The organism is Mycobacterium sp., assembly GCF_050701515.1.
GTDB lineage: Bacteria > Actinomycetota > Actinomycetes > Mycobacteriales > Mycobacteriaceae > Mycobacterium.
The window spans coordinates 57672-114265 of record NZ_JBOGDB010000137.1; the positions used below are offsets into that span (position 1 = coordinate 57672).

Annotated in this window: 54 protein-coding genes and 1 tRNA gene (1 of these 55 only partly in view); 28 read left to right on the top strand and 27 right to left on the bottom strand. The window is 66.1% G+C overall.

The window, feature by feature from the left end:
* Both xerD and ACRDU5_RS11570 read left to right on the top strand, forming a co-directional pair.
* Window positions 1-46: the 3' portion of a site-specific tyrosine recombinase XerD gene (gene xerD / locus ACRDU5_RS11565; RefSeq protein WP_526614652.1), read on the top strand. It extends 902 nt beyond the left edge of the window; 46 of the gene's 948 nt are visible here — the last part of the coding sequence; the start codon falls outside the window, past its left edge; its stop codon occupies window positions 44-46.
* A gap of 33 nt (window positions 47-79) precedes the next feature.
* A complete protein-coding gene (locus ACRDU5_RS11570; protein WP_526614653.1) occupies window positions 80-1213 on the top strand; it encodes a flavin-containing monooxygenase in 1134 nt (377 codons plus the stop codon).
* On the opposite strand, the gene ACRDU5_RS11575 is transcribed toward ACRDU5_RS11570, so the two are convergent.
* Window positions 1202-1954, bottom strand: coding sequence for an O-methyltransferase (locus ACRDU5_RS11575; RefSeq protein WP_526614654.1), 753 nt, complete (start codon window positions 1952-1954; stop codon window positions 1202-1204). The two genes, ACRDU5_RS11570 and ACRDU5_RS11575, sit on opposite strands and share 12 nt — an antisense overlap.
* Before the next feature lie 144 nt (window positions 1955-2098).
* Between ACRDU5_RS11575 and ACRDU5_RS11580 the strand changes: the two genes are divergently transcribed.
* The 8 genes from ACRDU5_RS11580 to ACRDU5_RS11615 all read left to right on the top strand — a co-directional run bounded on the left by ACRDU5_RS11580 (window position 2099) and on the right by ACRDU5_RS11615 (window position 8219).
* Window positions 2099-2959: a ParA family protein gene (locus ACRDU5_RS11580; protein ID WP_526614745.1), complete on the top strand. Its 861-nt coding sequence runs from the start codon at window positions 2099-2101 to the stop codon at window positions 2957-2959.
* Entirely contained in the window at window positions 2956-3792 is an 837-nt protein-coding gene (locus ACRDU5_RS11585) for a segregation/condensation protein A (RefSeq protein WP_526614655.1), read from the top strand. Before ACRDU5_RS11580 ends, ACRDU5_RS11585 begins: the two co-directional genes overlap by 4 nt.
* Window positions 3785-4471 (top strand): SMC-Scp complex subunit ScpB, encoded by a 687-nt coding sequence (gene scpB / locus ACRDU5_RS11590; RefSeq protein ID WP_526614656.1) that lies wholly within the window; start codon window positions 3785-3787, stop codon window positions 4469-4471. The genes ACRDU5_RS11585 and scpB overlap by 8 nt, the downstream gene beginning before the upstream one ends.
* A 1-nt stretch (window position 4472) precedes the next feature.
* Window positions 4473-5216: a pseudouridine synthase gene (locus ACRDU5_RS11595; protein WP_526614657.1), complete on the top strand. Its 744-nt coding sequence runs from the start codon at window positions 4473-4475 to the stop codon at window positions 5214-5216.
* On the top strand, window positions 5213-5899 hold the full coding sequence (gene cmk, locus ACRDU5_RS11600; protein ID WP_526614658.1) for a (d)CMP kinase: 687 nt from the start codon (window positions 5213-5215) through the stop codon (window positions 5897-5899). The genes ACRDU5_RS11595 and cmk overlap by 4 nt, the downstream gene beginning before the upstream one ends.
* The gene (gene der, locus ACRDU5_RS11605) at window positions 5896-7299 is read left to right on the top strand and encodes a ribosome biogenesis GTPase Der (RefSeq protein ID WP_526614659.1); all 1404 of its coding nucleotides are present in this window, start codon (window positions 5896-5898) and stop codon (window positions 7297-7299) included. Before cmk ends, der begins: the two co-directional genes overlap by 4 nt.
* 25 nt (window positions 7300-7324) lie before the next feature.
* The gene (locus ACRDU5_RS11610) at window positions 7325-8092 is read left to right on the top strand and encodes a sulfite exporter TauE/SafE family protein (protein ID WP_526614747.1); all 768 of its coding nucleotides are present in this window, start codon (window positions 7325-7327) and stop codon (window positions 8090-8092) included.
* 53 nt (window positions 8093-8145) lie between these two features.
* Window positions 8146-8219 (top strand) — tRNA-Pro (locus ACRDU5_RS11615).
* A 65-nt stretch (window positions 8220-8284) separates the two neighbouring features.
* Here ACRDU5_RS11615 and ACRDU5_RS11620 read toward each other — a convergent pair.
* Entirely contained in the window at window positions 8285-8674 is a 390-nt protein-coding gene (locus tag ACRDU5_RS11620) for a type II toxin-antitoxin system VapC family toxin (protein WP_526614660.1), read from the bottom strand.
* On the bottom strand, window positions 8671-8898 hold the full coding sequence (locus ACRDU5_RS11625) for a FitA-like ribbon-helix-helix domain-containing protein (protein ID WP_526614662.1): 228 nt from the start codon (window positions 8896-8898) through the stop codon (window positions 8671-8673). The genes ACRDU5_RS11620 and ACRDU5_RS11625 overlap by 4 nt, the downstream gene beginning before the upstream one ends.
* Window positions 8899-8960: 62 nt before the next feature.
* Between ACRDU5_RS11625 and ACRDU5_RS11630 the strand changes: the two genes are divergently transcribed.
* The gene (locus tag ACRDU5_RS11630; protein ID WP_526614663.1) at window positions 8961-10142 is read left to right on the top strand and encodes a cytochrome P450; all 1182 of its coding nucleotides are present in this window, start codon (window positions 8961-8963) and stop codon (window positions 10140-10142) included.
* On the opposite strand, the gene ACRDU5_RS11635 is transcribed toward ACRDU5_RS11630, so the two are convergent.
* The 4 genes from ACRDU5_RS11635 to ACRDU5_RS11650 all read right to left on the bottom strand — a co-directional run bounded on the left by ACRDU5_RS11635 (window position 10127) and on the right by ACRDU5_RS11650 (window position 14053).
* Window positions 10127-11089: a hypothetical protein gene (locus ACRDU5_RS11635; RefSeq protein WP_526614664.1), complete on the bottom strand. Its 963-nt coding sequence runs from the start codon at window positions 11087-11089 to the stop codon at window positions 10127-10129. The genes ACRDU5_RS11630 and ACRDU5_RS11635 overlap by 16 nt on opposite strands.
* A gap of 46 nt (window positions 11090-11135) precedes the next feature.
* Window positions 11136-12554 (bottom strand): proline--tRNA ligase, encoded by a 1419-nt coding sequence (proS, locus tag ACRDU5_RS11640; RefSeq protein WP_526614665.1) that lies wholly within the window; start codon window positions 12552-12554, stop codon window positions 11136-11138.
* A gap of 60 nt (window positions 12555-12614) precedes the next feature.
* A complete protein-coding gene (locus ACRDU5_RS11645; protein WP_526614667.1) occupies window positions 12615-13331 on the bottom strand; it encodes a cutinase family protein in 717 nt (238 codons plus the stop codon).
* Window positions 13332-13402: 71 nt separating this feature from the next.
* Window positions 13403-14053 carry a cutinase family protein gene (locus ACRDU5_RS11650; protein WP_526614668.1) on the bottom strand — a complete coding sequence of 217 codons (651 nt, stop codon included), beginning with the start codon at window positions 14051-14053 and terminating at the stop codon, window positions 13403-13405.
* 115 nt (window positions 14054-14168) lie between these two features.
* Here ACRDU5_RS11650 and ACRDU5_RS11655 point away from each other — a divergent pair, with 115 nt between their 5' ends.
* On the top strand, window positions 14169-15350 hold the full coding sequence (locus ACRDU5_RS11655; RefSeq protein WP_526614669.1) for a DUF7159 family protein: 1182 nt from the start codon (window positions 14169-14171) through the stop codon (window positions 15348-15350).
* 91 nt (window positions 15351-15441) lie between these two features.
* Window positions 15442-17013, top strand: a complete 1572-nt coding sequence (locus ACRDU5_RS11660) for an MFS transporter (protein ID WP_526614670.1) — start codon at window positions 15442-15444, stop codon at window positions 17011-17013.
* Between the two features lie 7 nt (window positions 17014-17020).
* Here the strand turns inward: ACRDU5_RS11660 and ACRDU5_RS11665 are convergent, their stop codons facing one another.
* Both ACRDU5_RS11665 and ACRDU5_RS11670 read right to left on the bottom strand, forming a co-directional pair.
* Entirely contained in the window at window positions 17021-18436 is a 1416-nt protein-coding gene (locus tag ACRDU5_RS11665; protein WP_526614671.1) for a phytoene desaturase family protein, read from the bottom strand.
* The gene (locus ACRDU5_RS11670) at window positions 18433-20226 is read right to left on the bottom strand and encodes a DUF3556 domain-containing protein (RefSeq protein WP_526614672.1); all 1794 of its coding nucleotides are present in this window, start codon (window positions 20224-20226) and stop codon (window positions 18433-18435) included. The genes ACRDU5_RS11665 and ACRDU5_RS11670 overlap by 4 nt, the downstream gene beginning before the upstream one ends.
* Before the next feature lie 142 nt (window positions 20227-20368).
* Between ACRDU5_RS11670 and ACRDU5_RS11675 the strand changes: the two genes are divergently transcribed.
* Window positions 20369-20746, top strand: coding sequence for a hypothetical protein (locus ACRDU5_RS11675; RefSeq protein ID WP_526614673.1), 378 nt, complete (start codon window positions 20369-20371; stop codon window positions 20744-20746).
* Window positions 20747-20761: 15 nt separating this feature from the next.
* Here the strand turns inward: ACRDU5_RS11675 and ACRDU5_RS11680 are convergent, their stop codons facing one another.
* The 7 genes from ACRDU5_RS11680 to ACRDU5_RS11710 all read right to left on the bottom strand — a co-directional run bounded on the left by ACRDU5_RS11680 (window position 20762) and on the right by ACRDU5_RS11710 (window position 28268).
* The gene (locus ACRDU5_RS11680; protein ID WP_526614674.1) at window positions 20762-21391 is read right to left on the bottom strand and encodes a class I SAM-dependent DNA methyltransferase; all 630 of its coding nucleotides are present in this window, start codon (window positions 21389-21391) and stop codon (window positions 20762-20764) included.
* Window positions 21392-21829, bottom strand: a complete 438-nt coding sequence (locus tag ACRDU5_RS11685; protein ID WP_526614675.1) for a DUF5078 domain-containing protein — start codon at window positions 21827-21829, stop codon at window positions 21392-21394. It lies immediately after the preceding gene.
* A gap of 13 nt (window positions 21830-21842) precedes the next feature.
* Window positions 21843-22169, bottom strand: a complete 327-nt coding sequence (locus tag ACRDU5_RS11690; protein WP_526614676.1) for a DUF732 domain-containing protein — start codon at window positions 22167-22169, stop codon at window positions 21843-21845.
* Complete coding sequence (locus ACRDU5_RS11695) at window positions 22166-25069, bottom strand: MMPL/RND family transporter (protein WP_526614677.1); 2904 nt, start codon at window positions 25067-25069, stop codon at window positions 22166-22168. The genes ACRDU5_RS11690 and ACRDU5_RS11695 overlap by 4 nt, the downstream gene beginning before the upstream one ends.
* Window positions 25066-25491: an MmpS family transport accessory protein gene (locus tag ACRDU5_RS11700; protein WP_526614679.1), complete on the bottom strand. Its 426-nt coding sequence runs from the start codon at window positions 25489-25491 to the stop codon at window positions 25066-25068. Before ACRDU5_RS11700 ends, ACRDU5_RS11695 begins: the two co-directional genes overlap by 4 nt.
* A gap of 132 nt (window positions 25492-25623) precedes the next feature.
* Window positions 25624-26778, bottom strand: a complete 1155-nt coding sequence (locus ACRDU5_RS11705; RefSeq protein ID WP_526614680.1) for an acyl-CoA dehydrogenase family protein — start codon at window positions 26776-26778, stop codon at window positions 25624-25626.
* On the bottom strand, window positions 26775-28268 hold the full coding sequence (locus tag ACRDU5_RS11710) for a carotenoid oxygenase family protein (protein WP_526614681.1): 1494 nt from the start codon (window positions 28266-28268) through the stop codon (window positions 26775-26777). The genes ACRDU5_RS11705 and ACRDU5_RS11710 overlap by 4 nt, the downstream gene beginning before the upstream one ends.
* 23 nt (window positions 28269-28291) lie before the next feature.
* Here ACRDU5_RS11710 and ACRDU5_RS11715 point away from each other — a divergent pair, with 23 nt between their 5' ends.
* Window positions 28292-29029: a FadR/GntR family transcriptional regulator gene (locus tag ACRDU5_RS11715; protein ID WP_526614682.1), complete on the top strand. Its 738-nt coding sequence runs from the start codon at window positions 28292-28294 to the stop codon at window positions 29027-29029.
* Between the two features lie 85 nt (window positions 29030-29114).
* Window positions 29115-30083 carry an alpha/beta hydrolase gene (locus ACRDU5_RS11720; RefSeq protein ID WP_526614683.1) on the top strand — a complete coding sequence of 323 codons (969 nt, stop codon included), beginning with the start codon at window positions 29115-29117 and terminating at the stop codon, window positions 30081-30083.
* Here ACRDU5_RS11720 and ACRDU5_RS11725 read toward each other — a convergent pair whose 3' ends face one another.
* The 5 genes from ACRDU5_RS11725 to ACRDU5_RS11745 are packed head-to-tail and all read right to left on the bottom strand — an operon-like array spanning window position 30084 to window position 36222.
* Window positions 30084-31547, bottom strand: a complete 1464-nt coding sequence (locus ACRDU5_RS11725) for an AMP-binding protein (protein WP_526614684.1) — start codon at window positions 31545-31547, stop codon at window positions 30084-30086.
* A complete protein-coding gene (locus ACRDU5_RS11730) occupies window positions 31544-32317 on the bottom strand; it encodes an SDR family NAD(P)-dependent oxidoreductase (RefSeq protein ID WP_526614748.1) in 774 nt (257 codons plus the stop codon). Before ACRDU5_RS11730 ends, ACRDU5_RS11725 begins: the two co-directional genes overlap by 4 nt.
* A 1-nt stretch (window position 32318) precedes the next feature.
* Window positions 32319-33884 (bottom strand): AMP-binding protein, encoded by a 1566-nt coding sequence (locus ACRDU5_RS11735; RefSeq protein ID WP_526614685.1) that lies wholly within the window; start codon window positions 33882-33884, stop codon window positions 32319-32321.
* Window position 33885: 1 nt separating this feature from the next.
* Complete coding sequence (locus ACRDU5_RS11740; protein ID WP_526614686.1) at window positions 33886-34620, bottom strand: GntR family transcriptional regulator; 735 nt, start codon at window positions 34618-34620, stop codon at window positions 33886-33888.
* Window positions 34621-34623: 3 nt separating this feature from the next.
* Window positions 34624-36222, bottom strand: coding sequence for an SMP-30/gluconolactonase/LRE family protein (locus ACRDU5_RS11745; protein ID WP_526614687.1), 1599 nt, complete (start codon window positions 36220-36222; stop codon window positions 34624-34626).
* A 141-nt stretch (window positions 36223-36363) separates the two neighbouring features.
* Between ACRDU5_RS11745 and ACRDU5_RS11750 the strand changes: the two genes are divergently transcribed.
* From ACRDU5_RS11750 to ACRDU5_RS11800, 11 genes are all read left to right on the top strand, one after another.
* Entirely contained in the window at window positions 36364-37209 is an 846-nt protein-coding gene (locus ACRDU5_RS11750) for an SDR family NAD(P)-dependent oxidoreductase (protein WP_526614688.1), read from the top strand.
* A 67-nt stretch (window positions 37210-37276) separates the two neighbouring features.
* Window positions 37277-38626: an aromatic ring-hydroxylating oxygenase subunit alpha gene (locus tag ACRDU5_RS11755; RefSeq protein ID WP_526614750.1), complete on the top strand. Its 1350-nt coding sequence runs from the start codon at window positions 37277-37279 to the stop codon at window positions 38624-38626.
* Window positions 38623-40461 (top strand): flavin-containing monooxygenase, encoded by a 1839-nt coding sequence (locus ACRDU5_RS11760; RefSeq protein ID WP_526614751.1) that lies wholly within the window; start codon window positions 38623-38625, stop codon window positions 40459-40461. The genes ACRDU5_RS11755 and ACRDU5_RS11760 overlap by 4 nt, the downstream gene beginning before the upstream one ends.
* Window positions 40462-41418, top strand: a complete 957-nt coding sequence (locus ACRDU5_RS11765; RefSeq protein ID WP_526614689.1) for an SDR family NAD(P)-dependent oxidoreductase — start codon at window positions 40462-40464, stop codon at window positions 41416-41418.
* A complete protein-coding gene (locus ACRDU5_RS11770) occupies window positions 41411-42580 on the top strand; it encodes a CaiB/BaiF CoA transferase family protein (protein ID WP_526614690.1) in 1170 nt (389 codons plus the stop codon). The genes ACRDU5_RS11765 and ACRDU5_RS11770 overlap by 8 nt, the downstream gene beginning before the upstream one ends.
* 20 nt (window positions 42581-42600) lie before the next feature.
* Complete coding sequence (locus ACRDU5_RS11775) at window positions 42601-43767, top strand: acyl-CoA dehydrogenase family protein (RefSeq protein WP_526614752.1); 1167 nt, start codon at window positions 42601-42603, stop codon at window positions 43765-43767.
* Window positions 43768-43789: 22 nt separating this feature from the next.
* Window positions 43790-44707 carry an acyl-CoA dehydrogenase family protein gene (locus ACRDU5_RS11780; RefSeq protein WP_526614691.1) on the top strand — a complete coding sequence of 306 codons (918 nt, stop codon included), beginning with the start codon at window positions 43790-43792 and terminating at the stop codon, window positions 44705-44707.
* On the top strand, window positions 44704-45903 hold the full coding sequence (locus ACRDU5_RS11785; RefSeq protein ID WP_526614692.1) for an acyl-CoA dehydrogenase family protein: 1200 nt from the start codon (window positions 44704-44706) through the stop codon (window positions 45901-45903). The genes ACRDU5_RS11780 and ACRDU5_RS11785 overlap by 4 nt, the downstream gene beginning before the upstream one ends.
* Complete coding sequence (locus ACRDU5_RS11790; RefSeq protein ID WP_526614693.1) at window positions 45903-46862, top strand: acyl-CoA dehydrogenase family protein; 960 nt, start codon at window positions 45903-45905, stop codon at window positions 46860-46862. Before ACRDU5_RS11785 ends, ACRDU5_RS11790 begins: the two co-directional genes overlap by 1 nt.
* A 13-nt stretch (window positions 46863-46875) precedes the next feature.
* Complete coding sequence (locus ACRDU5_RS11795; RefSeq protein WP_526614694.1) at window positions 46876-48582, top strand: thiamine pyrophosphate-binding protein; 1707 nt, start codon at window positions 46876-46878, stop codon at window positions 48580-48582.
* Between the two features lie 42 nt (window positions 48583-48624).
* Window positions 48625-50055, top strand: a complete 1431-nt coding sequence (locus tag ACRDU5_RS11800) for an aldehyde dehydrogenase family protein (RefSeq protein ID WP_526614696.1) — start codon at window positions 48625-48627, stop codon at window positions 50053-50055.
* Window position 50056: 1 nt separating this feature from the next.
* Here ACRDU5_RS11800 and ACRDU5_RS11805 read toward each other — a convergent pair whose 3' ends face one another.
* From ACRDU5_RS11805 to ACRDU5_RS11825, 5 genes are all read right to left on the bottom strand, one after another.
* A complete protein-coding gene (locus tag ACRDU5_RS11805) occupies window positions 50057-50527 on the bottom strand; it encodes a (2Fe-2S)-binding protein (RefSeq protein ID WP_526614697.1) in 471 nt (156 codons plus the stop codon).
* Complete coding sequence (locus ACRDU5_RS11810; RefSeq protein ID WP_526614698.1) at window positions 50520-51416, bottom strand: FAD binding domain-containing protein; 897 nt, start codon at window positions 51414-51416, stop codon at window positions 50520-50522. Before ACRDU5_RS11810 ends, ACRDU5_RS11805 begins: the two co-directional genes overlap by 8 nt.
* Window positions 51413-52033: an SRPBCC family protein gene (locus ACRDU5_RS11815; RefSeq protein ID WP_526614699.1), complete on the bottom strand. Its 621-nt coding sequence runs from the start codon at window positions 52031-52033 to the stop codon at window positions 51413-51415. Before ACRDU5_RS11815 ends, ACRDU5_RS11810 begins: the two co-directional genes overlap by 4 nt.
* Window positions 52034-52035: 2 nt before the next feature.
* Window positions 52036-54360, bottom strand: a complete 2325-nt coding sequence (locus ACRDU5_RS11820) for a xanthine dehydrogenase family protein molybdopterin-binding subunit (protein ID WP_526614701.1) — start codon at window positions 54358-54360, stop codon at window positions 52036-52038.
* A gap of 129 nt (window positions 54361-54489) precedes the next feature.
* On the bottom strand, window positions 54490-55611 hold the full coding sequence (locus ACRDU5_RS11825; protein WP_526614702.1) for an XdhC family protein: 1122 nt from the start codon (window positions 55609-55611) through the stop codon (window positions 54490-54492).
* Window positions 55612-55636: 25 nt separating this feature from the next.
* Here ACRDU5_RS11825 and ACRDU5_RS11830 point away from each other — a divergent pair, with 25 nt between their 5' ends.
* Complete coding sequence (locus ACRDU5_RS11830; protein WP_526614703.1) at window positions 55637-56104, top strand: SRPBCC family protein; 468 nt, start codon at window positions 55637-55639, stop codon at window positions 56102-56104.
* 7 nt (window positions 56105-56111) lie between these two features.
* On the opposite strand, the gene ACRDU5_RS11835 is transcribed toward ACRDU5_RS11830, so the two are convergent.
* Complete coding sequence (locus ACRDU5_RS11835; RefSeq protein WP_526614705.1) at window positions 56112-56534, bottom strand: hypothetical protein; 423 nt, start codon at window positions 56532-56534, stop codon at window positions 56112-56114.
* Window positions 56535-56594: the final 60 nt, after the last annotated feature.

The following is a 56594-nucleotide window of genomic DNA, read 5'->3' on the forward strand; positions in this document are numbered from 1 at the left end:
CGCGCTGAGGGAGGTCTGGGCGGGAGCCCATCCGCGGGCGCGTTGAACGATCGGGCGCGGTGCCTCGTAGGGAATGGGTATGAGCGAGCACGACGTTGTGATCATCGGCGCCGGCCCGGCCGGTATCGCGATGGCGGTCAGCCTGCGCGACCGCGGACGGCGCCCACTGGTCATCGACCGGGCCGACAAGGTCGGTGCTTCCTGGCGGGGCCGGTACGACCGACTCAAACTCAACACCGGCCGCCCGTTCTCACATCTGCCGAATCGGCGGTATCCGAAGGGAACGCCGATGTTCCCGCACCGCGACGATGTCATCGCCCACCTGGAACGGCACGCCCACGAGGACGGGATCGAGCTGCGTCTGGGCACCGAGGTCTATCGCATCGACCGCAGGGCGCGGGAGTGGCGACTGGAGACCTCGGCGGGTGATATCGACGCGCGCCAGGTGGTGATCGCGAACGGAAACGAGCACACGCCGCGGATTCCCGACTGGCCAGGCACCGACGAGACCATGGTGGAGATGCTGCACTCGTCGGCGTACCGCAATCCCGCCCCGTACTCGGGCAAGCGAGTTCTGGTGATCGGCACCGGTTCGTCGGGGATGGAGATCGCACACGACCTCGTGACGGGCGGAGCGGCGCAAGTGTGGCTGGCGGTCCGCACGCCGCCGCACATCCTGCTGCGCTCGCTGCCCGGCGGCCTGCCGGGTGACCTGATTTCCCTGCCGCTGTACCACAGCCCGATCCGCATCGCCGATGCCGTCAGCCGGGCGGCGCGGAAGGCCAACCTCGGTGATCTCAGCGGGTTCGGATTGCCGTTCCCCGCGGATGGCGTGTTTTCCAGCGTCAAACGTTGCGAAAAAGTCCCCGCCTTGGTCGATATGGACGTCATCGATGCCATCAGGGACGGATCGATCGAGGTGGTCCCGACGGTCGAGTCCTTCGACGGGGACAAGGTCGTGCTGGTGGACGGATCGCGGCTGGATCCGCACGCCGCCATTCTGGCCACCGGGTTTGTCCGTGGCCTTGAACCGCTGGTCGGTCATCTCGGAGTGCTCGACGCGAACGGCAAACCGGTCGTCATCGGGGAAACGCCCGCCGCCGAGGGCTTGCGCTTTCTCGGATACTTGGTCCGGCCGTCGGTCATCGGCGTGTGCGCAAAGTTGTCGCGCCGGATGGCGAAGCGAATAGACCGGGAATTGTCAGCCGGCTAGGTACTCCGACTCCAGCACCAGATCGGGGATCAACGTCTGATACTCGGCGTGGGTCTTGTGTTCGACGGTGTTCCACTGCTTGCCCTGCTGCTGGTGCATGTACTCGCGGTATTTCGGCGCGCCGGGGAAGCGGACGTTGTCGGCGAACGCGATCGAGCCCTGATGGAGCCAGCCGCGGTCGATGATGCTCGCCAGATCGGGCACGTAGGCGTTCTTGTCGTGATCGAGGAACACGAAGTCGAGGTTGCCGGCGGCGAAACCCTGCTCGGCGAGTGCGCCTAGGGTGCGCCCGCCGTCGCCGATGGTGCCGACCACGCACGTCACCCGGTCGCCCACCCCGGCGTGCGCCCAGATGCGGCGGGCGATCTCGGCGTTGGCCTCGGCCAGCTCGACCGAGAACACCTTGGCCGACGGCGCGGCCCTGGCGATCCGCAGCGAGCCGTAGCCGCAGTAGGTGCCCAGCTCCAGGGCCAGCTTCGGGTTGGCGCGGCGGACGGCGGCGTCGAGCAGCTCGCCCTTCTCGTCGCCGACGTTGATCAGAAACGACTTCTCATAGGCGAATTTGTCGATGGCGGCGATCACGTCATCGATGTCGCCCTGCCGGGCATTGGCCACCACGTAGTCGGCCGCAGCGGCCTCCCGTCCGTCGCCGATCTGACCCGTCGCGAAGAGGTTGCGCAGGCCGATCGCCATCCGAATGATCGACCAACGCAACAATGGCATCCGCTGCTTCAAGCTCATGGCGCCCACCCTAGGCCCGCCGCAGACCGAATCGAGGGATACGTTGCAGCGGGTCTGCCGGTGCTGGCCTGCGCGCCCCGTTAAACTTTCCCGGATGTTCGCCATGCCTGTGGTTTTTCCGACCAGCGACGGTCGGGCATGGGCATGACCGACGAAGGCGGCGGCGCAGAACTTGGCCTGACCGGCCGAACGCCGCGGACCATTCCCGAGCCCAAGCCCAAGAGCAAGCACGGGCCGGCCAAGGTCCTCGCGATGTGCAACCAGAAGGGCGGCGTCGGCAAGACCACTTCGGCCATCAACCTGGGAGCCAGCCTCGCCGAATACGGCCGCCGGGTGTTGCTGGTGGACATGGATCCGCAGGGCGCGCTGTCGGCCGGGCTGGGGGTTCCGCATTACGAGCTGGAACACACCATCCACAACCTGCTGGTCGAGCCGCGGGTATCCATCGACGACGTGCTGATCAAGACCCGGGTCAAGCACATGGACCTGGTGCCGAGCAACATCGACCTGTCAGCGGCGGAGATCCAGCTGGTCAACGAGGTCGGCCGCGAGCAGGCATTGGCCCGCTCGCTGCATCCGGTGCTGGACCGCTACGACTACGTGCTGATCGACTGCCAGCCGTCGCTCGGTCTGCTCACCGTGAACGGACTGGCGTGCTCGGACGGCGTGATCATCCCGACCGAATGCGAGTACTTTTCGCTGCGCGGGCTGGCGCTGCTGAACGACACGGTCGACAAGGTGCACGACCGGCTGAATCCGCGGCTGTCCATCGGCGGCATCCTGATCACCCGCTACGACCCGCGCACCGTCAACGCCCGCGAAGTGATGGCCCGCGTCCTGGAGCGGTTCGGTGACCTGGTGTTCGACACCGTCATCACCCGCACGGTGCGGTTCCCGGAGACCAGCGTCGCCGGCGAGCCGATCACTTCGTGGGCGCCGAAATCCGGTGGCGCCGAGGCATACCGCTCGCTGGCCCGCGAGGTCATCGACCGGTTCGGTTCGTGAACACTACCGAGGCCAGACCGGAGGAATCCCCGCAGGCAGGTTTCCAGGTCCGGCTGAGCAATTTCGAGGGTCCGTTCGATCTGCTGTTACAGCTGATCTTCGCGCATCGCCTCGACGTCACCGAGGTGGCGCTGCATCAGGTTACCGACGATTTCATCGCCTACACCAAGGCCATCGGCCCGCAGCTCGAGCTGGACGAGACGACGGCTTTCCTGGTGATCGCGGCGACGCTGCTGGATCTCAAGGCCGCCCGGCTGCTGCCCGCCGGTGAGGTCCACGACGAGGAAGACCTGGCGCTGCTCGAGGTGCGCGACCTGTTGTTCGCGCGGCTGCTGCAATACCGGGCGTTCAAGCACGTCGCGGAGATGTTCGCCGAACTCGAGGCCGCCGCGCTGCGCAGCTACCCGCGCTCGGTGTCGTTGGAGGAGCGTTACGAAGAACTGCTGCCGGAGGTGATGCTGGGGGTCGACGCGCATTTGTTCGCCCAGATCGCGGCGAGCGCGTTCACCCCGCGGCCGGTGCCGACGGTGGCCACCGAGCATCTGCATGAGCTGATGGTGTCGGTGCCGGAACAGGCCGAGCGGCTGCTGACCGAGTTGGAACGCCGCGGGGTTGGGCAGTGGGCCACCTTCGCCGAGTTGGTCGCCGACTGCCGGGAGCCGATTCTGATCGTCGGGCGGTTCCTGGCGCTGCTCGAGCTGTATCGGGCGCGGGCGGTAGCATTTGATCAATCTGAACCGCTTGGTGTGCTCCAGGTTTCATGGACCGGAGATCGGCCACCCAGTGACGACGTGGCAACCACTGAGACGGTGGAAGAGCGAAACGATGACTGACGACATTCCGGATCTCGATCTGGACATCGATGTTGACACCCCGCCCGAGCTGGACGACTCCGAACTCGGCGCGGTGCTGGAGGCGCTGCTGTTGGTGGTGGACACCCCGGTGACCGTCGATGCGCTGGCCGCCGCGACCGAGCAGCCGGCCTACCGGGTGGCGGCCAAGCTGGCGCTGATGGCCGAGGAACTCACCGTCCGCGACAGCGGCATCGACCTGCGCGAGGCGGGCGGTGGCTGGCGGATGTACACCCGGTCCCGGTTCGCGCCGTACGTGGAACGGCTGCTGCTCGACGGCGCCCGATCCAAGCTGACCCGCGCGGCGCTGGAGACGTTGGCGGTGGTGGCGTACCGGCAGCCGGTGACGCGAGCCCGGGTGAGCGCGGTGCGTGGGGTAAATGTGGATGCGGTGATGCGCACGCTGCTGGCCCGCGGGCTGATCACCGAGGCCGGAACCGACCCGGACACCGGTGCCATGACCTTCACGACGACCGAGCTGTTCCTCGAGCGGCTCGGCCTGTCGTCGTTGACCGACCTGCCGGACATCGCGCCGCTGTTGCCCGACGTCGACGTGATCGACGATCTGAGCGAATCGCTGGGCGAGGAGCCACGTTTCGTCAAGCTCAGCGCGCCGCCGTCCGATGACCGGCCGATGTCCTTTGACGTGGACAAAGACTGAGATGACCGACTCCGAGGGCGTGCGGCTGCAGAAAGTGTTGTCGCAGGCCGGGATCGCATCGCGGCGCGTCGCCGAGAAGATGATCGTCGACGGTCGCGTCGATGTCGACGGCCGAGTGGTGACCGAGCTCGGCACCCGGGTGGACCCCGATGCGTCGGTGATCCGTGTCGACGGGGCGCGGGTGATGGTCGACGACACGCTGGTGCACCTGGCGCTGAACAAACCCCGCGGCATGCACTCGACGATGTCCGACGACCGCGGCAGGCCGTGCATCGGCGATCTGGTCGAGCACCGAGTTCGCGGGAACAAGAAGCTCTTTCACGTCGGTCGTCTCGACGCCGACACCGAAGGCCTGATGCTGCTGACCAACGACGGCGAGTTGGCGCACCGGCTGATGCACCCGTCCTTCGAGGTGCCCAAGACGTATCTGGCGACGGTCAGGGGCTCGGTGCCCCGTGGCCTGGGCCGAAAGCTGCGTGCCGGGATCGAGCTGGACGACGGGCCCGCGCACGTGGACGACTTCGCGGTGGTGGACGCGGTGCCCGGCAAGTCGCTGGTGCGGGTGACGCTGCACGAGGGCCGCAAGCGCATCGTGCGGCGGCTGCTGTCCGCGGTCGGGTTTCCGGTCCAGGAGTTGGTGCGCACCGACATCGGGGCGGTCTCGCTGGGGGACCAGCGACCCGGCAGCATCCGGGTGTTGGGCCGCAACGAGATCGGCGAGCTGTACAAGGCGGTGGGTCTGTGAGCGGCTCGCTGGTGATCGCGATCGACGGGCCGGCCGGGACCGGAAAATCGTCGGTGTCAAAGGGTTTGGCGCGCACCCTGGGGGCGCGCTATCTGGATACCGGGGCGATGTACCGAATCGTGACGCTGGCGGTGATCCGCGCCGGTGTCGACCTGAGGGACACCCCGGCCATCGAATCGGCGGCGGCGGATGTCCCGCTGTCGGTGGGCTACGACCCCGATCAGGATCGCGCCTATCTCGACGCCGAGGACGTCTCCGTCGAGATCCGCGGCGCCGAGGTGACCGGGGCGGTGTCGGCGGTGTCGGCAGTACCCGCCGTTCGGGCGCGCCTGGTTGGTCTGCAGCGCGAACTGACGGTCGGTCCCGGCAACGTGGTGGTCGAGGGGCGCGACATCGGGACGGTGGTGCTGCCCGACGCCGACGTCAAGTTTTTCCTGACTGCATCGGCCGAAGAACGGGCGCGGCGGCGCAACGAGCAGAACATGGCGGCCGGTCTGCGTGACGACTATGAGGCGGCACTGGCCGATGTGAAACGCCGCGACCATCTGGATTCGACGCGTGCGGCGTCGCCGCTGCGGGCCGCCGATGATGCGCTGTTGGTCGATACCAGCGACATGACCGAGTCCGAGGTGGTTTCGCTTCTGCTGGAACTGGTGAAGCAGCGTGCCGGGGCACGGGGATGAGTGACGGCACCTGGACCGACGAAAGCGATTGGGAGCTCGTCGATTCGGAAGTCACAGACGATTCATCCGAGGTGTCGGGTCCGCCGCCGGTGGTGGCGATCGTCGGGCGGCCGAACGTCGGCAAATCCACGTTGGTCAACCGCGTTCTCGGGCGGCGCGAGGCCGTCGTGCAGGACGTGCCGGGCGTGACGCGTGACCGGGTCTCCTACGACGCGAACTGGGTCGGACGCCGGTTCGTCGTGCAGGACACCGGTGGCTGGGAGCCCGACGCGAAGGGATTACAGCAGCTGGTGGCCGAGCAGGCGTCGGTGGCCATGCGAACCGCGGACGCGATCATCCTGGTCGTCGACGCCGTGGTGGGCGCGACGGCGGGCGACGAGGCGGCGGCGCGGATGCTGCGCCGGTCCGGCAAGCCGGTGTTCCTGGCGGCCAACAAGGTGGACACCGAGCGCGGCGAGGCCGACGCTGCGGCGTTGTGGTCGCTGGGGTTGGGGGAGCCGCACTCGATCAGCGCGATGCACGGCCGAGGGGTGGCCGACCTGCTCGACCGGGTGGTCGAGTCGTTGCCCGAGGTATCGGAGGTCGGGGCGAGCGGCGGCGGCCCGCGGCGGGTGGCGCTGGTAGGCAAGCCGAACGTCGGCAAGAGCTCGCTGCTGAACAAGCTGGCCGGGGATCAGCGGGCGGTGGTGCACGACGTGGCCGGCACCACCGTCGATCCGGTGGACTCGCTGATCGAATTGGGCGGGAAGACTTGGCGTTTCGTCGACACCGCGGGCCTGCGCCGCAAAGTCGGCCAAGCCGGCGGGCACGAGTTCTACGCATCGGTGCGCACCCACGGCGCGATCGACGCGGCCGAGGTGGTCATCGTGCTGATCGACGCCTCGCACCCGCTGACCGAGCAGGACCAGCGGGTGTTGTCGATGGTCATCGAGGCGGGCCGGGCGCTGGTGCTGGCGTTCAACAAGTGGGACCTGGTCGACGAGGACCGCCGCTATGACCTCGGCCGCGAGATCGAGCGCGAGCTCGCGCAGGTGCAGTGGGCGCAGCGGGTGAACATCTCGGCCAAGACCGGGCGGGCCGTGCAGAAGCTGGTGCCGGCGCTGGAGACCGCGTTGGAGTCGTGGGACATGCGGATCCCGACCGGCCGGCTCAACGCATTCTTCAAGGAAGTGGTTGCCGCCACGCCGCCGCCGGTGCGCGGCGGCAAGCAGCCCCGGATTTTGTTCGCCACCCAGGCCACCACGAGACCGCCTACGTTCGTGCTGTTCACTACCGGTTTCCTGGAGGCCGGCTATCGGCGGTTCCTGGAGCGGCGGCTGCGCGAGACGTTCGGGTTCGACGGCAGCCCGATCCGGATCAATGTCCGGGTGCGAGAAAAGAGAGGCGCACGCTCTAGATAGGGTTTTCCGAGTGCCCGCAGTCGACATGATCCTGATCGCGTTGGCGGGCGTCGCGGCCGGTGCCATCAACGCCGTCGTCGGGTCGGGCACCCTGGTGACGTTCCCGACGCTGGTGGCGTTGGGGTACCCACCGGTGACTTCGACGATGTCGAACGCGATCGGCCTGGTCGCGGGCAGCGTGTCGGGCACCTGGGGATATCGGCGGGAGCTGCGGGGCCAGGGACACCGGCTGCGCTGGCAGATCCCGGCGTCGTTCGTCGGCGCCGCACTGGGCGCGTTCCTACTGCTGCACCTGCCGGAGCAGGTCTTCGCCCAGGTGGTGCCGGTGCTACTGGTCGCGGCGCTGATCCTGGTGGTGTTCGGCCCACGGATCCAGGAGTGGGCGCGCCGCCGGGCCGAAGACGCCGGCCGCTCGGCCGAGCATGTGTCACCCCGCCGGATGGCGGCGTTGGTGTTCGCCACGTTCGCCATCGGTATCTACGGCGGGTACTTCACCGCAGCGCAGGGCATCCTGCTGCTGGGAGCGATGGGTGCGCTGCTGCCGGAGGACATGCAGCGGATGAACGCCGCCAAGAACCTGCTGGCGCTGGTGGTGAACGTCGTTGCCGCGGTTGCCTACACACTGGTCGCGTTCGACCGAATCAGTTGGGCGGCGGCGGGTCTCATCGCCGTCGGCTCGTTGGTGGGCGGATTCCTCGGGGCGCATTACGGCCGTCGGTTGTCGCCGAACGCGTTGCGGGCGGTGATCGTCGTGGTCGGCCTGATCGGGCTCTACCGGCTGCTGACGCTCTGACGTCGCGGTCTGCGGTAGAGTTTCGTCCTGCTGCCGGCGGTGCCGGTGGGCACCGGGCTGTGGCGCAGTTTGGTAGCGCACTACACTGGGGGTGTAGGGGTCGCAGGTTCAAATCCTGTCAGCCCGACCGATAGAAATAGAGCCTGACCTGCGCCGATTTGCGTCTCGGCGGCCACCCGCAACGCTGCATGATCAGGCGACGAGCTCGATCTCTGCATCATGGCCATGGGATTGGGCGAGTCGCCCATCGCAAGTGATGAGCGGCGCAGGGAAGCCCTCGGCGAGGGCGACGTACACTCCATCGGCCACGGCATGAGTGGTCCGCAGTTGGTAGGCGCGTTGGGCGAATGGCTTTATAGGCCAACGCCGAACCGGCAGGCTCAGGATGTCGGCAACCGCGACGAGTCCTTCATGATCGCTGATCAGCCGGCGCACGACCGCTCGACGTATCGCCCCGATCACCTCGACGTCGAAGTGGGCAGGGGCATGCACCGTCTCGCCCCGCAAGCGCCGGGCCACCGCCGCACCCGGCCGCGTCGCGAGGACGAGCTCGACGGCCGCCGAGGCATCCAACACAATCACTCGGATCGAGCCTCGCCAACAAGTTCAGCAGCGTGAGCGCCGAGGTCCCGACGCGGCAACGCCGCGAGCCGATCGAGAACGTCGTCGAGGGCTGGTTCTTCCGCGATTTCGCCAAGCCGGGCAAGCAGGAAATCGCTGAGGCTCATCCGCTGTGCCGCTGCCCGGGTCTTCAGTTCGTGGAGAAGTTCGTCAGGTACGTTGCGGATCTGAACCATTGTAGGCATGGCATAAGCATATCGTGCATGTTCAACACATGCACTCGCTGAGGGCGGAGCCGTGGTAGATAGTGATTATCGAGAAGTTCCCAATTGGGCGGGGCGCGACGCTGTGCGAGCTGGACGAGGACCCGCACCCACTCCTGGCGCGGCTGCGGGCGGCTGAGCCGGTGTCGTGGCTTCCGGTGCTCGGAGCGTGGCTGGTGACCCGGTACGACCTCGCGGTGCGGGTAATGCGTGATCCCGTCACCTTCACCGTCGACAACCCCCGGTTCTCCACTTCGCGGGTGGTCGGCCCGAGCATGCTCTCGCTTGACGGCGCGGAGCACGCGCGGCATCGCGAACCGTTCGCACATCCGTTCCGCCCAGCGCAGGTGCGGGAAAGATTCACCCGGTTCATCGAGGCCGAGGCGGATACGTTGATCTCCGCGATCCAACCGGCTGGCGGCGCCGAGCTCCGGCGCGAGTTCGCCGGTCCGCTCGCGGTCGCGGTGATCACCGACGCCCTCGGGCTGAGCGGTGTCCACGCCGACACCGTGTTGTCCTGGTACGCGGCGATTGTGGCGGCGGTGTCGGAGGTGACCGCGGGACGGCCGGTCACTGCGGCGGGCGCGGACGCGTTTGGCCAGCTGCGGGCCGCCGTGCTGCGCACCATCGGCAATACCGAAGAACCATCGGTCCTGACGGAGGCAATGCGCACGTCGGAAGGGCTGAGCCGGGACGAGGTCGTGTCGAACGCGGCGGTGCTGATGTTCGGCGGTGTCGACACCACCGAGGGCATGATCGTCAACGCGGTCCGGCACCTACTCGATGACCCGGAGGCGCTCGCGCTCGTGCGTGGCAGCGCCGATCTGTTGCGGAACGCGGTCGAGGAATCGATCCGGTTGGAGCCGGCGGCCGCGGTCGTCGACCGATACGCCACCCGCGATGTCGAACTCGGGGGTGCGCAGATCCGGCGTGGTGACCTGGTCACCGTATCGATCGCCGGCGCCAACCGGGATCCGGCCGTGTTCACCGACCCCGACCGGTTCGACGTCCGCCGTGCCAATGCCGGTTTCAACGTTGCATTCGCGCAGGGATCGCACTTCTGCCTCGGTGCACAGCTCGCTATGACCGAAACCACGATTGCGGTCGGTCGACTCCTTGACCGACTGCCCGGGCTGCGACTCGACCCCGACCACGGCAATGCCCCGCGAGGCCTGGTGTTCCGCAAACCGCCCACTCTGCACGTGCGATATCACGGCTTTCCGTGATCAGCGTCCGCCCACGGCACCGATTTCCACACCATATGGCTTTCGGGAATCGTCCAGTCGGCCTGCCCACGCTCGGCTCCTGAGACTGCTTCTTCGTCCGCGCCTGGGCTCAACGCATACGTCATGCCACTAAAGCTCAGGCATGGCATCCCATCCTCTGTCGCTGGCGTAACGGTCCCTACGACCAGCATCAAATCGACTCCCTCCTTGGTCCAGAAGACGCGGTCACCCCGCTTGATCGACGTAGCGAGGACTCGCTTCTGGCCATACTCCGGTCGACTCTTAGCCGATTCCTCTTGCGCGGCTTCACTGTCCGGAGGTGGTGGCGATACATCATCAACCTTTTCGACGTCGTCTTCATCGGCGTTCTCGATTGATGGCGTGCCTCTGGGGGTTCTCGTGACCGTCGGTTTTTTCGACAAGCGTCGCCGCGATGTACGCAGGCGCTTCTGGGCGAGCTCGACGAGGTAGCCCAGTTCGGCGTCGAGGTCGTTCGACGCTGTGCTCACCTTCTGCCTGAAACCCTCGGACTCAGAGTCTTTGTCGGTACTCGATTGGAGTGGATTGTCCGCGATCTTCTTCAGCGTCTCGTATGGCTTCTCGGCGGCTACGAGTTGGTCGTAGCAGGGTCCATCGACCACGGTGAGGAATGCGAGCTCAAGTGCTTGGTCGACGCCGATTAGGCGGCTGACAAGGTCATTTCGGGTCTCGGTAATGCTGACTCGTAATCCGTTCGCCGCCGCGAGAAGTGCCGCGATCGCCGCGCGCTGAGGTGCCCGATATTCGTCTCGACGGCGCCGGTAGGTACTGACTGATGTGACGATCTGCATCGCAATGACGCCGATTACGGCACCGATGACGCCATCAGGAATCGAGCCCACCCAACGTGCGGCTTCGACGAGCCAGTCGCCGATCCGCTGCACGGTTGAATCAAGCCACGCGTCCATAGAACCCCCTCATGCGAATCTGGCGACGCCTACCTGTCCACGGCATTCAGTAGGCCCGGGCGACGTAGGTGAGAACGCCAGAGTCGTCCTCGGTCTCGGGCAGTGATCCGTCTCTGTGCTGTAGGCACCGCACTGTGAGGCCACTGGTGGCAAGGTCCTCTTCGCCAGCGAGGCCGACCAACTCCCACGGCAGTCGGGCGACGCCCGTCTGCGCGGCTTCACGCGCCTGGTCGAGCGTCGTGCAGTCGGAAATGAACCCGTCACGGCGAGCGGTCGCCGCTTCGAGCATGTCGGCCTGAATGCGGCCGGTCAGCCGCTGTACCTCGTCGACGACGGTGTCAAGCCTCACCGAGTTCTTCTCGCGGGTGTCCCGCCGGTAGAGTAGCGCCGCGTTGGCGGCGAGATCGCGGGGACCGAGTTCTACCCGGATCGGCACGCCCTGCAAATCCCACTCGGTGGCCCGCCAGCCGAAGCCCTGAGAAACGTTGTCGTCCAGTCTTACTCGAATGCCACTCACCCCCTTGAGCTCCTTAACCAGGTCCGCGGCGGCGCGGGTGACCGCACCATCGGTGCCAGCCGTTTCTTTGACCACCACGACGACGACTTGGACCGGTGCCAGCGCCGGCGGCACGACGAGCCCGAAGTCATCGCCGTGGCCCATGATCAGGCCGCCCAGCATCCGGGTCGACGCGCCCCATGAGGTGGTCCAGCACAACTCGGTCGAGCCCTCGGCGCTGGAGTAGGTGATGTTGAAGGCGCGGCTGAACCGCTGGCCAAGTTCGTGCGACGTGGCCATCTGCAGCGCCTTGCCGTCGCGCATGATGCCTTCACAGGTCATGGTGTTCGCCGCGCCTGCGAACCGCTCCCTGGCGGTCTTGCGGCCAACGATCACGGGCATGGCGAGAACGCTATGCATAAAATCTAGGTAGACGTCGTGCAGGATCCTGCGGGCATACTGCCGGGCGTCGGATTCTGTGGCGTGTGCGGTGTGGCCTTCCTGCCACAGAAACTCCGTGGTGCGCAGGAAGATTCGCGGCCGCAGTTCCCACCGGACGACGTTGGACCACTGATTGAGAAGCAACGGTAAGTCGCGATAGCTGTCGACCCATTTGGCCATGTACTCGCCGATGACGGCTTCACTGGTAGGGCGGATGGCCAGCGGCTCGGCCAGCTCCTTGCCTCCGCCGTGGGTTACGACGGCAAGCTCAGGACTGAACCCCTCGACATGCTCCGCCTCACGCTCGAAGAAGTCCATCGGGATAAGCAAAGGGAAGTAAGCGTTTTGGGCCCCCGCGGCCTTGATCCGTCGATCGATCTCCCCCTGCATGCGCTCCCAGATCGCGTAGCCGTTCGGCCGGATGACCATCGTTCCGCGCGCTGGACCGTTCTCGGCCAGCTTCGCCTTGGTCAGCACATCTTGGTACCACCGTGGAAAGTCGTCGTGCTGAGGAGTCAGCACCGCCATTGAACTCCCTCTCGTTCGACCTGGCCGATCGTACTGGGGATCTAGGCCGAACCAGGGCCTCTAGAGGCGACTCGCGGCGAAAGTTGCGGCCTCGTTGACCATCCCGTTTACCGGGTAAATCCCGTGCGCGACGGTGGGCCCACCAGGGGGAGAGCCGTCGCAGATGGTGTCACCGGGCGCGCACAGGTCGATCGTCTTGTCCGCATACAACGGGCCGATCCTCAGCGGCGGCGCCCCGACCTGGCGCAGGAACTGATCCGAAGGCCGTCCGAAGAGCGCGACGGCGGCGACGTGGTCGGCCACCTCCGGCGGCACTGGCTGGGGTACTAATGAGACGTACTCAGCAGGTATCTCCGGGGGGATTTCGGCCGAGGTGAGGAAACCCGCGATGACCGCGCCTTGCGAGAATCCGCCGATCACCATCCTGGTGTTCGGGCAACCGGCCGCCGTGGACTCGACGTGCGCACCGGCGTCCCTGAGCCCGTCGACGATGGTCAAGGCGAACTGAATCCCGTTGCCAAAATCGGCGCTGGCCGGGTAGTTCACCGCATACACCCCGACCGACCTGCCGCCAGCCTGCGAGCGCAGCGCGTCGACGAATGCCTGTCCTACCCCGCCAACACCGGGTGGCTCGCCAGTGCCGCGGGCGAATATCACCTCGACGTCGGGACACGGCTGGGCGGACGCATGCGGGACGGGCATGCCCATTAGCGCTGCCCAGCTGGCTACCACTGCCGCACCAAGCAGCTTGACGACTTTCAACTGCACTCTCCGCATCGCGTCATCCCGACCCTTTGCCTGCACTCCGATGCTGACACATCGGTGCGGGCATGGGATACCCCATATTGCTAGAGGCGACTCGCGGCAAAGGCAGCGGCCTGGTTGACCATCCCCGACCGGACATAGGCGCCGTGCGCCCGCATGTCCCAGCCCCCTTGGAAGCAGATCGGGTCGTTGGGGACGCACAGGTCGATGGTCTTGGCGACGAAGAGCGGGCCGGTCGCGGGCAGCGGGCCTGGAGACAGGGTGTCCGCAAAGGTACTTCTCGGACCCCCGAAGATGGCGGCCGCAGCGACGTGATCGGCGACCTGGGGTGGCAGTGCCGAGGTGGCCAGATCGATGACGGCGGCGCCTTGGGAGTATCCGCCGAGCACCATCCTGGTGTTCGGGCAGTTCACCGCCATCGACTGAATGTGGGCGCTCGCATCATCGCGACCGGCCGGCGTGCTGGTCACGAAGTCCCTGCTGGCCGGGTAATTGACCGCGTATACCCCGACGGAACGCCCGCCGAGTTGTGAACGAAGCGAGTCGACGAAGGCCTGTCCGATCCCGCCGACACCAGGTGGCTCGGTGGTGCCGCGGGCGAACACGATCTCAACATCTGGGCATGGAGCTGCACCGGCAGCCGGCAGACCGACCAGGGCGACGGGCAATGCGCCGGCCATTGCCACCACAGCACCGAGGATGCGTGTGAGCCTGCGTGCGCTCGTTGTGTTCATGCTGATATGTCGCACAACGACCCAAGGATGTGACAACCGCGTCGAGCCGCGGTAACAACCTTGGTCAACAGGCCGATAAAGGCCGCAACTAGGCTCAGTGGCTAGGGGGGCCGCGATGACGACGGTACTGGGATTGTCGTTCACGACGACCAGTATTGGCTGGGTCCTGGTTGACGGCGCAAACGCCGACGGGGACAGCCTCGACCACGATGCATTCGATGTGCACGTCGACGAGGGGGACGTCGCCGGCTGCGCCTCTCAGCTTGCGGCGGCAGTGCGGGGAGCGCAGGCGATCGCGGCGGCCAGCGGCCACCCGGTGCACTCGATCGGCGTGACGTGGAGCGATGACGTCGAAACGGAAGCTACCCGGCTGCTTGAATTTCTGGCCCACTCCGAATTCGACTATGTCGTCGGGGTGCCGTTGTCGCAGGCGACCAAAACGTGGGCGCGGGGCGTCCCGCGCGATCTGGGGTACGAAAAGCCGGCGGTGTGCATCATCGGGCCCGCGGCGGTGACCGTGCTGACCGTCGGTGCCGGTGATGGCGCGGTGCAGACAGCCGCCACCCATACCCGCGACGGCGCCGATGGCCTGAGCGACTGGCTCACCGCGGTATTCGATCGCAACGGTGAGCAGCCCGAAGTCCTGTTCCTGGTCGGCTCACGCAACGACCTTGACGAGGTTGCCGGCTTGCTGGACGCGGCCCTGCCGATGCCGGTTCTTTCCTCAGGCGAGGACCAGTTGGCTCTCGCGCGCGGTGCGGCGCTGACGTTGGCGGACGACGAGGAACGGTCCAGCAACAAGCCCCTGGCCGGCCGGTCATGGTTCACGTCGCACACTCGCGCATCGAGCCTGGTGGTCGCCGGTTCGGTAAGCATGGTGATTGCGCTGTGCGCGGCAGACGCACAGCCCGCCGCGATGACCGACTTCAGGGCGGCCGACAATCCGCCGGCTGCCGATAAGTCCGTGACGCCGACCACCGACTACTCCGTTCCGCCGCCGCCCGCTGCGCCGCCGCCGCCCGCTGCGCCGCCGCCGGTTCAGGCGCTCGACCCACTTGCTGCTCGGGCGCCGCCGCAGGCGCCACCGGCGATGCCGCCTGTTGACATTGCGGTGCCACCGCCACCACCAGAAATTGTCGAAGAGCCGTCCGCGCCGGTCGAGGTCTCGCCGGAGCCACTCGCCCCGTCGCCGGTTGCGGAGCCGGTGCCGACACCGCCTCCACCAGCGCCGCTGCCACCGCCGCCGCAGGATCCCCTTGGAGTGGTGCTGAGTCCGCTCTTCGGCGCCCTGCCCTGAGCGGCACAGCGCCGCGGCCGTGTTTCGCGGTTCCCTTCGGCGGGAAACGAGACTGTTAGTCTCGTTCTGACCGATCCCAAGGAGACGCGCAATGACGGATGCCGCCGTACAGACCGACCCCGGTACCGGTGCCTTCGCCGGCGGGTCAGCGGTGCGACGCGGCTGGACCCTGTTCGTCGCTTGTGCCGGCGTGGCGCTGGTCATCGCATCGATGGTCGCGCTGAATACCGCACTGGCCGACATCGCCGTCTCCACGACGGCGACCCAGACCCAACTGACCTGGATCGTCGACAGCTACACGCTCCTGCTGGCCTGCCTGCTGCTGCCGGCGGGTGCGATCGGTGACCGCTACGGTCGGCGGACCGCCTTGCTGGTCGGACTGGCCATCTTCGCGGCAGCGTCGTTTGCGCCGCTGGTCTACGACAGCCCGGTGCAGATCATCGCCGCCCGGGCGTTGGCCGGCGCCGGCGCGGCGTTCGTGATGCCCGCGACACTGTCGTTGCTGACCGTGGTGTACCCGGCCGAGGCGCGCACCAAGGCGGTTGGCATCTGGGCGGGCGTTGCCGGTTCCGGCGGGGTCTTCGGCTTGATCGGCACCGGTCTGCTGCTGCGGTTCTGGGAATGGCAGTCGATCTTCTGGGCGCTCGCCAGCATTGGCGTGCTGTTGTTCCTGTTGACGCTGACCATTGCCGAGTCCCGAGAGGGCGATGCTCCACCGCTGGACTGGCCGGGCTCGGTGACGATCGGCGCGGCGGTCGCGGTGTTCGTGTTCGGCATCCTCGAAGCCCCGGCCCACGGATGGACAGACCCGCGCGTGTACGGCTGCATGATCGCCGGCGTCGTGCTCGCGGTGGTCTTCGGGTTCATCGAACTGCGGCGGCGGCAACCGCTACTCGATATCCGCCTGTTCCTCGACCCACACTTCGGCACCGGTGCCGCGGCGATCACGATGGTGTTTCTCGGCACCTTCGCCCTCTTCTACCTCGTCACGCAGTTCGTCCAGCAGGTGATGGGCTATACCGCGTTGGCGACCGCGATCGCGCTGGCGCCACTCGCGGTGCCGTTGCTGACATTCTCGACGCTGTCGTCCTGGTACCTGCCAAAGGTCGGGCTGCGCGCAGTGGTGTTCGCAAGCATGGTGCTGGTGTCAGTCGGCTTTTTGTGCATGCGCACGCTGCAGCCCGACTCGTCGTACCTCGACGTGCTGTGGCCGCTACTCGTGATCAGTTCCGGCTTCGGATTATGCACGGCGCCAACGACATCGGCCATCATGACGGCGGCGCCCAACGAGAAGCAAGGCGTTGCGTCGGCGGTCAACGACGCCACTCGGGAGGTCGGCGGCGCGCTGGGCATCGCGATGGCCGGCTCGATACTTGCGGGCAGCTACAGCCATCACGTCGCGGCGGGGCTGAGTGCATTTCCGGAACCCGTACGCGGTCCGGCATCCGAGTCGTTGGCGCAAGCCCTTTCGGTGGCCGACCGGCTTGGCCCGCAAGGGGAGCAGCTGGCCGAGGTCGGCAAGACCGCGTTCGTGGAGGCCAACAACTCGTCATACCTGGTGATGGCCGTCATCGTCGGCGTTGCCGCCCTCGTCATTCCTCTCTTTGCCCCCGGGCGCAACGGCCAGCAGCTACGTTCGGTCCGCCGCCTGCAACGGGCATGACGAAACCCTAAGCCTGCAGGTAAGTCAGCGCCTCCGCCGCCGCGTTGGCGCCGCACATTCCGTGTGCGCCCGGGCCGGGCGGGGTGGCGGCCGAGCAGATGTACATGCCGGGAATGCCTATTCGATACGGGTTCAGGGTGGTCCGCGGACCGAACACCAACTGCCGGACGTCCTTGGCCCCGGTCACGATGTCGCCGCCGACGTAGTTGGCGTTGTGTTCCGCAATGTCCGTCGTTGATCGGACCGCCTGCCCGACGACGCGGTCCCGGAACCCAGGGGCGAAACGTTCGATCTGGCCGATGATCGCCTGGGTGGCATCGCCGGTGTAGCCGTGTGGCACATGCGCATAGGTCCACACCGGGTGGGTGCTTCCAACCGAGCGCCCGGGGTCGGCCAGATACTGCTGACCGACGAGAACGAACGGCCGGTCGGGCATGCGTCCGGCGTGAATGTCGCGTTCGGTGGCCGCGATCTCGTCGTAACCGCCGCCGAGATGCACTGTGCCCGCTCGATGGGCGTCGGCGTTCGTCCACGGCACGCCGCCCTCGACCGCGAAGTCGACCTTGAAGGCACCCGGCCCGTACCGGAAACGCCGATAGCCGCGGGCCACCCTGCGTGGCAACCGGTCGCCGAGGATGTCGACGACGGCCCCTGGCGCGAGGTCGAACATGGTCACGTCGGCCGGCGGCAGTTGCGCTGCCGATTGCACCCGTACTTCGGTCTCGATCTTGCCGCCGAGATCGCCAAGCAGCGAGGCCAGCGCGGTGCTGATCGATTGCGATCCGCCCGCGGCGACCGGCCAGCCATAACGGTGGCCGGCCGTGATGATCCCCAGGCCGATCGCCGAGGTCATCGGAAAGTGCAGCGGCCGGAAGGTGTGCGCGGCGACGCCGCCGAACAGCGCCCGCGCACGTTCGGTACGGAAGAGCCGGGCGAACATTGAGGCGGGCAGCACCGTGGGCGCACCAAACCGGGCCAGTGTCAACGGATGTGATGGCACGCGCAGCAGCGGGCCCATGATGTCCTGCGCGAGTGCATCGAAGCGCGCGGACGGTGTACCGAACACGGCCCGCCAACGCGACCCGTCGCGGCCGAGCCCGGCGACCGTCTCATCGAGTGAGCGGCGCAGCACACCGGCATCCCCGTTGTCGAGCGGATGTGCGCAGTCGATTTCCGGCCACCGCCACTTCAGGCCGTAGCGGTCCAGGTCGAGGCTGTTCAGAAACGTTGAGCCGACCGCCATCGGGTGAAACGCCGAGCAGTGATCGTGTAGGAGCCCGGGCAGGATCGCCTCGCCGGAGCGAGCCCCGCCGCCGATCTCGTCGGTGGCCTCCAAGACCGTCACGGCAACGCCATCTCGCGCGAGGGCGACGGCGGCGGCGAGACCGTTGGGCCCACTGCCGACCACCACGGCGGTACTCATGCGGGCTGCCCGATGGGGCCCTTACTCTGTCCTGTCGCCGGTCGGGTCCAGGTCACGTTCAACGGGATCGGGCCGTTGGGCAGCCACGGCTGCTCCGTCACCGCGTCCTCGACGTTCCAGGTGCCGCGCTCGATCACACCCAGCGCCGGGTCGATGACCTTGTAGTGCTGAACCCTGCGGTGGATCGGCTGCGCCTCAACCCAAACCACGATGAGTTCGCCGGGCTCGAACTGGGCCTCGTCCTGCACGGCTTGGATCAGGTCTTCGTTGTGCAGATGGCCGTCACCGAAATTGAACCCGATCAACGTGTTACACACGACCTCCGCCTCGCGCACCGTTCTGTGGTCTATATCGGGAATATTCTTCAACAACACGGAGAACAGTCCGCGGCCCTGACTGTGCATTGCCCGCCACGCGATGGTCTGCTGCGCGAAGATCTCGGCTTCCCTCGGTTCATAGCCGTAATCGATCAACTGGGCGACCTGGTTTCCGGCCGACCGGGTCACCTTGTTCAGTTTCTCCTCAGCTCCCGGCGCGAACGCCCATGTGGCCGACGCCCAGTTGCCCGCGTACTGCCGCATGGCGGGCAGGAAGGACACCAGGTCCGGGCGCAGGTTGCCGAGTACCGGGAAGAAGCACAAGGCGGCGAAGATCACGACGGTCAGCCACGGCGACGACATGTCGCCGATGCCGTAGCCCTCCCAGTTGGGGAAGCCCCAGAACAAGAAGATCGTCGCGTAGGCGAACAGCGCATTCCATTCCACCGGCACCGCCAACGGGAAGGTGGAGATGATGAACAGGTGGAACGCCACCATGATCCCGGCCGCGATGATCGTCAGCCACGGCCACGGTGACAGCAGCAGAGCCAACGGCGCGATGATCTCGACCACGGTGCCTGGACCGTGCGCCATGAAGCTGGCGACGTGCGATGGCAGCAGGTCGTGCGGGAAGTTGCGGTAGTGCGCCCGCTTCAGCCACTTGAACGGCAAGGCCGGACTGTTGCTGACCATCGGCGGAACGACGTTGGTGAAGTGCAACCCGAATTTGGAGATGCCGGCCCAGAACCACACCGTGAAGATCAGCAGTTTCAGCGCGATGACCATGTCGACGAAAGGAAGGGCGGCGAAGAAGACCAACGCCGGCAGGTATTGCTCGCCCCGCGCCGCCAGAAAAATGGTCTTGTCCCGCAGGCCGATAACCACCAGCAGCACGATGGGCGCGATCAACAGTGCCGGATTCACCAGGCCGGACGTGTTGGACGGCAGCACGGACGACAGCGAGTCGCTGTGCACACCGGGAAGCACCAGCGGTACCGCCACGCTGACCATGAGGGCCGCATACACGGCGATGTCGAACCAGGTTCGGCGGTTGCCAGCGGTGAAGGGAACCCACCGCCACGGCCGTAACCGGATGGTGTTGGGCCGGGCCCAGAAGCGATAACCCCCGGTCATCGGCTTGGTCTTGCCGGCCAGCGGGCCCCAGGATCCGGCGAGGCCGATGAGCTCCAGCAGCACGGTCCACAGAACCGTCTTCTCGTACACGATCGGCTGGTCCCACCACTGCGACACATGCCAGAACGCCGGCAGACCGGACGTGACGGTGGCGATCACGATGCCACCGAGCGAGTAGAAGAACACCAGCTTGGCGATGTAGATGGTGTGGACCATTCGCGGGACGCCATACCCGTGCTCCACCCACTTGAGGGCGAGGATCCTGATGCGCTCCATCAGCGGTTGCCGCAGGAATGATTCGGGTTCAACCGCTGGCAGGTTCGGTGTGGTGAATCCCATGGTGAGCTCCTTTGACCAGTTATCAGGCTAGAAGCTGAGGGGGACTTGAGGGCAAAATTGCTCTGCTGGCACCGAACGGAACATAGGGTAAGCCTCGAAGGACGCGAAGAAACGAAGCCGGTCCACAGCGGAGGGGACAAACATGAAGCTCATGGCAGTACTCGCACTGGCCTGCGGATTCACTGCCGCGCCGATGATGGCCGCCGGAACCGCATCGGGATTGCCGCCGAATTTTTGCGACGGCGCGGAGTGTGTCCCGCACGTGGATCGCGACGTCGCGGCCGGTGCGTCGTGCCATTTCCAGTCGCGTTTCCCGTTCGGGTTGACTGCATCGGGCGACACGCTGGTCTGCAACTCCATGAACGAGTGGGTACCCTCGGCGCCGTTGATCGGGGTACGCACCGACCGAGCGCCCTGCGCCGCGGGCGAGCAAGGGATGGCGCAAGGCCCCGATGGCCTGCCGTTGTCCTGTGACGGCCTGGCGTGGAGCATGGACTTCAACTCCCTCTACTACTCGTGAGACGACGCGAGGCGATTAGTCCTTGACGCCGACCGTGATCAGGTCGGACAACAGGCGGGTCCACACCGGCCGCTGAACGCGATGCTGGTCGCTCACCCGGAACCCGGCGCGTTCGAATAGCGCTCGTATCTCGGTCGGAGACGGGTTGTGCGACGGGTTGAACCGGTTGGCGGTGAACCACTGCAGCGGGAGCGGGTGCCGCGGGCTCAACGTCGCCACCGCGGCGAAACCCCCGGACGCGAGCACTCGGTGAAATTCGCGCAGCGCTGCGGGTTGGTCGAAGAAGTGAAATGCCGACGTGGTCACGACCGCGTCGAGGGCGCCGTCGCCGAAAGGTAGTTGCTCGGCAGGTCCCCGTAACCATTGCACCTTCGACGATCGCTTGTTGGCCTGGGCCAGCATGCCCTCGGACATGTCGACACCGTAGGCCTCGTCGGTATGCAGTTCGCGTTCGATTCGGTCTGCGAGAATGCCTGTGCCGCAGGCGATATCGGCAACGCGCCGGGAACCGTGAATTCTCAGCTGAGCGATCATCTCGTCCTGCGCAGGACGATACGCCCAACGTTGGAGAAACTGCGCGTCGTAGACCGGAGCGGCAACGCCCCAGAACCGCGTGACCGCATCGTTGAAGTTTCTGCGTGGCACTTACCAGTTCCAGACGGACTGGTCATCGGGCGGGTAGTTGGCGCACACGGCGGTGGTGTGGGCGGCTACGCCCTTGTTGTTGAAGAACAATTTCGCGTGATTGGGCCACGCCGCCGTCAGCGGATCGGCGAAGTTGGTGACCAATTCCTCCGAATAGGCTCGGCGCCCGGCATAGTCCATCGAATAGAACCAATGCATCTTGTCCCGGGTCGCCTGCTGAATCTGCGGTGACTTGTTGTTGTAGTCGATCATGTACCGCTCGTAATACACCGGGTCGGTATCTCGTGCGGCCGCCATGATCTGTTCGGCGGTGCAGGTCGTCCTGAGCATCCGGTTCGGGATCGGATAGTCATCCGTGGCGTCTGCAGACGCAGTGCCGCCAACGGCCAGCGCGACAACGCCGAGAGCCGTCATCACAACGCTTGCTTTACCCAACATTTATGACTCCTTGCTATTGCGCCGCTCGCTCCAGCACGGGCAACTGGTCGGGACAGTAGGTGCGTAGCGCGGCGCCGAGAAACTGCCACGACTGCTCGGTGGTGGTGTCCTTCTCCAGGTTGGTAGAGATGAACTGGGCCGACTTGTAGGCGTCTAGGTCGACGCCGTTGCGCAGCCGCTTACAGACGATCTTTCCGATCCACGCGTTGTAGTCCCGCTGGCCGTAGATGCCGTAGGTGTGCAGTTCGTGGGCGAAGTCGGTGTCGACGTCCGCGTGGGCGGGTGCCGCAAGGGCGAGTCCCGCTGCTACGACCGCGATTCCGACGACCGCTCGCTTCATGGCGTGGATCCTTCCGACGGGGCCGGGGTCAACGGCCTTGGCTTGGGCCACGGCTGCGGAACAGGCCGCGAACGCACCGCCTGCGGCCACCAGAACCACCGTCCCAGCAGGGCGGCGACCGCCGGCGTCATGAATGACCGGATCACCAGCGTGTCGAACAGCAGGCCCAGTCCGATGGTGCTGCCGACCTGTGCGAGGACGGTGAGTTCGCTTACCACAAAGGACATCATCGTGAAGGCGAACACCAGGCCGGCGGCGGTCACAACGGAGCCGCTGCCGCCCATCGCGCGGATGATCCCGGTGTTGAGCCCGGCGTGGATTTCCTGTTTGAGCCGGGCTACCAGTAGCAGGTTGTAGTCGGCGCCGACGGCCAACAGGATGATGACCGCCATCGCAAACACCATCCAGTGCAGTTCGATCCCGATGAGGTGCTGCCAGATGAGCACGGACAGTCCGAAGGAGGCGCCCAGCGAAAGCACCACCGTGCCCACGATGACGGCGGCCGCGACCACACTGCGCGTAATGATCAGCATGATGATGAATATCAGTGCCATCGCGGCTATTCCGGCGATCAACAGGTCATAGGTGTTGCCGTCGGACATGTCCTTGAATGTCGCCGCCGTACCAGCGAGGTAGATCGTGGATCCCTCCAGCGGTGTGCCCTTGACCGCTTCTTTCGCCGCGGTCTTGATCGCATCGATGCGCGAGATACCTTCCGGTGTCATCGGGTCGCCCTCATGGGAAATGATGAAGCGCACCGACGTTCCGTCCGGTGAGATGAACTGTTCCATGCCCCGTTTGAAGTCTGGGTTGTCGAACACCTCGGGGGGCAGATAGAACGAATCGTCGTTCATCGACGCGTCGAAGGCCTCGCCCATGGCCGACGCGTCCTCCTGCATCGCCGCCACCTGATCCTGCATCCCTTTCTGCGTGGAATGCATACTCAGCATCATCGCCTTCATATTCTTCATGGTCTGGATCATCTCGGGCATCATCGCCGTCAGCTGGGGCATGAGCGCGTCCAGGCGCTCCATGAGGGGCAGCAGGTTCTCGATGTCGGCGGTCATGGTGTCGATGCCGTCGAGGGTGTCGAACACCGACCGCAGCGCCCAGCAGACGGGGATGTTGAAGCAGTGCGGTTCCCAGTAGAAGTAGTTGCGGATGGGTCGGAAGAAGTCGTCGAAATCGGCGATGTGATCCCGCAACTCCTGGATGTCGACCACCATCCCTTTCATCTGGGCGACCATCCCGTGGGTGACGTCGGCCATCTGCTGGGTGAGACTCTGCATCCGCTCCATCTGGTTGATGGTGGTCTGCATGTCTTCGGCCTGTTCCAGCGTTTTGGCCGTGAGATCCTGGTTGTACTTCTCGGTCAATTTTTGGCTGGTGCCCTGCATGCTGATCAGGAACGGGATCGAGGTGTGCTCGATCGGAGTCCCCTCCGGCCGGGTGATGGCCTGCACCCGCGAAATGCCCTCCACCTGGAAGATGGCCTTCGCGATCTTGTTGATGACCAGAAAGTCCGCCGAGTTCCGCAAGTCGTGATCGCTTTCGATCATCAGTATTTCGGGGTTCATCCGGGCCTGCGAGAAGTGTCGGTCGGCCGCGGCGTAGCCTTCGTTGGCCGGCAGGTCGGATGGCAGGTACGTACGGTCGTTGTAATTGGTCTGGTACCCGGGCAGGGTGAGCAGGCCGATCAGCGCCAGCGCCATCGTTGCGACCAGGATGGGGCCGGGCCACCGCACCACCGCGGCGCCGATCTTGCGCCAGAACCGGACCCTCATTGCCCGCTTGGGCTCCAGCAGCCCGAAGCGGCTGGCCACGGTCACCATCGCACTCCCCAATGTGAGCGCCGTAATCACCACGACGACCATGCCAATCGCCAAGGGAACACCGAGGGTCTGGAAGTAGGGCAGCCTGGTGAAGCTCAAGCAGAAGGTCGCACCGGCGATCGTGAGTCCCGAACCCAGCACCACGTGGGCAGTGCCGCCGAACATGGTGTAATACGCGGTTTCTCGGTCCTCACCGGCCCCGCGCGCCTCCTGATATCTACCGATCAGGAAGATCGCGTAGTCGGTTGCGGCGGCGATCGCCAGCATCACCAGAAGGCTGGTCGCGAACGTCGAGAGCCCGATGATCTGGTGATAGCCCAGGAACGCGACCACTCCCCGGGCCGCGGCCAGCGACAGCACCACCGAGACGAGCACCAACAGCACGGTGATGATCGACCGGTAGACCAGCAGCAGCATAGTGATGATGACCGCAAACGTGAGCATCTCGATCATTCGTAGGCTGCGGTCGCCGGCGATCTGCTGATCTGCGAGAAGTGCGGCCGGGCCCGTCACATAGACCTTGACGCCGTCCGGAGGTTGCAGATTGTCGATGACCTTCTGAACCGCTTCCACCGACTCGTTGGCCAGCGCCTCACCCTGATTGCCGGCGAGTTTCGCCTGGACGTAGGCGGCCTTACCGTCGGTGCTCTGCGCACCCGTCGCCGTCAGCGGATCGCTCCAGAAGTCCTGGACGGACAGGACGTGCGTGGTGTCGGCCTCGAGCTTCTCGATCATCTGGTCGTAGAACGCGTGCGCGGCGTCGCCCAGGGGTTCCTGACCCTCCAGCACGATCATGGCCGAGCTGTCCGAGGTGCCCTCCTCGAAAGCCTCGCCGACGCGGTGCATCGCGATCACCGACGGTGCCTCGTCGGGGCTCATCGAGACCGCCTGCGCCTGTCCGACCGTTTCCAGCTGGGGCACGATGACGTTCAGAATGGCGATGAGGGCGATCCAGCCCAGGATGATCGGCACGGCGAGGGTCCGGATCACCCGCGCCAGGGCGGGCCGTGCGGCGTGTTTCGGGGGTGGGAAGGCGTCAGTCGGCGCGTCCGTCGTAGGCGCGCTCATGCGGACTTCACATAGCAGAAGGTCATGGCGTCCACGCCCGTGGTGGTCCTCTCGTCCTTTACCTCATCGTCGACGACGATGCGGCAGGTGATCGAATTGCCGTCGCCCTGCGCGATGAGGTTGGGGGCCGCCGACGGCGCCGTCGTCTCCAAGGTCAGCGACCACGGCAGAGCCACACTGTCGACGCGTTGCGGCTTGGCGTCCAGGTCCAGATAGTTGATGTCCGCGTACGTCCCCGAGCCGTAGATCTCGTACGTCACCACTTTGGGGTCGAACGGCTCGGGGTCTTCGGCGAAGACCCTGGGTGTGGTGATGATGCCTTCGGAGCCGAAGAACGTGCGCACCCTCATCACGATGAACCCCGCGATGACGACCACGACGACGATGACCAGCGGAATCCAGACGCGCTTGAGAACACTCATCGCGTTTCCGCCCGCGCCATCTGCACCTCTTCTTGCTCCGTCGCCGCAGCTCAGCCACGCTGAACTTAGCCAATATAACTTGTCGCTGTGCAACAGGTTAGCTCAGGTAAGTGGTACGCAGGTACCCACCCGTCAGTACGACTTGGGCAACCCCAGGCTGTGTTGCGCGATGTGGTTGAGGATCATGGCGCGGGTGATCGGCACCGTCTTGAACAGGCGGACGAATTCGTACATGTTGGCCAGCGCGATCTCTCGGGTGAATCCGCTGCCGCCGTGTACCTCAATGGCCTGATCGACGCATCGGGTCGCGGCATCGGCTGCCAGGAACTTGGCCATATTGCTTGCCTCGCCGGCATCGGTGCCGGCGTCGAAGCCGGCCGCGGCGTGCCGGGTCATCAGCCGTGCCGCTTCGAGCGCGATCTTGGCCTCGGCCAACGGGTGCGCGACGCCCTGATGGGCGCCGATCGGCACCTTCCACACCCGGCGTTCGCGGGCGTGGGCGACGGCCTTGTCCATCGCATACCGGCCGACGCCGTTGCAGATCGACGCGATGATCACCCGCTCGGGGTTCATCCCGTCGAACGCCACCCGCAGGCCGTCGCCTTCGCCGCCGACCAGGCGGTCGGGCGTGACGGCGACGTTGTCGAAGAACACCGTGAACGACTTGTCGGTGATCTCGAATGTCATCGGGATGCGGTGCATGTCGATGCCCGGAGTGTCACGGTCGACCATGAACAGCGAAAGTCGCGCGCGGCCGTCGGCGTTCGTGCCGGTGCGGGTGACCACCAGCATGGCGTCGGCCTGGTCGGCAGCGGTGATGAACGTCTTCTGTCCGCTGATGTAGTAGGTGTCGCCGTCGCGATGTGCGGCGGTGGTGATGTGGTGGGAGTTCGAGCCGGCGTCGGGTTCGGTGATCGCGAACGCGATCTTGACGTTCCCGGCGGCCATCGGCGCAAGCCACCGCCGTTTCTGCTCATCGCTGGCGTGGCGAGCCAGCAGACTGCCGACGATTCCGGGGGAGATCATCAACATGATCTCCGGGCAGCCCGCCGCGGCCGCTTCCTCGGCGACGACGCTCAGGGCAGTCAATCCCATTCCGCCGCCGCCGTATTCCTCCGGCAGGTTCACGCCGACGAACCCACCGGCGGCGAGCGCGTCCCACAACTCGGTCGGGGCTTGCAGAGTTTCGCTGCACCGGGAGAAGTAGTCGTTGCCGAATTTCGCGACGATTCCGTAAACCGACGAGCGTAACTGGGATTCCTCGGCGAGGTTCAGTGTGGCGGTCAACGGAAGTCCATCCAGTGACCGTGCGGGGTGAAACCGAGCAGGAACGGTATCTCGATGCGGCAGACGGGGCCGGCGGTGATGTCGTGGGTATCGAAAATGACGTACTCGCCCAGGTTTTCGGTCCACCGCGACACCGGCACCATCAGGTAGCCGTCGCCCTCCGGGGCGTCGGGTGTGCGCGGGACGAACGTCGGCTCCATCACCAGAGAGGGGCGGTCATGGCGCAGCCGGTACTCCTGCTCCGAACCGGTCTGGATGTCGTGCACCACCAAACTGTGCATTCGCATCCCGTTACCGCGGGCGTCCCCGCCGATCAGATAACCCCAGCGGTGCCCGCGGCCGTAGAACCGCTCGTCGACCTTCGGCAGCTCACGCGGCCGATCGCCGAGCAACTCGGACTTGACGGTGCCGGTGGCGAGGTCGACCGTCCACCGGCCCAGCGTGCTGCGCGCCAAATTGAAGAACAAGGCGATGTCTTCGCCCTGGAAGCGATCGATGTTTAACGGGAACGGCGGCCGCTCGAAGATCGGCGCGTCCAGCGTGAGGGTGTTTCCGGCGACGTTGGCCGCCAGGGTATGCATCACGTACTGCGGCTCGATGTCTGCGGTGATCCACCGGATCTCGCCGTGCTCGACGTCGTCGCGCGGAACCATCGCCAGCATGATCGGGAGATCCGGCTCCCATCCGTGCACCGGCAGGCCACGGTCGAGCCGGCCCGGGTCGAAAACGAAACCCTGAAACGGCAGCACGAGCCAGTCGGGCGTCAACCACATGTCGTGCACCTCGGAGCAGTACGGCGCATCCGATAATTCGCGGGAGATCACGCCGCCGCCCGATTGCACCACGTGCACGGTGACATAGGGCGGACGGTCGCTGTAGGACCATCCGTACAACGTGCCGCTGTCGTTGTCCCACTTCGGGTGCGCGGTGAACGCCGCGTCGCCGTAGCCGGACTGTTCGAAGATCCCGCGGGACAGCTGGGCCGACCAGGACACCAGACCGCGGGTCTCCAGGGTGACGGGATGCAGTGCCACCGGGGGACTGCCCTGCTCGCCGGACGCCAGGATTTCGCCCGCGAACGGGAAGCAGTTGATGTTGTTGGTGCCCTGCGGGATTCCCCGGGTGAACTCGTCGCGTATCGCCGGTCCGAACCCGATGTTGCGCCAGTCGTGCCAGTCGTCGTCGGCCCACTCGAACATGCCGCGGCCGTGTCGTTCCTCGAGCAGGTATTTGGGTGTGCGGACCCAGCGGTTGCGGAAGTCGGCGCGGCCATTGTCGAACGTCAGGCCCTGCACCATGCCGTCCATCGCCAGCAGTCCGTTGCTGCCCCGTTTGGTCGGTCGCTTGAACGTCGGTCCGACGCGGTAGAAGCCGCCGGACAACTCGGCCGGGATCTCGCCGAACGTCGTCACGCAGTCTTCGACGGTCGCCTCAAACCGCATCGGCCGGAATGCACCGGTCAGCACCGTTGCGTTTGGTATGCCCACCATGGCAACTTAGTATACTAAGTATTATGACCGCGGCAAAACCCTCCCGGGCCCCCGATGTCGTAGCAGGCGCTCTGCGGCGCAGAATCCTGAGCGGCGAGCTCGCGCCGGGAGACTCGCTGCCAACCGAAGGTGAGCTGATCAACCAGCTCGGTGTCAGTCGCGAGACGGTTCGGATGGCCCTCCGACTGCTCGACGCCGAAGGACTCACCGCGACCAGCCAGGGCCGTAGCGGTGTCCGCATCCGCCATCCCGAACCCGACCGGGCAGCCCGGTCCCTGGTGCAATTGCTCACCCTGACCGGCGCGACCTGGGGTGATCTGCTCGACTTCCGCAGGATGCTGGAACCCGCGGCGGCGGCCGACGTCGCCGAGCGCGCATCCGAAGCGGAACGTGCCGCGATCGTCGAGGTAGCCGACCGCGGAATTGCGCCCGATGGCGCCGGTTATCACGAGTTTCACGAACGAGTGGTGCAGGCGAGCGGAAATCCGATCCTCACCACGGTTCTCGCCGCCATCGAGCAGGCCGTCCGGTGGGCGGCCGCCGAACAGGACATCACCCAGTACGAACGCGAGGAAGCGGCAAGGTCGCATCGCGCCATTGCGGCGGCGATCGCCGCCCGCGACCCAGGTAGGGCAGAACGCCGGATGCGCCAGCACCTCGACGCCGCGCTGCGGCACGTCGAGGAATCTGGACTGCTCGGTGCGCCGATGATCCCGCCGTCACGCTGGCGGGGGGACACCACGGAACTCCCGTGGCGCTGACCGGCAAACGTCCGAAGTGGGCTCGCGACGCGCGTTTTGGCTGTATTGTCCGCTCAGGCCGGGGCTGAGCTACGGGGAGGCAGCGATGGCGTTCGTGGGGAAATTGGTGGTCGCCGCGATGGTCGCCGCGCTGTTGCCCGGTCTGATCGGCGTCGCGGGCGGCTCGCCTTCGGCAACGGCCTTCTCCAGCGTGCCGGTCGAACAGCTCGACGTGCCGTCGCCGTCGATGGGCCGCGATATTCGCGTGGAGTTCCGCAGTGGCGGTGAGGGCGCACCCGCGGTGTACCTGCTCGACAGCATGGAGGCGGGCGACGACTTCAACGGCTGGGACATCAACACCGCCGCGTTCGACTGGTTCAACGGCTCTGGGCTTTCGCTCGTCATGCCCGTCGGCGGCAAGTCGAGCTTCTACAGCGACTGGTACGGGCCTGCGGTGGGCAACGGCCAGACCTTTACCTATAAGTGGGAGACGTTCTTGACCCAGGAGCTGCCGACGTGGTTGGCCGCCAACAAGAACGTCCCGTCGACCGGCAACGCCGTGGTGGGGTTTTCGATGGGTGGCTCGTCGGCATTGGTGCTGGCCGCCTACCATCCGCAGCAGTTCATCTACGCCGGATCCTTGTCGGGCTTCCTGAACCTCTCGGCTCCCAACCAGCGAGGCCAGGTTCGTATCGCCATGATGTGGAACGGCGGCTTCAACCCGGAGGCGATGTGGGGTCCGCCGGGCGACCCGGCCTGGGCACGCAATGATCCCACCTTGCAGGCCGGCAGGCTGGCCGCCAACGGCACCCGCCTCTGGATCTACTGCGGCAGCGGCACACCCACCGACCCGGCCCTGGCCAGCCCCGACGCTCCCATCGCCGGACTCGGATTCCTAGAAGGATTCGCGATCGACTCCAACCGCACCTTCGCTGACACCTACATCGCCGCGGGCGGAAACAACGCTGTGTTCAACTTCCCCGACGGTATCCACAGCTGGGGTCACTCGGGCCAGCAGCTGCAGCAGATGAAACCCGACATCCAGCGGGTGCTGGGCGCCACGCCGGCCACCTGATCACGCCAACCGGCTGCGCAGTTCGCGTTTCAGCACCTTGCCGTAGCTGTTCTTCGGCAACTCGTCGATAAAGCAGTATCGCTTGGGCCGCTTGAAACGCGCGATGCGATCGAGCAGGTGGGCGTCCAGCTCGGCCTCCTCGACCCGGCCCACGACGAAGGCGACCACCACCTCGCCCCACTCCTCATCCGGCGCACCGACCACCCCGGCCTCCACGACGCCCGGGTGCTCGAGGAGGGCCTCCTCGACCTCGCGCGGGTAGATATTGCTGCCGCCGCTGATCACCACGTCCTTCGACCGGTCGCGCAGCGTGAGGAAGCCCCGCTCGTCGAACGATCCCATGTCGCCGGTGCGCAGCCAGCCGTTCTGCAGGGTGGCGGCGGTGGCCTCGGGATTCTTCCAGTAGCCGGACATCACCACATCGCCGCGGCAGACGATTTCACCGACCTCGCCGACCGGGGCCGGGCTACCGTCGTCGAGCAGCACCGCGACGTCCACGCCGGACCGTGCGTAACCGACCGACCCCAGAACGGCGTCGTCGGCACCCAGGTGGTCGGCCCGGCGCAGGCCGGTGATCGTCATGGGCGCTTCGCCCTGACCGTAGAGCTGGGTGAAGATCGGGCCGAACGCGGCCATCGCCTTCTTCAGGCCGTCGACGTACATCGGTCCTCCGCCGTAGACCACCGTGCGCAGGTTGCGCGGGCACGAGCGTCCGGTCTGCACCAGGCGCTGGACCATGGTGGGGGCGAGGAAGGCGCTGCAGCCCGGATGGTGCTCACACAGATCGAGGAACTCCCCGGGCTCGAACGCGGCGGATTCCGGTATCACCTGACGGGCTCCGCGCAGCACGTAGGGCGGAATGTAGAGGCCCGAGCCGTGCGACATCGGTGCGCCGTGCACCAGGCTGCAGTCCTGGTCGGGCGAATCGAAATCCGCCAGGTGGGCGATGGTCATCGCCATCAGGTTGCGGTGCGAGAGCATCGCGCCCTTGGACCGGCCGGTGGTTCCGCTGGTGTAGAACAGCCACGCCAACGCGGCGGGGTCGGAGTCGGGTGGAACGGCGGGCTCGCTGTCGTGGCGACGCGAATACGCTTCTGTGCCAACGATCTCGACAGGGGCGTCGGATTCCAGATCTTTGGCGATATTCGGCGAGGCGAACACCTGCGTGACGCCGGCGTCCTCCAGGATCTGCGCCATCTCACGGGAATGCAATTTGTAGTTGATCGGGACGACCGCGCACTCGGCTGCCCAGATGGCGAACATCAGCTCGACGATCTCCGGGCGGTTCTCGGTGGCGATCGCGATGCGCGCCCCTGCGGCGCCCGACTGCCTGATCGAGGTCGCCAGCCGCAGTACCCGATCCCGCAGCTGCGCCCAGGTAAACAATTGGCGCTCACCGTGATACACCGCGCCGCGATCGCCGAAGCGCGCGGCCGCCTGGTCGAGCAGGACGAACAGGTTCAACGGGCGACCCATTCCGAAGTCAGCGCGAAGTCGGACAGGTACTTGGTGGAAGTCCAACCGCCGTCGACCACGATCGTCTGCCCATTGATGAAGCCGGCGCCCTCTGAGCACAGGAAGGCGACGGTGCTCGCGATATCATCGACCTCGCCCAGCCGCGGATACGGTGTCATCTCGGTGTTGATCTTGCGGAACCGCTCGTCCTCCAACCGCCGCGCGACCATCGGGGTGAGCGTCACTCCGGGCGCCACTGCGTTGCAACGGATTCCCTGGGGCCCGTACTGGCAGGCGATGTGCAGGGTCAGCGACGTCAGGCCGCCCTTTGCCGCCGAGTAGGCGCCGCCACGTAGGCCGCCGACGACCGCGAACGTCGATGTGACGTTGATGATCGCCGAGCCCGGCTGCATGTGCGGTATCACCTCGCGGGCCAGCCGGAACGGCGCGCGCAGCATCAAACCGAGGAAGTAATCCAGTGATTCGTCGTCGGTTTCATGCAGCGGCTTCGGACCGCCGACCCCGGCGTTGTTGACCAGGAAGTCGATGCGCCCCCACCGCTCCACCGCAAGATCCACAATGCGCTTCGGCGCGTCGTCCGCTGTCAGGTCGACGGCGAGCGTGGCCACCCGATCCGGGTCGTCGATCGCCTTCTCCAACTCGCCGAGCCTGTCTTTGTCCCGACCGGTACCCAGTACCGCCATGCCCACGTCGGCGAGTTTGGTCGCGCAGCCGAAACCGATGCCACTGCTCGCGCCTGTAACGATCGCTACCTGCATATCACTCATCCGCCTTCATCAGCGTTGCTCGGATCTGATGTTTCAACACTTTCCCCGCGTCGTTCTTCGGCAGCGCATCGGTGATGACAACCTGCTCGGGAACTTTGAACTTGGCGACGCCATGGCCTTCCAGAAAATCGCGCAAGCTGCCGACGTCGGGGCCGGGCGAGGTCGTGGGCACAATGACCGCGCACGCCCGCTCTCCGGTACGTGCGTCGGGCAGACCCACGATGGCGATCTCGGTGATGTCGGGGTGGCCGGCGAGGATGTCCTCGACCTCCTTGGGCGCGATGTTCTCGCCGCTGCGGATGATGATGTCCTTGGCACGGCCGGTGACGACGAGGTAGTCATCGTCCACCCACTGCGCGAGATCGCCGGTCCGGAAATAGCCTTCGGTGTCGAAGGAGTCCTGCTCGTCCTCGGGATGCAGATAGCCTACGAGCATCTGTGGGCCACGCGCGCGGATCTCGCCGTCGACCAGTTTGATGTCGGCGATCCCGGCGCGGCCGTCGGTGTCCGCCGCGTGTTCCGGGTCGCCGGGGGAGCCCACGGTGGTGACGGGCGCTTCGGTCGAGCCGTAGACGCGTGTCACCATGGCTTGGTCGAAATATCCCGCGGCTCTACGGATCAACGACGGTGGCACGGATGCGCCGCCGCAGATGAACACCTTCAGATCCGGTAGACGGGTATCGGCCCGCTCGGCCGCGGCAAGCAGCCCGTCCAGAAACGGTGTTGCGCCCGCCATGTGGGTGCAGCGCTCAGTCTGCATGATCTGCACGGCATCGTCCGGGTCCCAGCGCTCCATCAGCACGGCGGTCGCGCCCAGCAGCAGCGGACATTCGAACGCATAGATGGAACCGCCGATGTGAGCGATGGGAGAGGGCACCAAGAACTTGTCGCCGGGTTCGACGCGCCAGTGGTCGCGAATCTGGCAGATCAGCGCGTGGATCGAATTATGGCTGTGCAGCACGCCTTTTGCACGACCCGTGGTGCCCGATGTGTAGAGGATCATTCTCACGTTGTCGGGGTCCAGCGCCGGTAGCTGTTGCTCGCCGGCCGCGTCGGAGAACAACGATGCGTAGGGCGTCTGGCCACGATGCTCGCCTCGGACGACGACGACCTCGGGTCGTGAGCCCAGCCGCGCCGTGACGCGGTCGAGCATCCTGGCGTAGTCGTGCTGGCGGAACTCGGTCGGCACGAAGATCATTCGGCTGTCGACGTCGTCGAGGATGAAGCGCAACTCACGGTCCCGCAGGGACGGCAGGACGGGGTTGACCGGCATTCCCGCCATGGTCGCCGCCAGATAGATGACCGCGGCTTCGTGCCAGTTCGGCAGCATGAATGACACCACACTGCCCGTCGGCATCCGGGACAGCAGGGCATGCGCCAGCGTCGATGCCTGGCTGTAGAGTTTCCGGCAGTCCAGGCGAACGTCGCCGTCGATCAGCGCCACGCGTTGCGGCGTGTGCTGCGCGGCCTCCCGTATCGAGTCGGCCAGCGTGGCACGGACCCACAACCCACGGGTGTAGGCATCGGCGGCGTGGTCCTCGACGACGTGTGACGGCATGTCAGCCTCTGACCCGCCGCATCGTCATCGAATGGCGGAAGCGGGACGCCGGATGGGTGTTGATCGTGACCTGCGCAACCTCGCCGTCAGACGTTTTGTAGGTGCGTTGCACCTCGAGGGCCGGCGTTCCCGGCTCGATCCCCAGGCCGTCGGCCAGCTCCGAGGTGATCAGCACCGCCGCGATCTCCTGGTGGACCTCGACGATGCTGACGCCGAACAAGTCTTCGATCAACGGGAAGATCGGCCCGGTATGGCGTTGCAGCAGCCTGCCGATCGCGGCGAAGGAGCGATTGATGTAGTACTCCGTGCGGCACAGCGGGAATTCCGCGTTCTCCGACTGCCGGAAGCCCCGGACGGTTAGCCACTCTTCACCGCTGTCCAGTCCGGTTCGAGTCGCCAGGTCGTCGTCGAGCGTGACCATATTGATGGAGTCGATCGCAAATCGGGCTTCGGTAGCGAAGGCCACCAGGTCGTTGATCGACATGACGTCATAGGAGTCCGATGTGGATCGGGGGACGACGAGGGTACCGGCCCGCGGCCGGGATGAGACCAGGTTGTCTTCACGCAGTCTGCGCAGGGCTTCCCGCACGGTATAGCGGCTGACCGAAAAGCGTTCGCACAGCTCGTGTTCGGTCGGCAACTGCGATCCCACCGGATAGACACCGTCCACGATGTCCTTCCGCAGAGCCCGCGCTACCTGAATGTAGCGATGATCAGCGGGCGTGGTGTCGGTCACCGGTCAACCTTTTTGACGCAACGCCAAGACACTGCCGTCCCCGTCGGCCGAAATATAAAGCGTGCCATCCGGTCCCGCTGCGATACCCGCGAATGGGCCCTGCGGGCCGGAGAACGGCGGCATGCCCCGCAGCGGCTTGGGAACAACGCCGGGCGGGGGACCGACCGGTAGTCCGGAGGCAATCGTGGTGCGCGCCTTGCTGTTCGGGTCGAATGCGATCACTTCTTTGGCTCCGGCGTCGACGACATAGATGTGCCCGTCGCGCACCAGAACGCCCTGAGGTTCCTGCAACCCGTCCACCACGACCTCGTTGCCCGAGCCGTTCAGTTTGACCACTCTCCCTGCCGCCGACTCGGCCACCAGAGGACTGCCGTCCGCAGCGATCGCCACCCCGACCGGATCCTGCAGGCCGGATGCCAGCACGTCGACCTCGCCCGACCGAACCGACAGCAGCCGTCCCGTTCCCAGTTCGGCGACCACGGCCGCGCCGCCGGGGGCGAGCGCGACGCCGTAGAGCTGATCCAAACCGTCTGCCAGCACCTCGGTTTCGCTGCTTGCCGGCCGATAGCGCGACACCTGGCCGCTCGACGTCGTGACCACGAACTCGCCGGTGCCGGCCGGGGCGAAACCGCGAAGGAACCCCGGGTAGCCCGGCGAGAAAAGCATCCCTACCGTCTGCAGTCCGCCGTCGTCGCTGACCGCGTAGAAGTAGGTCCCGTCGGCTACGTAGAGGAGGCCGTCGTCGCCGACCGCCACGTCTAGCGGCCAGTTCAGGCCACCGGGCAACACGGTCCCGGTTTCGCCGCCACCGAGAATTTCGGTGATCTCGCCGGTGAAGTTCGACACGAACAGCCGGTCGCCGAGCACGGCAAGGTTGTCCAGTCCGGGCGTCAGCTGAGCCACCAGGGTCTGGTCGCCGCTGCGCGGGTCGATGCGGAGCACCTGCCCACTGGCCACCTGGGTGGAGACGATGTAGCCGTCGGCGTCGAACTTCACCGCGTCGGGCACACCGAGATCGCCAGCGACTCGTTGTGGCTCACCGGGCCCGTCGGCGTCCGGGTCTACTCGCCAGATCTCGTTGGCGGTCATCAGCGGGTAGTAGAGGAGGCCGTCGGGTCCGACCTCCATGGCGTTAGGGGACGGCAGATTCTCCAGGAGGATGCGCGGGGCACCGCCATTGAGGTCGAGTTCCATTAGCCGTCCGCCTTCGCGGCATTCGTTGACGAACAGCCGCCCCTGGTGCACGGTGATGCCGTTCGCACACGGCAGGTCGTCGCGCAGCACGCGGGCGCGGCCGTCCTTCTCGAGCGCGCTGACCCGGCCGTCCATGACTTCGGTGGCGTACATGGTGCCGTCGGGGTCGAAGGCGACGTCGTCCGGCGCGATGATGTCGCCACCCTTGGGGCTGACGGTGTCGAGTTGCCCGCTCTCGACATCGAGCGCACTGATCTGGCTGCCGGTCACCTGGGCTATATAGATGCGGCCGTCGGGACCGGTGCGCAGACCGTTTGCGCCGAACAGCCGACTAGGCGGAGTGAGCCGCTCGAGTCGCCAACCCTGGTCGACGGTCGGGTTCGATGCGGGGTAGCGGGCGGTCGTCATGGCCTCGGACGTTATCAAGCCTGATTGGTCCAGACAATAGCCTCGGCGTCGTGCCGGCATCCCCTTGACGGCCGGATTATGGCTGCGGAATAGTGTTCTTCAATATGCAGAGCACCATATGTTGTCCGGACAAATAGACCGATGGACGATCTTCTGAGCCTCGACGGCCGCATCGTTGTGGTGTCCGGCGCCGGAGGCGGCGGCATCGGCACCACGGTGACGCGGATGGCTGCCCGGGCCGGCGCGACCGTGGTGGCGGTGAGTCGGTCCAAAGAGAACCTCGACGAGCACATTGCGCCGTTGAGCGCCCAGGGCCTGTCCGTTGTCCCTGTCGCCGCCGACGCATCCACGGACGAGGGCATCGGCACCGTCATCGATGAGGTGCGACAAACCGAGGGCGATCTCTACGGGCTGGTCAATGTCGCCGGCGGCGCCGACCCGTCCACCTGGATGCCCTCGACCCGCGTCAACCGCGACGACTGGCGCGCGTTGTTCACCGCGAACCTGGAAACCGCGTTCTTCATGAGCCAGGCGGTGGCGGCCGAGATCAGGCGGAATCAGAACCCCGGGTCGATCGTCTCGATCTCGTCGATCAGCGGCATGAACACCGCACCGTTCCACATCGCCTACGGGACGGCCAAGGCAGCGGTGGTCGCGATGACCCGGACGATGGCGGTCGAACTGGCGCAGGACAACATCCGCGTCAACGCGGTCGCCCCCGGGGTTACCGCGACGGCGGCGTCGCTGACCTACACCGAGGAAGACCCCGACCGCGACCGGACGGCCATAGCGATGGGACGGCGCGGGCGGCCGGAGGAACAGGCCGGCGCCATCCTGTTTCTGCTGTCCGACCTGTCGAGCTACATCACCGGTCAGACGCTGCTCGTCGACGGTGGCCTGAATCTCAAGTGGACCCACCTCGGCGCCGACAACACCTCACTGTTTCTCAAGGACGAATCCTTCCGGCAAGCCATAAGTCGGCCCTAAAGGAGGAAGTGTGACCGACACCGAAAACCGTGTAAATCCGGCTAGCGCCGAGGAACTTTCGGAGCCGATGACGATCGGCGCGGACGCCTATGTCTCACCCGAGTACGCCCGCGCCGAGCGGGACAAGCTGTGGCGAAAGGTATGGCAACAGGTGGGCCGCGTCGAGGAGATCCCCGAAGCGGGCGGCTACCTCACCTACGACATCCTCGACGACTCCATCATCGTCGTGCGGACCGGGCCGAACTCATCGTCGCAGGATTTTGCTGCCCACCACAACGTGTGCATGCACCGCGGCCGCCGCCTGGTCGACACCCCGCAACGCGCCAAGAACGCGACCGGTCGCGCCCGCAAGTCGTTCGTGTGCGGCTTTCACGGCTGGACGTACGGCCTCGACGGTGCGTGCACCCATATCCGGGAGCAAGACGACTGGAAGGGCGCGCTCACCCCGCAGAACACCCACCTCGCCCCGGTTCGGGTCGACACCTGGGGCGGGTGGCTGTTCATCAACATGGATCCGGACTGCGAGCCGCTGGCGGACTACCTGTTCCCGGCCGCGAAGATCCTCGACCCGTTCGGGCTGGAGAACGTGCGCTACAAGTGGCGCAAGTGGTTGTACTTCGACTGCAACTGGAAGGTCGCGATGGAGGCCTTCAACGAGACCTATCACGTCTTCACCACGCATCCGGAGTTCAACAAGTTCGGCGAGTTCAAGGGCTGGGCCAAGGCGCAGGGCAGACACAGCAATATCGGCTACGACGCACCGAAGGATATGGAGGCCACCAAGTCGAAGATTCGCCTGGGCACCGGCGCGGATCCCCGAGTGACGACCGCGGAGATGCAGGTCTACACCATGGAGGAGACCAACGCCACCACCACCCAGACCTTGGTGAACGCCGCGAAGCGACTGGTCGACGAATTGCCGGAGGGAACGCCTCCGGACAAGGTGCTCGAACACTGGTTGGCCTCGGCGCGTCGCGACGACGAAGCCCGCGGCGTCACTTGGCCGACCATCCCGGCCGACATCCTGGGGCAGAGCGGCACCGCCTGGCAGATCTTCCCGAACTTCCAGATCGGGCAGGGTCTGACCAGCGCGCTGTGCTACAGCGCACGGCCCGACCCGAGCTATGACCCCAACAAGTGCATCTTCGAAGTCGCCGTGTTCGAGCGGTATCCGAAAGGCGAAGAGCCACAGACGGAGTGGCAGTACACACCGGTCGGCGACCCGCGGTGGCTGTCGGTACTGCCGCAGGACTTTTCCAATATGGCTGCCGTGCAGCAGGGTATGAAATCCCTTGGCTTTTCGGGCACCAAGCCCAATCCGTATCGCGAACGGAGCACCGTCAATCTTCACACCCAATTGTCGAAGTACATGGGCACCGGCGAACCACAAGACCTCGCAAAGGAGACCGATCGATGACCGAATGCGCGCCGACGCAGACCCCCGACGACATCGATATCGACGCGCTGCGGGAGAAGTACCGGCTGGAGCGCGAAAAGCGACTGCGTCCGGAGGGTTCCAAGCAATACATCGAACTCTCGGGTGAGCTCGCGAAGTACTACGAGATCGATCCGTACACTCCACCCGCCGTTCGTGATCCGATCTCCGAGGACGTCAACGTCGTCGTCCTGGGCGGAGGCATCGCTGGTTTGCTGGCCGGCGCATACCTGAAGAAGGCCGGTGTTGACGACGTTCGGGTGATCGAGATGGGCGGAGATTTCGGCGGCGTGTGGTACTGGAACCGTTTTCCCGGCATCCAGTGCGACAACGATGCCTATTGCTACACACCGCTACTCGAGGAGCTCGACTTCGTCCCGTCGAAGAAGTTCGCTGACGGCGCCGAGATCTTTCAGCATTGCCGGAACATCGGAAAGCATTTCGGCCTCTACGATGGCGCGATCTTCTCGACTGAGGTCCGCACGCTGCGCTGGGACGACGATATCAAGCGCTGGCGGATAAGCACGGATCGCGGCGACGACATCCGGGCACGCTTCGTCGTCATGGCCAACGGCTCCTTCAACCGGCCGAAGCTTCCCGGTATACCGGGGATCGAGAACTTCCAAGGGCACCAGTTCCATTCGTCGCGCTGGGACTACGAGTACACGGGGGGAGACTCGACCGGCGGTCTTGACAAGCTCGCTGACAAGCGCGTCGCACTCATCGGCACGGGCGCGACCGGCATTCAGGTCGTTCCCTTCCTGGGTCGCTATACCAAGCACCTGTACGTGTTCCAGCGGACACCTTCGTCTGTGGACACGCGTGACAACACGCCCACCGATCCCGAATGGGTCAAGACATTGAAGCCGGGGTGGCAGAAGGACCGGCAGCGCAATTTTCACCGGTGGAGCCCGTTCGAAGGCGTCGTGTTCGACCAGCCAGATCAGATCTGTGACTTCTGGACCGAACTGGGCCGCGGCATGACGGCGCGGATCGCGGCGATGGAGGACCCCGCCTCGCTGACCATTGAGCAGATCATGGCGATCCGGGAAGATGAAGACTACAAGCTCATGGAACGCTTGCGCCGTCGAATCGAGAGCATGGTCGACGACGCACAGACGGCGGAGGCGCTGAAGCCGTACTACCAATTCCTCTGCAAGCGGCCGTGCTCGAACGAGGAATTTCTGCCCACGTTCAACCGGCCGAACGTCACCCTGGTTGATGTGTCCGGGTCGAAGGGTGTGGAACGGATCACCGAAAAGGGAGTAGTCGTCGGCGGTTCCGAGTACGAAGTCGACTGCATCATCTACGCGAGCGGCTTCGAGATCACGACCGAGATCAGCCGTCGCTACGCCATCGACACGATTGAGGGCCGCGACGGGGTGTCATTGTTCGATCACTGGCGCGACAGCTATAAGACGCTGCACGGCATGACAAGCCGTGGCTTCCCCAACCAGTTCCACACCGGGTTCATCCAGGGTGGTGTGGCGGCGAACACCACCGCGATGCTCGAGCAGCAGGCCGAGCACATCGCCTACGTCATCTCCGAAGCCGTGAATCGGGGTGCCACCATAGTCGAGCCGAGCCAAGAGGCTCAGGACGCGTGGATCAGGACGATCCGCGAAACCTCCGTAGATACCTCGGCATTCGATCAGGCCTGTACGCCCGGCTATTACAACAATGAAGGCGGCGGTGGCGGAGAAGGCATCAGGTCACACCTCGGCGAATATTTCATGCCTGGCTTCTACGTCTTCGACGAGCTACTGCAGGAGTGGCGCGACAAAGGCGATCTGGACGGCCTGGTGCTCGGAACGTGAATGCCTGAACTGAGATTCGACGATCGCGTCGCCGTGGTGACCGGTGCCGGCCGGGGCCTGGGCCGCGCGTACGCACTGCTGTTGGCTTCGCGCGGCGCGAAAGTCGTGGCCAACGATCCGGGCAGCACCCTGACGGGCGACGGCGGCGACGGCGGCCCGGCGCAAGAGGTGGTAGCCGAGATTACCGCGGCCGGCGGTGAGGCGGTCGCATGCACGGATTCCGTGGCGACGGCCGCGGGCGGCAAGGCGATCGTCGACACGGCGCTCGATCGCTACGGGCGGATCGACGTCCTCATCCACAACGCCGGCATCGTGCGCCGCGGCTCGCTGAAGGAGATGACCTACGAGGATTTCGATGCCGTCGTCAATGTGCACCTGAAGGGCGCGTTTTACGTCGTCCGCCCGGCGTTCCCGGTGATGTGCCAGGCGGGTTACGGCCGGGTGGTGCTGACCTCGTCGATCGGTGGTCTGTACGGCAATCACGGGGTGGCGAATTACGCGGCCGCCAAGGCGGGGATCATCGGGCTGTCGAACGTGGTGGCCCTCGAAGGCGCCGCGGAGGGGGTCAAGTGCAACGCGATCGTTCCGGCGGCCGTGACGAGAATGGCCGAGGGCATTGACACTTCGGCCTATCCGCCCATGGGTCCGGAGTTGGTGGCTCCCGTGGTGGGTTGGCTTGCGCACGAATCATGTTCGATCACAGGAGAAATTCTGGTCGCACTTGCGGGCCGGGTGGCCAAGGCCGTTGTCGCCGAGACCCGCGGTGTGTACCAGCCGTCGTGGTCCATCGAGGGCGTGGGCGAACAGATCGACGCCATCGGCGACGGTGCCGAGTCGGTGATCTTCCCGGTGGTGCCCGCCGCGCACGGCGAGCACATCGGTTACAGCTTCGCGATGGCGGCGATGAGCCGCTCGGGCGAAGAGCCAACTGCTCAGCAGGCGGCGCACCATGGGTAGCTCGGGTCCGTTGGCCGGTGTGCGGGTGGTCGATCTCACCGCAATGGTGATGGGGCCGTACTGCACCCAGATAATGGCCGACATGGGCGCCGACGTGATCAAGGTCGAGCCGCCCGAAGGCGACAACACCCGCTACATCTCGGTCGGTCCCGTGCCCGGCATGAGCGGGGTTTTCGTCAACGTGAATCGCGGTAAGCGCGCCATCGTTCTCGACCTGCGGGCCGATCAGGGCAGGACCGCGTTGCGGGCGCTGATTGCGACCGCCGACGTCTTCATCCACTCGATGCGGTCTAAGGCGGTCGCCAGGCTCGGCTTCGGCTATGACGACGTCGCCGCCATCAACCCCGCGATCGTCTACACCAACTGCTACGGGTATGGCAGGCGGGGGCCGAACCGCGATCTGCCCGCCTACGACGACACCATCCAGGCCGAATGCGGGTTGCCCGCCGTGCAGGAACAGCTGACCGGTGAAGCCAACTACGTGGGCACGATCATGGCCGACAAAGTCGCGGGCCTCACCGCGCTGTATGCCACGATGATGGCGCTGTACCACCGCGAGCGAACCGGTGAGGGCCAAGAGGTAGAAGTCAGCATGTTCGAGACGATGGCGTCGTTCATGCTCGTCGAACACGCCAACGGCGCCATGTTCGATCCTCCGCTCGGCCCAGCGGTTTACCCCCGCACCGTGGCGCCCAATCGCAAGCCGTATCGCACCAGTGACGGCTACATCGCCGCCCTGATCTACAACGACAAGCACTGGAACGCCTTCGTGAACGCCGTGCGACCGGCGTGGGCGACCGAGTTGTACTCCACCCTCGAACTGCGCGCGAACCAGATCGACACGGTCTACGGGCTGGTGGCCAAAACGATGCGGGAGCGTACCACCGCGGAGTGGTTGGCATTGTTCCGTGAGCTGGAAATCCCCGCGGCGCCGCTGAATACACCCGACGCGCTGTTCGACAACGCGCACCTGAACGCGGTCGGGATGTTCGAAACCGTGGACACCCCCCACGGGCCCGTGCGTATGCCCGGTGTGCCGACCTGGTTTTCGCGTACGCCGGGCCGGATCGCCGGCCCTACCCGGGAACTGGGCGCGGATACCGCGGAGGTGCTCGATGAGCTCGGACTCGCCGACGTTGAGCCCGCAGTGGGCTCGGGATAGGCACGCCGGTGGACTTCGAGATGGGGCAGCAAGCCGCCGACCTACGCCGTGAACTGCGTGAGCTGGTGAATACTCATGTGCCGGAGGGCTTTCTGGGCGCCTTCACCGACAACCCCGCGGACCTGGAGACGGCGCAGCAGTTCTGCCGGACGCTCGCCGAACGCAATCTGCTGTGCTTGTCGTGGCCGCAGGAATTCGGTGGCGGTGGCGCTTCGGTCTGGGAGCAGACCGTGGTGCGCGAGGAGATGTGGGCACACCACGAGCCGCGCGGCGCTCAGTACATGGGGGTCAACTGGGTCGGGCCCATCATCATGCGGCACGGCACCGAAGAGCAGCAGCGCAAGCACCTGCCGCCCATCGCGGGTGGCGAAGTGATCTGGTGCCAGGGCTTCTCGGAACCGGAGGCGGGTTCCGACCTCGCGTCGCTGCGCACCACTGCCCGGCCCGACGGAGACGGCTGGCTGGTCAGCGGCCAGAAGATCTGGACGTCCTACGCGACCATGGCGCAGTGGTGCTTTCTGCTCGCGCGCACCCACAAGGGGGAGAAGAAGCAACAGGGCCTGACGATCTTCCTGGTTCCCATGGACAATCCGGCGATCCAGGTCAGATCCATCCGCTGCATGATGGGGCCACACCACCTCAACGAGGTGTTCTTCGACGACCTGCGGGTCACCGCAGCCGACGTGCTCGGTGAGGTCGACCAGGGGTGGTCCATCGTTCAGGACGTGATGGCCTTCGAGCGAGTCGGCATCGCCCGGTACGCCCGGTGCGAACGCTTGCTGGCCGCCGCGCCGGGGGTGCTCGGCGATCGCTGGGAGAATCTGCCCGCGGAGTTGCGGGGCCGGTGGGTGCGGATGCTGACGCACTGCCGCCGGGCCCGGCTACTGGCGTATCGGGTGGTGTCGCTGCAGAGTAGCGGCCGAATCCAGCCCGGTGACGCCGCCGCGTACCGGATCGCCGTGACGAAGCTGGACCAGGACAGCGCAGAGGTCCTGCTGGACATCGCGGCAGAAGTGCCGCGCGAAAATGAAGCCGCCGAGGTGTCGTCCGATGATCCGGGCGGGCCATGGTTCCTGAACGAAGCCGAGGACCACTGGCGGTACTCACAGGCCTCCACTGTTTCGTCCGGCAGCATCGAGATGCAGCGCATCCTGCTGTCCCGAGCATTGCTGGCAGCGCGCACGTGAGGAGCGGAAAGACATCAGCGAAATGATTCTGGACCTCGGCGAGGACGCCAAAGAATACGGCCGCCAGGCGCTTCGCGCGTTCGAGGCGGCCGGCGGCGACCAGTTGGTGCAGGAGGCCGAAGCCAAACCCGAAACCCGGGATGCACTCGCAAGCCCGGTGCTGACCAAGCTCGGCGCCTGGGAGCTCGATGCCCGCACCGATGCCGACGGGCTGGAGGCCGCCGCGGCGCTGTGCCGCAGTGCGGGTTACTGGGCGTTGCCCTACCCGGTTGCCGAGCGGCTGGCCCGGCCGGTGGATCTCGACGTCGACGGTTTGATCGTGGTGGCCGACCGCCAGCCGGCGGGCGCCATCGGTGGCGTCGAGTCACGCTGGGCGGCAGTCACATTGGACGGTGTGCGAAGCGCGGTGGTGGGCCGCGGTGTGACTGGGCCGGCGTTCGTGACCGCGCTCGAACTGTCGGAGACGGACCGGGACGGGGCGGGTGACGTAGCACTCGGACTCGTGCTGCCCTGCTGGACGCTGCTCGGCATGCTGGATCGCGCCCTCGAGCTCACCATCGCGCATGTCAGCCTGCGAAAGCAGTTCGGGCAGCCGTTATCGGCGTTCCAGGGTGTCCAGTTCCAGCTGACGGACGCCGAGGTCGAACGCAGTGGGGTGGAGATCCTCGCCAAGTACGCGCTGTGGAGCATCGGCACCGGCCGGCCCGAGGCGGCAGCGGACGCGCTTGCGCTGCGGATGTCGGCCATCGAGGCGGCAGAGGTCGCCTTCCGGGTTTGTCATCAGCTGCACGGCGCGGTCGGATTCTGTGACGAAACGACCCTGTCGTGGCTGTCCCGATACAGTCAGCCGCTGCGGCGGCTACCACTCGGGTTGTCCGCGACGCGCGACCAATTGACCCGCCGGGTCGGCCGGCGTGGGCTGACGGGGCTCTACGCGTGAAATACCAACCGCCCGACGACGAATTCCGGGCCACCGTGCGCGCCTGGTGTGACGAGCACATCCCGGCGGACTGGCGGCAATCGCAGACCGGCGCCAGCGACGAGGAGTTTGTCAGTTTCCAGAAGGCGTGGTTCGCGGAGCTGCACAGCGCGGGCTTCGCCGTGCCGCATTGGCCGCTGAAATGGGGCGGTGGACTGCGCACGCGAGGAGCAGAAGGGAAGATGCCGGTCGCCGAGCAGATCGTGCTGTATCAGGAGCTGGCCGCCCACGATGCGCCGCGGCTCGTGCTCGCATTTGTCGGTATCCACCACGCCGCGTCGACATTGCTCGCTGCCGGCACCGAGGAGCAGCGTGCGCGACACCTTCCCGCCATCCTTGACGGAGAGATCTGGGTACAAGGCTTCTCCGAGCCGGAGGCCGGATCCGACCTCGCCTCCCTGCGTACCACCGCCCGCCGGGATGGTGACGCCTTCGTCGTCAACGGCCAGAAGCTGTGGGCCAGCGGTGCCGCGCATGCCGACTGGTGTCTGCTGTTGGCCCGTACCGAGCCGAATGCACCTAAACGGAAGGGCATTTCCTACTTTCTGCTGGACATGAAGTCGTCCGGCGTAGAGGTACGCCCCATCCGCAACGCCATCGGAGATTCGCACTTCTGCGAGATCTTCCTCAAGGACGTGACGATTCCGGCCGCCAACCTGGTCGGTCCGGAGAACGCGGGATGGCAGGTGGCACAAAAGACTTTGGGCGCCGAGCGTGGCATGACCATGCTCGAGCTTGCCGAACGGCTCGGCAACGCCGGCTTTCGCCGGCTGGTGCAGTCGAGTCCGACAGACGATCCGGTGGTGGCCGACAGGCTGGCACAGTTCGAAACCGAGATCACCGGCCTGCGCGGGCTGTGCCGAGATCTGGTGGAACGCAGCGAGGCCGGCACCGCGCCGGCCGCGGACCCATCCGTCGTCAAGCTCTACTACAGCGAACTGCTGCAGCGCATGACGGATTTCGGCGCCGAGATCGGCGGCCTTGCCGCGCACACCGAACTCGTCAAGTCCACGTCCAGCGGGTGGGAATCCGGTTCGTGGGTTCTGGATTTCATCGGCTCGTGGGAATGGACGATCCCCGGCGGGACAAGCGAGATCCAGCGCACCATCATCGCCGAGCGCGGCCTGGGACTGCCGCGAGAACCGAGCGCGGTCTGATGGCAGATCAGTATCGGGAGTTCCACGACGAACTCAGGTCGGTGGCCGGCGATCTGCTCGCCAAGGACCGCGTGATTGGGTGGCCCGCGCTCGTCGACGCCGGATGGGTCGGCTTGGAGGTGCCCGAGGAGTTCGGCGGGGCCGGCGCGACTTTTGCCGAGGTGGCCGTCATCTGCGAGGAGATGGGACGCGCCGCCAGCTCCAACGGCTACCTCGGCAGCGCGGTGCTAGCGGTAAGTATCTTGAATGCGTTGCAGCCCAGCGATACCCGCGACAGGCTTCTCGCCGATGTAGCGTCGGGGGCCGTCCGGCTGGCCGTCGTGGTCGAATCGTCGGAGTTTGTGCCCGACGCCGAGGGCGCAGACCGGGTTCTGATGATCACCGACGGTGGTGTAGCCGCGGCCGCCGTGACCGCGACACCGCAACCGGTGCTGGACGAGACGCGCCGGTTGGCCACGGTGACGGCGGACACCGCCGATGCGGGCGAGGTGATGCAGTTCGCAGCAGACCCCGAGGCCGCGGTTGCCCAACTGCTCGATCGCGCATCGGTCGCGGTCGCGTGCGACAGCCTCGGCCTTGCCGAGGCAATGCTTTCCGCGACGGTGTCCTATGCGAAGGTCCGCCAACAGTTCGGCCGTCCGATCGGGTCCTTCCAAGCGGTCAAGCACGCCTGTGCCGACATGCTGGTGACGATCTCGGTATCCCGCCAGCTCGTCGTCGCCGCCGTCGACGCCATTGTCCAGGAGCGGCCGGAGGCCGGTGTTGCGGCCGCGATGGCGAAGTCGTACACCACCACGGCGGCGGTGGACGTCGTCGGCAAGGCCATGCAGCTGCACGGCGGCATCGGATACACGTGGGAGAGCGGCATCCACGTCTACCTCAAACGCGCCGCACTCAACCGTTCGCTGTTCGGATCACCGGCAGCACACCGCAGAGAACTAGCTAAACGCTACCTATAAGAGGAGTTTCGTCATGGGTGTCCCCGTTTACAAGCGCATTCTGGACCTCTTCGAGGCCGAGGGTGTCAACACGCTCTTCGGTATCCCGGACCCGAACTTCGTCCACATGTTCGCCGAAGCCGACGCGCGCGGCTGGTCAGTGGTGGCGCCACATCACGAGTTGAGCGCCGGCTTCATGGCAGAGGCGGCCTCCCGGATGACCGGCAAACCCGGCCTGTGCATCGGCACCCTCGGGCCGGGTGTCGCCAACATCGCCGGGGCGATGATGTGCGCGTATGTGGAGAACTCGCCGGTGATATTTCTCGGCGGCCAGCGGGCCCGCATCACCGAGCGGCGGGTGCGCCGCGGCCGCATCCAATTCGTCCAGCAGGAAGGCCTTTTCACACCGTCGGTGAAGTACAGCAGCTCGATCGAGTACGCCGACCAAACCGACGAGATTGTCCGGGAGGCGATCCGGCGCGCCATGTCCGGCACGCCGGGCCCGTGCTATATCGAGTTTCCCTCGCACGTGATCCTCGAGGAACTCGACGTGCCGGATCCGTTGCCGCCGGGCCGGTATCGGCTTGTCAACCAGGGCGCGGGTGCCCGCGAAATCGCCGAGGCGGCGAAGTTGATCCAACAGGCGAAGAGTCCGATCCTGCTGGTCGGCCACGGCGTGCACACGTCCCGTACCGGGGCATCGGTCAAGGAGCTCGCCGACCTGATGGCCTGCCCGGTGATCCAGACCTCGGGCGGCACGTCGTTCATCCCCGGGCTCGAGGACCGCACCTTCGCCTACGGATTCTCGCCCGCAGCCGTCGAAGCGGTGGTGAAGTCCGACGTGTGTGTGGCACTGGGTACCGAGCTCGGGGAGCCGAGCCACTACGGCAGAACCCGGCATTGGGCGGAGAACGACGCCAACCGCAAATGGGTGATGGTCGAGCAGGATCCCGTCGCGATCGGCGTGAACCGGCCGATCGACGTTCCCCTGGTCGGTGATCTGCGAGGTGTGGTGCCGCAGTTGGTGGAAGCCCTCCGGGATGCACCGAGGCAACCTTCCGCCGACCTCGACCGTTGGATCAAGGCGGACATGGAAGAACTAGCGGAGCTGGCCGCTTCGGCCCCGACCGGCAGGACCCCGGTGCACCCGGCGCGCTTCGTCGTCGAGGCGACGAAGGCCTTCCCCAAGGACGGCATCTTGGTGCGCGACGGCGGCGCGACGGTCATCTTTCAGTGGACCTACTCGCAGGCCAAACCACGCGACGTGATCTGGAACCAGAACTTCGGCCACCTGGGAACCGGACTCCCGTACGCCGTCGGCGCCTCGGTCGCCGAGGGCCGCAAGCGCCCGGTGATGCTGCTGACCAGCGACTCCGCCTTCCTGTTCCACGTCGCCGAACTCGAGACGGCGGCGCGGGAGAACCTGCCGCTGGTGTGTGTGGTGGGTGTCGACCATCAATGGGGCCTGGAAGTGGGCGTCTACAAGCGCACATTCACTCAGCCGTCTCCGCAGCCGGGCGTGCACTGGAGCAAGGACGTGCGCTTTGACAAGATCGGCGAGGGGTTCGGATGCCACGGTGAGTACGTCGAGAAGGACGACGAGATGGGCCCGGCCATCGAGCGGGCCTTCGCCAGCGGCAAGACCGCCGTGGTGCACGTCTGCATCGACCCGAAGGCGAACTCGGAGGAGATGCCCAAGTACGACGAATTCAGAACGTGGTATGCAGAAGGCACGCAGTAAGGACGCGGTCGAACCGCGAAGAATCTTAGGACGGCGAGAATCATGCGGGAGTACCTCAAGTTCTACATCGACGGCCAGTGGGTCGACCCCGTCGAGCCGAAGACGCTGGACGTGGACAATCCGACCACCGAACAGGTGTCCGGCCAGATCTCGCTGGGCTCGGCGGCCGACGTCGACAAGGCGGTAAAGGCCGCGCGCCGGGCCTTCGCCAGCTATTCGGAAACCAGCCGTGAGGAGCGTTTGGACCTGCTGCAGGCGATCCTTGCCGAATATCAGAAGCGGGCCGGCGACCTCGGTGACGCGGTCAACGAGGAAATGGGCGCGCCGCCGTCGCTGGCGGCGGGGGCTCAAGTCGCGCTGGGCCTCGGTCATCTAGCCAACGCCATCGACGTGTTGAAGAACTTCCCGTTCGAAGAGCAGCACGGGACGACGATGGTCATCAAGGAGCCGATCGGCGTGTGCGGCCTCATCACGCCGTGGAACTGGCCAATCAACCAGATCGCCTGCAAGGTCTACCCGGCGCTGGCCACCGGCTGCACGATGGTGTTGAAGCCATCGGAGGTCGCGCCATACTCGGCACAGATCTTCACCGAGATCGTCGACGCCGCCGGCGTTCCGGCGGGCGTGTACAACATGGTCTTCGGTGACGGTCCCGGCGTCGGCGTGGCGCTGTCCAGCCATCCCGACATTGACATGGTGTCGTTCACCGGGTCGACGCGCGCGGGCATCGACGTCGCCAGAAACGCCGCCCCGACGGTGAAGCGGGTGACCCAGGAACTCGGCGGCAAGAGCCCGAACATCGTCCTGGACGACGACGCCTTCGCAAAGAGCATTGCGGCCGGAGTGACCGCGATGATGCCCAACTCCGGCCAGAGCTGTAACGCGCCTTCGCGCATGCTGGTGCCGAAATCCCGGATGGACGAAGCGCTTGCCCTGGCGCGGGATGTCGCCGGGCAGGTCAAGGTCGGAGACCCGAACGAGAAGACCGCCATCGGACCGGTCGCCTCCAAGGCACAGTTCGACAAGATCCAGGGTCTGATCCAGAAGGGCATTGACGAGGGCGCCAACGTGGTCGCCGGAGGCCCGGGTCGACCCGACGGACTCGACACCGGTTACTACGTCAAGCCAACGGTTTTCAGCGACGTCACCAACGACATGACGATCGCACGCGAGGAGATCTTCGGTCCTGTGCTGTGCATCCTCGGCTACGACGACATTGACGACGCGGTCGAGATCGCCAACGACACGAATTACGGCCTCGCCGGCTATGTATCGTCGGGCGACCTAGAGAAGGCCCGTGCCGTGGCACGCCGGATCAGGGCGGGCAGCGTGGCGATCAACCACGCGTTCGACTTGAACTCGGCGTTCGGCGGCTACAAACAGAGTGGCAACGGTCGGGAATGGAGCGAGTTCGGCTTCAACGAATACCTCGAGACCAAGTCCACAATGGGCTACGCGCCGGAAAAGGCCTGACTCACATCGTCTTCGCGGCGCGGTGCACCGCGTTCACGATGCCCTGATAGCCGGTGCACCGGCAGAAGTTGCCGGACAGCCCTTCGCGGATCTCCTCGTCGGTGGGTTCCGGGTTGTCACGCAGCAGTGCGGTGATGGACGTGACGAAACCCGGTGTGCAGAAGCCGCATTGCAGTCCATGGCACTCCCGCAGCGCCGACTGCACCGGTGACAGCTCGCCGTCGTCGCCGGCAATTCCTTCGACGGTGGTGACCTCCTGACCGTCAACCTGGACGGCGAAGATCAGACACGACCGCACCGCCTGACCGTCCAACAAGACGGTGCATGCGCCGCAGGCGCCGTGCTCACAGCCGAGATGGGTGCCGGTGAGGCCGCACTTCTCGCGCAGGAAGTCCGCGAGTGTGAGGCGAGGCTCGACCACGCCTTGATGTGTGCGGCCATTCACGGTCACCTCGACCGGCAGCTCATGCATGGATCGCCTCCGTCTCCGAGGTCTCGGCTTCCCGGACCGCTCCGGTCCAGGCCCGTGCCACCATCGCGGCCGCCACCCGGGACCGGTAGTCGGCCGAACCCTGCAGGTCGGCCGGAATGTCAGACAGCCCGCTCATCGCGAGCCGGCCGACCTCGTCCGCATCGATGTCGTTCGCGGGCCGACCGAGCACGGCATCCTCCGCTGCCGAACCACGCAACGGCGTCGAACCGAGGCCCAGCAGCCCGATACCGCAGCGCGCCACCCGGTCGTCGCCGTCGAGTTGCACCGCGACGGTGGCGCCCGCGATGGCGAAATCGCCGTGGCGGCGGGCGAATTCCTCGACCCCGTAACCGGACCGGCCGCCCCAGACCGGGAACCGCACTGCCGTCAGGATCTCGTCGGGCTGCAACGAGGTCTCCCACAACCCGGTGAAGAACTCCGATGCCGGGATCTCCCTGGGCCCACGCGATGACGTCGCCTCCATCGTCGCGTCCAGGGCAAGCGCCACCGCCGCGTACTCCGCGGCCGGATCGGCGTGCGCGATGGCGCCGCCCAGGGTGCCGCGGGTCCGGATCTGGAAGTGGCCGATGTAGGGCGTCGACAACGTCAGCAGCGGCACCGAATCGGCCACTTCGTCGTCCATACCGACCAGCACGTGCGGTGTGCCGGCCGCGATCCACAAATCCTCGCCGCGCAGCTCGATATTCTGCAGCTCAGTTATCCGGGAAATGTCGATGATGTTCTCGAAGTACGTCAGCCGCATCGCGAGCATCGGTACCAGGCTCTGCCCGCCGGCCAGGATCTTGGCGTCCTCGCCGAACTCGCCGAGCATCTGCACGGCCTCGGCGACGGTGTCCGGGCGGTGGTAGGCGAAGGCGGCTGCCTTCATGACTTGCGCCGGCCCAGCAGGAAGCCGATCGCGGCGCCCGCGGCCACGCCGGCGATCACCGGGGCGAACCGCTTCGCCATCGGCACCGCAACGACTTTCAGCAGATCGACGGAATCACCCGCGTCGGCCTGTGCGGCGGTCGCTGTCGACGTGCTCGCGGTCCTCGGCGCGGAACCACCGAGAAGTTCGGCCTCCAGGTTCCTGGCGAAATGACCGATCAGATTGGTCGACACGTCGGCCAGCACCCCGCGGCCGAACTGCGCCGCCTTGCCGGAGATGGTGAGGTCGGTGGTGATTGCAACAGTGGTGCCGTGGGTGTCCTCATGGAGCTGGGCCGTGACGAGAGCGGCCGCGTTACCGCTGCCGCGGGTCTCCTTCCCGTTGGCCTTGATGACCACGCGCTGCGCCGCCTCGTCCTTCTCCTGAAACGCCGCTTCGCCCTGGTAGGACACGGTGATTGGGCCGACCTTGACCTTGACCGCCCCGGTGAACTCGTCGCCGTCGACGGACAGCAGTCGGGCACCCGGGATGCATGGCGCGACACGCTCGACGTCGGTAAGCACCTTCCAGGTCTTCGCCGCGGGCACCGCGACACGGAATTCGTTGTTGAGCTCCACGGCTACTGGTCCTTTCGTGCTTTCTCGATCGAGTCGACGATCGCGGCGGGGCTGGCGGGCAGCCGCGTGATTTCCACGCCGAGCGGCGCGAGCGCGTCGTTGATGGCGTTGATCACCGCGGGCGTGGAGCCGATGGCCCCGCCTTCGCCGACACCTTTGTAGCCGCCGACACCCGGTCCGGGAATCTCGACGTGGCCGTACTCGATCGGCGGGATTTCGGTGGCAGTCGGGAGCAGGTAGTCGACGAACGTCGAGGAGAGCGGGTTGCCGTCGGCGTCGTAGGCCATGTGCTCCAACAGCGCGCCGCCGATGCCCTGCACGGTGCCGCCGGCGATCTGGCCCTCGACCACGTTCGGGTTGATCATCGGCCCGACGTCCTCGCTGACGATGTAGCGCGTCAACGTGACATGGCCGGTGTCCACGTCGACCTCGCAGGTGCACGCGTGGGTTGCGTTGGCCCAGTGGATCATGGCCTGCGAGGTGAAGCGTGCGGTGGCCTCCAGCGTGGCCGCCATTCCCGGTGGCAACTGCGCGGGCTCGTAGTACGAGCGATAGGCGAGGTCGGCGAAGCTGACGCTCTTCTCCGGGGCGTCGCGGACGCTGGCCCGCGAGTTGGCCAGCTCGATGTCGGCTTCGTCCACCTCGAGACGGTGGGCGGCCATCGCGACGATCTGTTTGCGCAGAATCGTTCCCGCCTCGTTGACCGCTCCGGCCGTCATCGGGCCGCTGCGGCTGCCCTGAGTGCCGGCGCCGTACGGCGTCACGGCGGTATCGCCCTGAATCGTCGCCACGTCGTCGATGTCGGCGCCGAGCGCGTCGGCCGTCAGCTGGACAACCGTCGTCTCGATGCTGTTGCCGGTCGATCCGCCGTTCACGTAGACGTTGATCTTGCCGGTCGGCTCCATGCGGATCGTCGCGCCTTCCGTGCCCAGGTGACCGGTCGCCGCGCCGGTCGGCTCGATGTACGCCGAGAACCCCAAACCGATGTAGCGGCCCTGTTCCAGGGCGTCCCGTTGTTCCTTGCGGAAGCCCTCGTGGTCCAGGATTTTCACGGCCTGCTCGAACGTGTCCGCGGGTGCGACGTGTTCGTACGGCATGCCGTTGGCGTTGAAGTACGGCATCTCGTCGCCGCGAAGAATGTTGCGGCGGCGCAACTCGACGGGGTCCATGTCCATCTTGCGGGCGGCGATATCGAGCAGGATCTCGCGGGTGAGCGTCTCGTATTGCCACGGACCGCGGTAGGCCGCCAGGCCGGCGGTGTTCGAGAACACCGTCTGGTAGTTGAAGCTGGCCTTCGGAACCCGGTACGGCCCAGGGAAGAACATGCCGATCGCGGCGGTCGTCAAAACCGGGTAGGGGGTCGGATAGGCCCCGACGTCCTGGACGAAGTCGATGTCGGCGGCCAGGATGTTGCCGTCGTCGTCGAACGCCATCCGGACGTTGCCGTCGACGTGGCGGGCCTGCCCGGCCGACATCAGGTTCTCGCGTCGGTCCTCGATCCACTTCAGGGCGGCGGGCACCTTGCGGGCGGCCAGCATGATGCACATGTCCTCGCGCATCGGGACCACCTTCTGGCCGAATCCGCCGCCGGTGTCGCGCATGATTACCCGGACATTCTGCGCCGGAATGCCGAGCAGTCGCGCACAGAACGCCCGAAGTTCGTGCGGGGTCTGGGTGGAGGCCCACAGCGTCAGCTCGCCGGAGGCGGCCTCCCATTCGACCACCAGTCCGCGGGTCTCGATCGGAACCGGTGCATAGATCTGCTGGTACACGTTCGCCGATGCGACGTGCGCGGCCGACGAAAAGGTGTCCTCGTCCGGCGGGGCGCCGCCCATTCCGCCCGCCACGTTGTCGGGATAGGCCTCGTGCACGACGACGTCAGAGTCCACGGCTTTGGTGAAGTCGGCGATGGCGGGCAGTGGCTCGTAGTCGACGTCCACCAACTCGACGGCATCCTCGGCTAGGTACCGGTTCTCGGCCACCACGAGGGCAACGGGATCGCCAACAAATTTCGCCTCGTCCTCGGCCAGCGGCGGACGCGGGGTGTCAGGGATGTCCTTGCCCGCTACCGCGTGCCAGGCCTCCTTCACGTCCGGGTTGAGGTCGCCGGCGACGAACACGCCGTGCACGCCGGGGAGGGCCAGCGCCGCCGACGCGTCGATGCCGTTGATGCGGGCCCGGGCAAAGGGGCTGCGCACGAAGCATGCGTGCAGCATCCCGGGTCGAATGATGTCGTCGACGAAGGTGCCGTGGCCGGTGAGCAGGCGGGAGTCCTCCACCCGTTCGACCCGCATGCCTGCGTAGCGGGTTGCGACGGCCTCGCCCATGGCAAACGCTCCAATTCGTCGTCGGTGGGACCGCTACGACAGCGTGCTAAGCAGTTGCCCAGCAAGCCTACCGGATACGAGATTCTCGCTATTGAGCATATGACATTCTCGTGGCTTGACCGGCCCGTATCAACCGTCGTGGTGAATGCGACCGTCGACCTCGGTAAGCGGCCGGCCGCCACCGCCCCAGCGGCGGGCGATGATCTCCGCCGCGATCGATACCGCGGTCTCCTCCGGAGTGCGGGCACCGAGGTCAAGGCCGATTGGGCTGGACAGCCGGCTCAGCTCGGCGTCGCTGAGCCCGGCCTCACGCAACCGGTCAAGGCGCTCGTCGTGCGTGCGCCGCGAGCCCATCGCGCCGACGTAGCCGACCTCCGGCAGCCCCAGCGCCACCCGCAGCAGCGGAATGTCGAACTTCGGGTCGTGGGTGAGCACGCAGATGACGGTATTACCGTCGATCGCACCCTGCTCGACCTGGGCCGCCAGATAACGGTCCGGCCAGTCGACGACAACCTCGTCGGCGGTGGGGAAGCGGGCCGGGGTCGCGAACACCTCCCGGGCATCGCAGACGGTGACCCGGTATCCGAGCAAATTGCCTTGCCGCGCAAGGGCCGCCGCGAAGTCGATGGCACCGAACACCAGCATCCGCGGGCGCGGCGCGTGACTCGACACAAAGACCTCCATGCCCGTCTCCTGGCGCTGCCCGTCCGGCCCATAGGTCAAGACGGCGGTCCGCCCCGCGGCAAGCAGTCCGCGGGCGTCGTCGATGACGGCGGTATCGGACCGATCCGAGCCGAACGACCCGTCGGCTCCATCGGCCGTGATAACCAGCCTGCGGCCCACCCACTGCGGGTCGGGATGGGCGATGACGGTCGCGACCGCCGTCGGACGGTGCTCGGCGATGTCGTCGGCCACCGCCTTCAACTGCGGAAAATTCGCCTGTGACATCGGCTCGACGAACACGTCGAGGACCCCGCCGCAGGTGAGGCCCACGGCGAACGCGTCATCGTCGCTGATGCCATAGCGCTCCAACACCGGTTGACCGGTCCGTACCACCTCGTTGGCGAGCTCGTACGCCGCGCCTTCCACGCAGCCACCGGACACCGACCCGGCGACCGTGCCGTCCGGGGCGATCACCATGCTCGCGCCGGTCGGCCGGGGCGCGGACCCGAAGGTGCGAACCACGGTGACGACCCCGGCGGTGTCGCCGGCCTGCCAGACGGACATCAACTCCGCCAGTACGTCACGCACGGAACCAATCTATAGATTGTCCGTCGTGAGCAGGTGGATCACGCGTGCGGAGCGCACGCTCACCGAAGAGGTGCCGGCGCACCCGGAGCGGGTTCGCGGCTTCTACGTCGACCTCGACAACATCAAGCTGGTGCATCCGCTGGTGGTGTCGGTGCGGAGCACGGGTCGAAGCGAAACCGCAGATGGATACGTGCAGACCTACCGAGTGCGAGATCGGATTCCGTTGGGGCCGTTCACCTTACCGACCAGCTATCGGGCGCGGCTACACGTCCCCGTCACCGGTGACGTGTCCTCCGAGGCGCGCCAGTTCCCTGGCGTGCGCCTGCGCAGCACGGTTGCGTTCGAGCCGATCGAGGGGGGCACCCGCGTCGTCGAGCGGATGACCATAGAAGCACCGCGGCTGCTGGCCCGGGTGACCACACGCGAGGCGGTGAAGGCGCACATCGCGATGTTGGCGGGTATCCGGCGACGCTTCGAATGCGCGCCGAACTAGACCTCGTCTATGTCGGCCAGTATCCGGTGCCGGTGAAGAACCCTGGCTGCCAGCCCCCCTGGCCCAGGCACAGCAGCGGGCGTCCGTCGGGGGCCTGTGCCGCCGATTGCGGCCCCGGACACGGCGAACCGATGTCCCGCACTCCGTGCAGTTCCGGCGAAGCGACCCAGAATCCGGTGTACACCGGCGGCCACTGGTTCGGGATCCAGTGGCATTGCAACGGCTGGCCGCCCGGACCGCGCCCGAAGGTGAATATCTGGAAGTTCTCGCACGGCCCGGCCAAGTGGGCGTCGTAGTTCATCCCCGGCACGTCCGATGCGTAACGTCCCGGGCGGTCGTGATAGTCCGTCTCGGGGTCGCCCGCGGCGATCGGTGCGGCACAGATGGCGGCGCACGCGGTTGCGGCAGCGATGGCTAGTTCGCGAAACATGTCCCCACCTCGGGTCTTGTGATCGGGTCAGTCACGGCCCGGCTGGCCCTGATTAAAGCC

Bases quoted from the DNA above. Each gene is read 5' to 3' on its own strand.
- ACRDU5_RS11625 (WP_526614662.1), bottom strand. From the start codon at position 8,898: ATGCCTACAATGGTTCAGATCCGCAACGTACCTGACGAACTTCTCCAC.
- ACRDU5_RS11650 (WP_526614668.1), bottom strand. From the start codon at position 14,053: ATGAACACAACGAGCGCACGCAGGCTCACACGCATCCTCGGTGCTGTG.
- ACRDU5_RS11645 (WP_526614667.1), bottom strand. From the start codon at position 13,331: ATGCGGAGAGTGCAGTTGAAAGTCGTCAAGCTGCTTGGTGCGGCAGTG.
- ACRDU5_RS11610 (WP_526614747.1), top strand. From the start codon at position 7,325: ATGATCCTGATCGCGTTGGCGGGCGTCGCGGCCGGTGCCATCAACGCC.
- ACRDU5_RS11805 (WP_526614697.1), bottom strand. From the start codon at position 50,527: ATGCATGAGCTGCCGGTCGAGGTGACCGTGAATGGCCGCACACATCAA.
- ACRDU5_RS11800 (WP_526614696.1), top strand. From the start codon at position 48,625: ATGCGGGAGTACCTCAAGTTCTACATCGACGGCCAGTGGGTCGACCCC.
- ACRDU5_RS11700 (WP_526614679.1), bottom strand. From the start codon at position 25,491: ATGAGTGTTCTCAAGCGCGTCTGGATTCCGCTGGTCATCGTCGTCGTG.
- ACRDU5_RS11665 (WP_526614671.1), bottom strand. From the start codon at position 18,436: ATGAGTACCGCCGTGGTGGTCGGCAGTGGGCCCAACGGTCTCGCCGCC.
- ACRDU5_RS11675 (WP_526614673.1), top strand. From the start codon at position 20,369: ATGAAGCTCATGGCAGTACTCGCACTGGCCTGCGGATTCACTGCCGCG.
- ACRDU5_RS11755 (WP_526614750.1), top strand. From the start codon at position 37,277: ATGACGATCGGCGCGGACGCCTATGTCTCACCCGAGTACGCCCGCGCC.
- ACRDU5_RS11575 (WP_526614654.1), bottom strand. From the start codon at position 1,954: ATGAGCTTGAAGCAGCGGATGCCATTGTTGCGTTGGTCGATCATTCGG.
- ACRDU5_RS11770 (WP_526614690.1), top strand. From the start codon at position 41,411: ATGGGTAGCTCGGGTCCGTTGGCCGGTGTGCGGGTGGTCGATCTCACC.
- ACRDU5_RS11795 (WP_526614694.1), top strand. From the start codon at position 46,876: ATGGGTGTCCCCGTTTACAAGCGCATTCTGGACCTCTTCGAGGCCGAG.
- ACRDU5_RS11775 (WP_526614752.1), top strand. From the start codon at position 42,601: ATGGGGCAGCAAGCCGCCGACCTACGCCGTGAACTGCGTGAGCTGGTG.
- ACRDU5_RS11710 (WP_526614681.1), bottom strand. From the start codon at position 28,268: ATGGTGGGCATACCAAACGCAACGGTGCTGACCGGTGCATTCCGGCCG.
- ACRDU5_RS11780 (WP_526614691.1), top strand. From the start codon at position 43,790: ATGATTCTGGACCTCGGCGAGGACGCCAAAGAATACGGCCGCCAGGCG.
- ACRDU5_RS11655 (WP_526614669.1), top strand. From the start codon at position 14,169: ATGACGACGGTACTGGGATTGTCGTTCACGACGACCAGTATTGGCTGG.
- ACRDU5_RS11690 (WP_526614676.1), bottom strand. From the start codon at position 22,169: ATGAAGCGAGCGGTCGTCGGAATCGCGGTCGTAGCAGCGGGACTCGCC.
- ACRDU5_RS11580 (WP_526614745.1), top strand. From the start codon at position 2,099: ATGACCGACGAAGGCGGCGGCGCAGAACTTGGCCTGACCGGCCGAACG.
- ACRDU5_RS11760 (WP_526614751.1), top strand. From the start codon at position 38,623: ATGACCGAATGCGCGCCGACGCAGACCCCCGACGACATCGATATCGAC.
- scpB (WP_526614656.1), top strand. From the start codon at position 3,785: ATGACTGACGACATTCCGGATCTCGATCTGGACATCGATGTTGACACC.
- ACRDU5_RS11790 (WP_526614693.1), top strand. From the start codon at position 45,903: ATGGCAGATCAGTATCGGGAGTTCCACGACGAACTCAGGTCGGTGGCC.
- der (WP_526614659.1), top strand. From the start codon at position 5,896: ATGAGTGACGGCACCTGGACCGACGAAAGCGATTGGGAGCTCGTCGAT.
- ACRDU5_RS11715 (WP_526614682.1), top strand. From the start codon at position 28,292: ATGACCGCGGCAAAACCCTCCCGGGCCCCCGATGTCGTAGCAGGCGCT.
- ACRDU5_RS11820 (WP_526614701.1), bottom strand. From the start codon at position 54,360: ATGGGCGAGGCCGTCGCAACCCGCTACGCAGGCATGCGGGTCGAACGG.
- ACRDU5_RS11730 (WP_526614748.1), bottom strand. From the start codon at position 32,317: ATGCAGGTAGCGATCGTTACAGGCGCGAGCAGTGGCATCGGTTTCGGC.
- ACRDU5_RS11720 (WP_526614683.1), top strand. From the start codon at position 29,115: ATGGCGTTCGTGGGGAAATTGGTGGTCGCCGCGATGGTCGCCGCGCTG.
- ACRDU5_RS11835 (WP_526614705.1), bottom strand. From the start codon at position 56,534: ATGTTTCGCGAACTAGCCATCGCTGCCGCAACCGCGTGCGCCGCCATC.
- ACRDU5_RS11695 (WP_526614677.1), bottom strand. From the start codon at position 25,069: ATGAGCGCGCCTACGACGGACGCGCCGACTGACGCCTTCCCACCCCCG.
- ACRDU5_RS11685 (WP_526614675.1), bottom strand. From the start codon at position 21,829: ATGTTGGGTAAAGCAAGCGTTGTGATGACGGCTCTCGGCGTTGTCGCG.
- ACRDU5_RS11595 (WP_526614657.1), top strand. From the start codon at position 4,473: ATGACCGACTCCGAGGGCGTGCGGCTGCAGAAAGTGTTGTCGCAGGCC.
- ACRDU5_RS11745 (WP_526614687.1), bottom strand. From the start codon at position 36,222: ATGACGACCGCCCGCTACCCCGCATCGAACCCGACCGTCGACCAGGGT.
- proS (WP_526614665.1), bottom strand. From the start codon at position 12,554: ATGGCGGTGCTGACTCCTCAGCACGACGACTTTCCACGGTGGTACCAA.
- ACRDU5_RS11810 (WP_526614698.1), bottom strand. From the start codon at position 51,416: ATGAAGGCAGCCGCCTTCGCCTACCACCGCCCGGACACCGTCGCCGAG.
- ACRDU5_RS11660 (WP_526614670.1), top strand. From the start codon at position 15,442: ATGACGGATGCCGCCGTACAGACCGACCCCGGTACCGGTGCCTTCGCC.
- ACRDU5_RS11765 (WP_526614689.1), top strand. From the start codon at position 40,462: ATGCCTGAACTGAGATTCGACGATCGCGTCGCCGTGGTGACCGGTGCC.
- ACRDU5_RS11735 (WP_526614685.1), bottom strand. From the start codon at position 33,884: ATGCCGTCACACGTCGTCGAGGACCACGCCGCCGATGCCTACACCCGT.
- ACRDU5_RS11570 (WP_526614653.1), top strand. From the start codon at position 80: ATGAGCGAGCACGACGTTGTGATCATCGGCGCCGGCCCGGCCGGTATC.
- ACRDU5_RS11670 (WP_526614672.1), bottom strand. From the start codon at position 20,226: ATGGGATTCACCACACCGAACCTGCCAGCGGTTGAACCCGAATCATTC.
- ACRDU5_RS11635 (WP_526614664.1), bottom strand. From the start codon at position 11,089: ATGGACGCGTGGCTTGATTCAACCGTGCAGCGGATCGGCGACTGGCTC.
- ACRDU5_RS11750 (WP_526614688.1), top strand. From the start codon at position 36,364: ATGGACGATCTTCTGAGCCTCGACGGCCGCATCGTTGTGGTGTCCGGC.